Source organism: Marinobacter sp. UBA3604, from assembly GCF_002375325.1.
GTDB classification, from domain to species: domain Bacteria; phylum Pseudomonadota; class Gammaproteobacteria; order Pseudomonadales; family Oleiphilaceae; genus Marinobacter; species Marinobacter salarius.
In genome coordinates this window covers 127,032-184,702 of record NZ_DFMB01000041.1, presented here as the reverse complement: position 1 = coordinate 184,702, position 57,671 = coordinate 127,032, and the positions used below count along the sequence as shown (strand labels likewise).

Here is a 57,671-nt window from a genome sequence, read left to right as displayed (position 1 = left end):
ACGGACTGCAGCCGCTGAAAATACTCGCTGCGATCGACTACTCCGGTGCCGGCGGCGGTACGGAGCTGGCCGATCTGGCCCTGAACGTTGCCTACAACGACAGCTGGTACAACTGGCCACTCAAACAGGCGGTACGTGCCTTCACCGGCATCACCCCTGAGCCAGGCAGCCTTGGCGTGGTCAATGACCTGCAAACCAACACGGCACGCAACCTCGCCGTCAGTCCCAATAATATTCCGCGCCTGCGGTTTGTGGCCGGCGGCTCCTCCTACGGCGGCATTACCAAGCCGTTCATTGCCGGCACTGATGATGGCGTGGTACCAACCCACTCGGCCTGTGGCGCCACCACCAGCAACGGTATCGACTCCTGTAGCTCGAACCTGAGCCTGGCGGGCAAGGTGTCCAGCCAGAACGGGCCGTCGGACCTGTACTACAATCACTTTCCGATCCTGATGAACGAGGGTGCTTCCCACAGCGGCGTTCTGGGCTCGGAAACCGGCAACATTTCCGTCCCCGTAGTGAATGACACAACCCTCAATGGACTGCGTGTCGATTTCGCCAGCCGCACCTACAACAAGCGCGCCTGGTGGCAGTGGTGGGGTTCCGGTGACCGATATGTTGAAGTACCCGGTTCGGACCAGACCGATATGTCGACACTGGTCTACAACACACTCAACAACTAAAAATACCAAGATGGACCCAACCGTCTGAAGGAGCACCAACCGGCTCATGGAAGAGCCATTCTTACCTGCCCGTGATAAACTCCGCCGCTGTCGCTCTAAAGCCTATCCACTCTATGGCGGTCTTGAATGCCCCTCTCGAACACTCATAAATCCGACCTGTTACTGGTGGTTGTCACCCTGATGGCAGCCATTAGCTGGATATTTTCCAAGGAAGCCGTATTACTGATGCCGCCGCTGATGTTCATGGCCCTTCGGTTCCTGTTGGCCGGTTCGGTACTGGCGGTCATAGCCTGGCCTTCGCTGAAACGACTAAGCCTGGACCAATTCAAGCGCAGTGCTGGCGTGGGGCTGGTGTTCGGAGTGGCCATGAGCTTCTGGGTGATGGGGCTGTTTCACGTCACCCACATAGGTGAAGGTGCCTTCCTGACCAGCCTTGGCGTGGTCATCGTGCCAGTGATTGCCCGGGTGATCTTCCAGGAGGCACAGCCTTTGAGCACCTGGTTTGCAATTCCGGTCGCGGTGGGCGGGCTCGCGCTGCTGTCGCTCAAAAATGGATTCCGGCCCGAAATCGGTCAGGTTTTCTTTGTGGTGGCTGCGTTTATCTTTGCGCTGTATTTCACCCTTAACACCCGCGCGGCCAACCAGCGCACGGTGATCAACCGCCGGGGAGAGTCCGTGGAAAAACACCGCGTCCCCGCCCTGCCCCTCACGACCATTGCGCTGCTCACCGTAGGCACCGTCACCTTGACCGAGTCATTGCTGCTGGAACCCTGGACACCGACTCTCGAGAACTTCTCCGGCATTCTCGCCGGCTGGGTGATTGCCAGTGCCGTGGTAGGCACGGCAGGCCGCTTCCTGCTGCAGACCTATGCCCAAAGCCTGGCTACCCACAGCCACGGAGTTGTAATCCTTGTGTTGGAGCCGGTATGGGTCGCACTGTTCGCTGCAGGCTGGTTCAGCGAATCCATGTCCACCACACAACTCGCCGGTTGCGGCCTGATATTCCTCGCACTGCTGATCAATCGGTGGGGAGTGCTCAGCAAGGCCATAAAAGGCTGGGCCAGAAAGCAGAAAACCGCCTGAAAGAGGTTGACCACGCCCATCGGAATCAGTATATTTCCACCCCGTTGCAGGACATAGGACCATAGCTCAGTTGGTTAGAGCGCTGCCTTGACATGGCAGAGGTCGGCAGTTCAAATCTGCCTGGTCCTACCATTCCTGCGAACAAGAATATCAACTGAAAAAGCCACTCAGAGCGTAAGCCGAGTGGCTTTTTTTGTTTCTGCCGCTCTTCCTTCCACAAACAATCCAGCAAACGCTTGCAACGCTCTATCAGTTCCGGGTCGGCGCATCCATTACCTCACCAGAAACTGCCGCACAACTCTCTTGTTGACGAACAAATGCGTAACGCCATAAAGCCGGTGCGACTAGTGCAGTAAGTGAAATATTGAGAACTTCGTGCCGCCTTTTTGCTTGCCCCATCCCTTCTTTCAAGGCAACCTTAAAATAGATGAGAAATTAAACTATTTGATTGTGGGTTTTGCAGTCACTGAACCCTTAACACTGCAAAAATTTCAGCAGGAGGAGCCATCATGGACGGATTCAGCAATAGAGCTACTGCGCTTTTCAATGGGCCGATCGGAGTCGTTCTTTTTTTGACCGCGCTTACGTCGCCAAGCCTTACGCTCGCGGCGACACTCACCGTTAACACCTCGGACGACGCCATTGCCGCCGATGGAATGTGCAGTCTGCGAGAGGCGATTATCAATGCCAACAACAATAATCAGACCGGCTCTGCCGACTGTATAGCTGGTGAGTCAGCGCTGCCAGACGTTATACGGTTTGCCGAGTCAATCAATTCTTCACCAATCGTTCTTTCTCTCACTGGCACTAACGAGAACGACGCAGAGACCGGAGACCTGGACATCTCTGCATCGTTAATCATCAAAGGCAATGGTGCTTCTTCTGAGACAGTCATCGACGGCAACAGTACCGATCGTGTTTTTGAAATTCGAAATGACGCTGACGTTCAATTGCTCGACCTTACCGTAACCAACGGCGGCAGCGTGACGTCGGGTGCGGGCATCTATGTGTCCAGTGGCAGACTGACCATGCAAGACGCCCGCGTTTCCTCAAACTTGATTGAAGTGAACTCCGGGTCTGGCTCTGGCGCTGGAATTCACTCTCTCGGCAATTTATTTCTGACAAGAGTCAGCATTCAAGCCAACGAAATCGATGCCTCAGAAACCGACACTGTGTTTGGCTATGGTGCAGGCATCTATGTAGGCAATGGTGGGACCCTTAGCTTGATCACCTCTGTAGTGGAGGACAACCTGATCACAACCGTCAACGGCAGCGCACACGGTGGCGGTCTTTATATCTACCCCAATGTGGGGGCCACCACGGGCGTCAGCAGCTCAGTCTTTTCGGGCAATCAGGTGATTGTAAACGGTACGGGTGCAGCGTCAGGAGGGGGCATTTATCATCGCGCCGGAAACCTGGGCATCGCACGGGGTGTGTTTGTAAATAATCGTGTTACAAAAACGAGCTCCGGCGGTTCTTCCGCCACTGGTGGTGCCATTGCAGCCATAGACCCTCTGTCAATGAGCAACAGCACCATATCGGGTAATCGGGTCGAGGGCATTGACTATGCCGGAGGTGGAGGACTCTTGGCCACCGACTCTGCCGTATTGACTAACGTGACCATTACGCAAAATGCCATTCAAGCAGATCCGACGGTCTTTGCCGACGGTGGCGGCGTAAGAATCATCCTCGGCGGCCTGGACATGACCAATTCGATCATTGCGGGGAACACCTCAACCAGTGAGTCACCGGATTGCAGCGGCAACATCGTCTCCAGCGGCTACAACCTGATTGGAAACAATGCGGACTGCAACTACACGGCTGGCACGGGAGATATTGTCGGCGACGTGAACGGTGGCGGCGCTGCCGTTAACCCGATTCTGGGCACCTTGGCCGCCAATGGTGGCGAGATCTCAATTGGTGACGACCTGGTGCCCGTGCTCACTCACGCTCCCCAGCCTGGCAGCCCCGCCATCGATTCGGGCGATCCACTTGCACCGGGGAGCGTTGGGACATGCTCTTCGATAGACCAACTTGGATTCGGACGCGCGATTGATGGAGATGGCGACGGAGTGGAAATCTGCGACATGGGCGCCGTGGAATTCAGAGAAGAACTCATTCAAGACACAGGGAGTGGTGGCGGTGGCTCAGACAGCGAATCAGGCGGTGGCAGCGGCGGAGGTGGTGCGCTGTCACCGTTTCTTATGCTGGCAGGACTTTTAGTCGCGATAAGGCGCCGGTTCAGCCGGGCTCACACCTGATAAAAGTCCCGATACCAATCCACGAAATTGGCAATGCCGTCCTCCACCGTGGTGGACGGCTTGTAGCCCACATCTTCAATCAGGTCATCCACATTGGCGTAGGTAGCCGGCACGTCACCGGGTTGTAGAGGCAGCAGGTTCTTCTCGGCCTTTTTGCCAACGCGCTCTTCGATAATCTCAATAAACCGGGACAACTCCACCGGATTGTTGCTACCGATGTTATACAGTCGATATGGCGCCTTGCTGGTGCCGGGGTCTGGCGTTTCACCACTCCACTGCGGGTTGGGGGTGGCGACATTGTCCAACGTTCGGATAACGCCTTCCACAATATCGTCAATGTAGGTGAAGTCGCGCCTGTGGTGCCCATGATTGAACACATCAATGGGTTCACCGGCCAGGATCTTCTTGGTGAAGATGAACAGCGCCATATCTGGTCGGCCCCATGGGCCATAGACGGTGAAGAAGCGCAGGCCGGTGGTGGGCATGTTGTAAAGGTGGCTGTAGGTGTGGGCCATCAGCTCGTTGGCTTTCTTGGAGGCCGCATACAGACTCAGGGGGTGGTCCACGTTGTCGTGGATGGAGAACGGCATGGTTTCATTCGCGCCGTAGACGGAGCTGCTGGAGGCGTACACCAGGTGCTTCACATCATTGTGACGACAACCTTCAAGAATGTTGGTAAACCCCACCAGATTGGCGTCAATGTAGGCATGAGGATTCTCCAGGGAGTACCGCACGCCCGCCTGGGCCGCCAGGTGAACCACACGCTCTGGCTTGTGCTCTCGGAACAGGGCCTCCATGACGGGCCTGTCGGCCACGTCCTTACGAACCTCGGTGAATCCTGGCTTACAGGTCAGGCGCTCAAGCCGCGCTTCCTTCAAAGTGGGGTCGTAGTAATCGTTGACGTTATCTACGCCGATTACTTCATCACCTCGGTCAAGCAGCCGATGCGCCAGATGGGAGCCAATGAAGCCCGCCGTGCCCGTAACCAGAATTTTCAACGTGTTCTCTCCTGTTCCTTCAGAACGTCAGCCCGGCACTTACAAACGGGCCACCGAGTTCGATGTCCAGACGGTCATCGCTGTCTTCGTAATCAATACTGATCTGACGGTATCCGGCGCGCAGCTGTAACAACGACAGTTCGTATTGGCCGTAAGCGTTGTAGTCATAGATGGAATCGCCGTCGAAGCTGATGAGGTTGGCCTCGCCACCGACGGAAACACCGGTAAAGGGAAGATCAAAGCGGGCAGCCAGATAACCCATCGGAATCACGCCGTCGACCTCAGTCTTACTGACCTGGCCATTGGTGGCCTGCTCACGAACAATCAGTTCGCCATCCAGATTGCGGGCGGTCACGCCCAGATCCAGATTGGCCCAGTTGTCGAGCACTTCGTAATACAGGGTGACGTCAAACTGGTTCAGGTCCAGATCCGAATCGACGTCGCCGGACACCAGGTCAAATTGCGTGGACACTTCGCCACTACCGCTTTGTTCAATGCGGGTGTAATTCAGGCGCACGTTGGGCAATACCGGCACCGGGTGCTCGAGGTAGGCACTCAGGTTGGCATTGGTGTCGCTTTCCAGGTCAAGGTCGTTTTCGACGTCGACCACGTCGTTGTTTTTGCCGGCTTTACCCGAGAGGTCAGAATCCCAATAACTGACACTGGCACCCACCCCGACCACATCAGCGATGGCAACTGGGGCAGCGATGAGCAATGAGCCGCCGATGGCAAAAATCAGTTTACGCATAGTGCACCTGTCTTATGGTTGTTGTACCTGACTGATCAGTCGAAACGAATACCGAGACGACGACCAACTTCTTCGTAGGTCTCAATCACATCGCCCAGTCCCTGACGAAAACGGTCCTTATCCATCTTCTTTCGGGTTTCCCTGTCCCAGATACGGCAGCCGTCAGGGCTGAATTCGTCACCCAGGACAATCTGGCCACCCGAGCGGCCAAATTCCAGCTTGTAGTCCACCAGCAGCATGCCGGCTTCCTCAAACAGCGCCTTCAGTACGTCATTCACCTGATAGGTCAGTTCTTTCATTCTGGCAAGTTCGTCGGCTTCCGCCCAGCCAAAACTGACCGCCAGTGACTCATTGACCATGGGATCATGCATGGCGTCGTTCTTCAGGAACAGTTCAAAGGTGGGCGGGTTCAGCGTCAGCCCTTCCTCGACACCCAACCTGCGGCACAGACTGCCGGCGGAGATGTTACGAACCACGCATTCAACCGGAATCATATCCAGCTTCTTGACCAGCGATTCCGTGCCGGAAAGCAGGCCCTCAAAGTGCGTGGGAACGCCGGCCGCTTCCAGTTTTTCCATGATGAAGGCATTAAAGCGGTTGTTCACCATGCCCTTGCGGTTGAGCTGCTCTTTCTTCTCGCCGTCAAAAGCCGACGTATCGTCGCGAAAGACCATCACAAACCGGTCGGGGTCGTCGGTACGGTATACGGATTTGGCCTTGCCCGCGTAAAGCTCTTCACGCTTTTCCATGTCAGATCTCCGGACGTGCCCGCTCGGTGCAGGCACTGCTTGCATTAGTAAAGATATTCGAACAGTTCTGAAAGCAGCTCGGTCGAGCGATTCTCACCATCGTAACTCTCGGCGATGGCGGTGGAAACGACAATGTCGCCGTCGCGTTCCTCAAGCCGTATATCAAACGAATGTACCGGTTCCGGGGCGTCGGAGAACCAGCTGAACCATCCCGGCTCGCGCTCGGATTCCGGCCGGAAATCCACAAAGAAATACCCGTCTTCACGGTTCAGGTCGATCACCGGTATGCCCGCGTCATCCACCGCTCGGCGAACCTCCGCCCAAGCCCGGCCGTAATCCAGGCTCATTACAATTTCCCTGGGCGTTTCGTCGTCCGATACCAACTTGACCAGGGGTTCGCTGGCCATGCCCAATGCCGCACGGGAGTAAGACTTACTGTCTTCCCGGTTGCGTAAATACTGGGCCAGGTCTTCGAGCAGCTTCCGACTGGTATCGAGTTGCTCGCGGCTACGGGTGTCCCCACCGCCCCAAGCCATCAGTTCGTTCGGGTCATCAGCAACTTCGAAGGAACGGAACTGAACCTCTGTGGTTTTGCGGCGCACACCGGGCGCAACACGGGCCTGGACAACCACTTTCGCTTCTGGTCCGTCGGGGTTGTCCGGCAGCCCCAGCAACCCCCTAGCCTGCTTGCTGAAGTTAACCAACTCACTCTGCATCAGGCCGAGCTGGGGGCTGTCGTACGCCACACCAAGGCCGTTCTCATTCATGTAGGAGGTGACTGCAGGCCAAAGGCGACCTGGAACATCATTCACCAGCAGCCATATCTGGCCATCCAGTTCCTCAACCAGATAATTTTCGTCAAGGATATCGGAGGTCATATCCGGCGGCCTGGGTATGCTTCCCCGATACATACGGCCCGAGTCGGCAGCGGTCGCTTCGCGTATCGGCATGATCTGACCAAACTCGCCTTCATCCGCCGTTTCCGGCAGTTTCAGAGGCGTGCCTTCCGAGGCATTGACATAGCGCTCTGAGCGGTCTTCGATCAAGCTACAGCCTGACAGGGCCATAACAAACATCAGGCCCGCCAGGGGCCTGATGCATTTTTCGGTTTTTTTGATTTCTGTCCTGAACCTAAACGCCATCAGGCGACTCCAGTTACGATAGATGGTACAGCCTGACTCAGAGTACGCCAGAGGCTTTCAGTGCGTCTTCCACTTCGCCGTGGAACCTGTCACTCAGAGGGGTGAGCGGAAGGCGAATGCCCTCCCCGATCATACCCATATGATAGAGAGCCCACTTCACGGGGATGGGATTGGCCTCGAGGAAAAGTTTGCGGTTCAGAGGCATGAGCAACTCGTTAAGCCGCTCAGTTTCCTCCTCATTTCCGGCGATGGCGGCTTCGCACAACGCAGCCATGCCCTTGGGCGCCACGTTGGCGGTAACGGAGACGTTGCCTTTGGCGCCGGCAAGCATCAGTCCGGCGGCCGTCGCGTCGTCGCCAGAGTAGACCACCAGGCGGCCTCTAACGGCTTCAACCAGCTCTGCACCACGGGGAATATTGCCGGTTGCATCCTTGATGCCGATGATGTTCGGAATACCTGCCAGGCGCTCAACGGTCTCGTTCAGCATGTCGCACGCCGTTCGGCCGGGAACGTTGTAGAGAATCTGATCGACCGGGACAGCCTCGGCAATGGTCTTGAAGTGCTGGTAGAGCCCTTCCTGGGTCGGCTTGTTGTAGTACGGGACGACAAGCAGACAGGCATCGGCACCCAGCTTGTGAGCCTCTTCGGTCAGCTCTATGGCTTCACGAGTACTGTTACCGCCGGTACCGGCAATCACAGGAATGCGGCCCTTGACGCGTTTTATGATATGCCCCACCACCCGCATGTGCTCTTCCGGGTCCAGCGTGGCGGATTCACCCGTCGTTCCAACGGCCACGATACCGTGCGTTCCGTTGTCGAGATGAAAGTCCACCAGCTTATCAAGGTGCTCCCAATGAACGCTGCCATCGGAATGCATGGGCGTGACCAGTGCGACAAGGCTCCCCGTAATCATAAAAACTCCGTACGAATAAAAACGATATGGTAATGTTGGGCACCCACTGACACAAGGGAATTAAAGGAGATGTCATGTCAGCACCCGAACTGAACCGTCCTGTTGATGATTTTGAGGCCCCGGCTACCGGAGATCAAACCATTCGTTTATCGGACCTGAAAGGCCAGAATGTGGTGGTCTATTTCTACCCCAAGGACAACACCCCCGGATGCACCACTGAAGGTCAGGATTTCCGCGATCGGCACGACCAGTTTGAAGCACTCGATACGGTTATTTTCGGCGTATCACGTGACGGCCTGAAAGCCCACGACAACTTCCGCGAAAAGCAGGCATTTCCCTTCCACCTGATTTCCGACAAGGACGAAGCCCTCTGCCAACAGTTCGATGTCATCAAGCTGAAGAAGCTCTATGGCAAGGAATATATGGGCATTGACCGCAGCACCTTCCTGATCGACAAGGACGGGGTCCTTCGCAGGGAGTGGCGAGGCGTGAAAGTACCAGGCCACGTTGACGAAGTGCTGGAGGCCGTCAGGAGTCTTTAAGACTCCTTTGGCAACGTCTCTGCCTGCCCGTACTTGACCGGCCATGCCGAGAAGATCGCCTTGAGCATGGTCGCCAGCGGTATGGCGAAGAACACACCCCACAAACCCCAGATGCCACCAAAGAACAACACAGCCACGATGATGGCGACAGGGTGCAGATTATTCACTTCCGAGAACAGGATGGGAACCAGAACGTTGCCATCCAGCGCCTGGATCACACCGTACACCACCATGACCCAGATAAACTGGCTGCCCCACCCGAAGGCGAACAGGGCGATCATGGCGACCGGAATGGTGACAACAGCCGCCCCGATATAGGGAATCACCACGCTCAGACCCACCATCAGTGACAGCAGGGCCGCATAGGGCATACCCAGAACCTTGAAGGCCACGTAGGTGATACCTCCAACGATCAGTATCTCCACCGCCTTTCCCCGCACGTAGTTGGCACACTGAAGATTCACTTCATGCCATATCCGGACCATCATCGGGCGTTGGGATGGCAGCATGCGAGCGATCGCACCCAGTAGCACCCGGCGGTCCTTGAGGAAGAAGAATACGAGAATCGGCAGCAACACCATGTAGATCAGCAGCGCCACCAGATCCGGAATGCTTTCCAGTGAAAAGGACACCAGCCATTGGGTCATGCGGCCGGCTTCGGTGGTTACCTGATTGTAGATGGTGTTGATGCCTTCCATGGATATCAGCGTTGGATACTGCTCAGGAAGCACTTCAAGATAGGACTGCATCTCTCTGAAAATACGAGGCGCTTCGCCCGCCAGCCCGGTCACCTGGGTCCAGATCAGAGGTAACAGCCCGAACAGGACGCCAATCAACAGCCCCAGGAAGACAAAGAACACGCCTATGATGGATACGATTTCCGGAATTCCGAGCCGATTAAGCTTGGTGACCAGCCCCTGGAGGATAAAGGCAACAATAACCGCCGCAATCGCGGGCGCCAGCATGGAGCCGAAAAAAATGATGAAGACGACGCCTGCCAGTATCAGCAGGAAAAGAATGACGGCTTCTTCATCTGAAAAGTATTTGTGGGCGAGGCCACGTAAAATTCTGATCATCAACGACTCCGGAGGGTCATTACTACGGGCTTAACCGCCGCACTTTATCACAAAGGTGAAACAGCCACCCTGTTCGGATGTGCGGACCAGCTCATGACTCGACAGTTCGAGGAACGCAGGAATATCCCTTGCAGAACCGGCGTCTGTGGCGATAACTTCAAGTTCCTGGCCGGGAGACATGCTGTTGAGTTCGAGCTTGGTTTTCAATAGCGGCATCGGACAGCGCAGGCCCGATGCGTCCAGTGTTCGATCAGCCATGGCGATAAGGCATCCGTATGTTCAAAACAGGAGCCGGCATTATGCCCACAGTGGTACTGTATTGCACCTCAATCGTAACAGACGAACCCCGAAAGAACTTTCGGTGGCACAATGCTGTCAGAGAGAACCCCATGACAACGGACATCGCCTATTCATGACTGTAACAAACCGCCGCCGAACTCAACGGCCAGGCACCCTGGCATCCGCCTTTGCCCTGGCGTTTTCACTGACGGTCAGCCAGGCCTCGGCACAATCGTCGGATAGCACACTCCCGTCCATTGGTGGCGCCGGTGGTGGGCTTATCTCTGAGCGCCAGGAAACGGATATCGGGCGTCAAGTGATGACATCCATCCGGCGATCCGCCCCTCAGATCACCGATGCCCTGGTCCAGGACTACCTGAACTCGATCATTTATCGCCTCGTACCCTCGGCACCTCTGAGTAGCAGCGACCTCACGCTGGCGATCATCGACAGCCCCGACATCAATGCCTTTGCGGTCCCCGGCAATGTCGTCGGCGTTAATGGCGGCCTGTTCCTGAATGCCGAGAGTGAGCAACAGTTTGCCTCGGTTCTGGCCCACGAACTGGCGCACCTGAGCCAGCGCCATTTCGCCAGGCGCCTGGAGCAACAGGAAACCAGCGCCCCGTTGACCATTGCCGGCATGATCGCCGGCATCATCCTCTCAGCGGTTACCCAGTCGGATGTCGGCATAGCGGCCATCGCAGGCACCCAGGCACTGGCAGTACAGAATATGTTGGCTTATAGCCGGGCCCATGAACAGGAAGCTGACCGGGTTGGCATGGACATACTGGCCAGCTCCGGCATGGACCCGAGAGGGATGCCGGAAATGTTCGAGATCATGATGCGACAGAACCGCCTGCAGGGAAACCGGGTTCCGGAGTACCTGTCCACCCACCCGCTGACGCAGAATCGTGTATCCGACACCCGCAACCGCGCCGAACAATACCCTCGCAGGGATGTGGCCGATGCCCAGGAGTATCATCTGGTTCGATCCCGGCTTCAGGTTCGATACGCAAAGTCCGCAGACATCGCTGTGGAAACGTTCAAGGACTACCTGAACCGTTCGGACACCGAAAAGCCGGATGCCATTCGCTACGGCCTGGCGGTGGCGTTGCTGAGAAATGGAAACCAGAGTGAGGCGATTATTGAGCTTGAAAGGCTGCTCGATGGAACACCGGGGCGCATCACCTATCAGGTGACACTCGCAGAGGCGCTGATTGAGCAGGACAAGCTCAACGAAGCTCGCAGCCTGCTTTCCGAAGCCCTTGCAAGAAATCCCGGCAACTACCCGATTACCGACATGCTCGCACACCTGGAAACCGCGGCGGGTAACGGCGAACGTGCCGCCGAATACCTCCACAGACTGACGCGGGAACTGCCGAAGAAAGAGCATCTCTGGCTGAGGTTGGCGGAAGCCGAAGGGTTGGCGCGCAACATCGTTGGGGTGCACCGGGCGAGGGCCGAATACGATATCCTGATGGGCGACCTTGAGGCAGCCCAGCGCCAGTTGCGACAGGCCCAGGAAAGACTCCCCGCCGGAGCGCCATTGCGCCAAATCGTGACCGAACGATTGTCGCAGGTGTCAGAGCGGCTGAACCAGCGCCGCAGCTGACGTCAGGCGTTGCCGGCGGCCTTCAGATTCATCTCGGCGGTGAAATCCAGCATTCGCTGAAGCGGCCTCAACGCATCCTCCCGCAACGACGGGTCCACATGAACCTCCTGGTCACCGTTCTCAATCACCGACAGCAGGTTCTCGAGGCCATTCATCGCCATCCACGGGCAATGGGCGCAGCTACGACAGGTGGCGCCATTTCCGGCTGTTGGCGCCTCAATCAAGGTCTTGTTGGGGGCCAACTGCTGCATCTTGTAGAAAATGCCGTTGTCGGTGGCAACGATAAACTGATCGTTGGGCAGCGTCTGTACCGCATGAATCAGCTGAGAGGTCGAACCGACAACATCGGCCATCTCGACCACCGCGTTGGGCGACTCAGGGTGCACCAGAACCGCCGCATCCGGATACAGCGCTTTCAGATCCTCCAGCCCCCGGTACTTGAACTCTTCATGTACGATGCATGAACCATCCCAGAGCAACACATCCGCACCGGTGGTTTTCTGCACGTAATGGCCTAAATGCTTGTCCGGGGCCCAGAGTATTTTTTCACCACGGGCATCCAGCGACTCCACAATGGCCTGAGCACAACTGGAGGTAACCACCCAGTCCGCCCTTGCCTTCACCGCTGCGGAGGTATTGGCGTAGACCACAACGGTACGGTCGGGGTGCTGGTCGCAAAAGGCCGAGAATTCGTCCGCGGGGCAGCCAATATCCAGTGAACAGGTGGCCTCCAGCGTGGGCATCAGCACACGTTTTTCCGGGTTCAGAATCTTGGCGGTTTCGCCCATGAAACGGACACCTGCCACGACCACGGTTGACGCTTTGTGCTGGTTGCCAAACCGGGCCATTTCCAGCGAATCGGCAACACAGCCGCCGGTTTCCTCCGCCAGGCGCTGAATGTCAGGGTCGGTGTAGTAATGAGCCACGAGCACCGCATCCTGCGCTTTCAGCGCTGCTCGAATACGGGACTCAAGGTTGGCTTTCTCGTCGTCGCTCAGGGTCTTTGGCTCCGCCTGGTGTGCCAGATGTTCCTGAACGAGAATACGGTCTTCAACTCGCGTCATTACTGCATCTCTGTATTGCGTTAACGTCGGAAGTATATCACTTCGGCCACGACTTTCACTGGGCTGACACCCTGCTGTCACAGAGTTTTGCTTAGGTTACTTACACGCACCCTTTTAACTACGCCCACTATCACAGATGTATGACCGTATACCCAAAAAAAAAGAGCCCGAAGGCTCTTTTTTCGACAGGAGCCGCTTTGGCTTCCTGTTCTATTGGTGGGTCGTGAAGGATTCGAACCTTCGACCAATTGGTTAAAAGCCAACTGCTCTACCAACTGAGCTAACGACCCATAACTGTCGGCCCGAATCCGGACCAGAACAACGCGACGACTCAGTCCACCGCCTCGTTCGTAATTTGGTGGGTCGTGAAGGATTCGAACCTTCGACCAATTGGTTAAAAGCCAACTGCTCTACCAACTGAGCTAACGACCCAAACGAGGCGCATATAGTAATGATTTTTCAGCGCCGATCAACCCCTAATTCCCAGGTTTCTCAACATTCTTCGTGGCAAGCACGATCAGCCGTTACTGGAGTCGAGGTACTTCTTGGCCAACTCAGCAGCGCTGGTATTCGGATAGTCGCGGACCACGGTTTCCATACGCCCGCGAGCCTGCTCCTTATCGCCAAGCCGGTCCAGGGTCACGCCAAGCTTGTAAACAGCGTCCGGCGCCTTGCGATGATCCCCATAACGGGTTGCAACGATGGTGAACGCCTGCCGCGCCTGTTCGAGCTGTTCCTCAACGAGGTACACTTCGCCCAGCCAATAATAGGCGTTGACCGTCAGGTCCCCTTCCTCATACTCATCAATGAAGTCGTACAACCCGTTGATCGCCTGGTCGTAGTTCTTTTCCTGATGAATCAGAGTCTGGATTTTCTGGTATTCCGTTCGCTCCTTGTCGGAAGGCTGCCGGTAGATTCTGGTTTTCACCCCCGAATTTCCTGCTGCCTCAGCCGAATCGGCCGCGCCCTCTGAGCTCGCTGAGCTCGTCGCTGGTGCTTCCGAGACCTTTTCAGAGAGTTTCAGAATTCGCTGGTCAAGATCGATGTAGCGGTCCCGTGACTGCTTGGTAAGCCGATCAATGAGGTTGCGCTGCTCTTCGACCCGCCCCTGCAATCGACGAACCTCGCCCTGCAGTTGCTGAATCATGTAGAACAGTTCCGCATTGGCCTGACTGTTGCCAGCCTTGCGTTCTGCCTCGGACGCATTGTCCTGGAACGCTGGAGAAACGGATTGCGCCAGCGCGCCGCCCGCATGCCCGAAGGCAAGCGGGAGCATCACTGTCGCCATGAGCAGATGTCTCATGGGGTTCGCCTGTTACTGGAAAACGAGTTCAACGCGACGGTTCTGGGCCCACGCGCTCTCACTGGAACCCATCACTGCCGGCTTTTCTTCACCGTAGCTGATGGTTTCCGTCTGGCCGCGGGAAGCACCGTTCACGATCAGGAAACGCTCGATGGCGTTGGCACGACGCTCGCCCAGTGCGAGGTTGTATTCTTTGGTGCCGCGCTCATCAGCATGCCCTTCAATACGGACATTCTGCCCCGGATTGGCTTGCAGGAACCGGGCGTGGGCCACCAGCACATCGCGGGCTTCGGTTTTGATTTCGGAGGTATCAAAATCAAAGTAAAAGGTGGTGATTTCGCGCATGGCGGCTTCTTCCGCCCGCGCAGCACGAGCTTCCGCTTCACGACGCTGCTCTTCGCTCATCTCGGATGAAGACACAGCGCCGTCATCATCGCCGCCATAAACAGTGCTACCACCTTCCTGGTCGACAGCAGAGACATCGGAACCGTACGCACCGTCTTCAGTGGTCTCACCGGTGCTGCTGCAACCGGCGATCAGACCAAGAGACATTACCATGGCGAATAATTTGTGGTGAGCTGATACGTTCATAATCACTTCCTTCCTTTTTGAGAGTCTGTTGTACGTTAATGCAAACGAACCTGTTCTGTTCGGAGTTCCGGTTTACTTGACGATCGGTGACCATGCCGGTTCACGCACATCACCCTCCGAGGCCGGCAGACTATAGGCCGCTCCGCCATCCGCGGCAATTACAGTTAGTACACTGTCGCCGCCCTGCTTGGTTGCATAGATCAACATCCGGCCATTGGGCGAAACACTGGGCGACTCATCGGACTCAGTTCGAGTGAGAATCGTTTCTTCCTCCGTCTGCAAGTTAGTCCGTGCTATATGAAACGCCTTGTCTCTCTGATGCACATAGTAGACGTACTTGCCGTCATTGTCTGGCCGCGGGCGGGCATTGTAGCGGCTACCGAAGGTAATCCTGCGGGGTTCCGCACTCTCACTGGACTTGTGGTAGATCTGCGGCCCACCGGAACGATCAGACGTGAAGAAGAAACCTTCACCCGTATGATCCCAGGTGGGCTCAGTATCAATAGACCAGTGATTGGTCAGCCGCTTGAGCGAGCGACTCTGAATATCCATCTTGTAGACCTCGGCATTGCCGTCCTTCGACAGGGTCATAAGCAACGACCGACCATCCGGGCCCCATGCGGGAGCTGAATTCAAACCCCGGAAGTCCGCGATCCGCGTGCGGTTGCCCGATGAAAGCTCGTGGATATAGATTGCAGGCTTACCGGTTTCAAACGACACATAGGCAAGCCTCTTACCGTCGGGCGACCAGGCTGGTGACAAAATGGGTTCTTCGCTTTCCAGCCTGACCTTGGCCCTTTTGCCATCCACGTCACTGACCTGCAGCCGATACAGGGCCTTGCCACCGGATCGTTGAAGCGTGACGTAGGCCAGCTTGGTAGAAAATGCGCCCGGCACCCCGGTGATAGCCTCATAGACCTTGTCACTGATGTGGTGGGCAAGGCTCCGTGTGCTGTTCACCGATGAGGACGCCGTTGCCCCAAGGATCCGCTCCTCGCGGTTCACATCGTACAACTCATACCGGGCTTCAATCTTGTCGCCGGTACGTGTCAACTGACCGACCAGAACGTAACGCTGCCCCAGAAGTCGCCAGTCGCGAAAATAGACCTCATCACCCTTTGACGGCAGGCTGAGCATTTTCTCTGGTGCCAGTGGCTTGAATTCACCGCTCATGGTGAGGTCGTCGCGGACGATACTGCTGATCTTATCGCCAGACGGCATGGTGCCGGATTCAGCGAATGGGACCACGGCGACCGGGATGGCCGAATCCGCACCCTCCGTGATTCGGATCAACAGCTCTGCGTGGGCCGCCGGACTGCTCCCTATCATCACCGCCAGCATCAGCAACCATGTCATTACCATGCCGGTTGGGGTTGTGCCTTTAGTACTCCGGTTCGTCATTTGATTTCCCATTGTCCTTATCTCAACCGCCGAGGATTGAACTCAATCGTAAACTGGCGAAAATACTTTTCAAACGTGTCCCGATCATCGGGAATCGGATAACGATTCAACGACTTAACCGCGCCCAGCGCCGAATTGTCGAATGCCGTGTTGCCACTGGTGGAGACAAGCTTTACCGAGGCAAGTTCACCAGTCGGTAGCAAAGTGATCTGAAGCCGCGCAGTCATCTCCTCGGTTGCCGATGATGGCGGATACCAGGCCTGGCTCAATCGTTCACGAATCAGCGCCTGATATTTCTGGCTTTCCGTCAGCATCTGCGCTTCGCGCGCTTTAGCGGCAGCCGCCTCCCTCTTACGGCGCTCCTCCGCCTCGCGTTCCTGCTGGGCTTCTTCCGCCAGGGCTTCCAGTTGCTGTTCTTTCAGACGCCGCTCACGCTCTTTGCGTTTCCGTTCAGCTTCCTGGCGCTCTCGCTCTTCCCTCGCCTTGCGCTCAGCTTCTTCCTTGCGGCGCTGCTCCTCCGCACGGCGTTTTTCCTCGGCGGCCTTCCGGGCAGCCTCTTCCTGGCGACGCTTTTCTTCCTCGGCCTTTTGACGTTCACGCTCCTTGGCTTCAGCAGCAGCCTTCTGGCGGGCAGCCTCTTCCGCTTTGCGCTGCTGTTCACGTTCGCGCTTCGCCGCCTCTTCCTGGCGCTGCTGTTCCTGCTTGCGCTCTTTCTCCTGCTGGATGCGGCGAGCCTCTTCCCGTTCGCGTTCCTCTTCGGCCTTTCGACGTTCGGCTTCTTCCTTACGCTTCCGCTCTTCCTCCTGCCTGCGTTCTTCATCACGATCCGGTTCATCAACCGGTTCCGTCACCGGGCTGGGTTCGGGCTCGTTCGGGGTGATCAGGCGCGCAGAAATACTGGGCGGCGGCGGATCCTCCGAGGGATTGGTCCACGTCCATCCGGCCAAGGCCACGCCCAGGATCAACCCATGCAGCAGGATTGACAGAGCCACGGGCGACTTCCAGGGCGGCTGGCCCGTGTTGGTTACATCACGCTCATGACCTCTCACAAAAACCTGCCTGCTCTGTACTTACTCATCAATGGATGGCGCTTCGGTGATCAATCCGACATTAGACGCCCCTGCGGCCTGTAACTGAGCCATCAGTCGAACAACGGTACCGTACTCAACATGCTCATCACCCCGAACAAGCACTTCGCGGTCCGTACGCTGGGACAGGATTTTGGCGATCCGGTCGCGAATGTCCGCGAGTGACATCGGGTCACTGCTTTCATCCCCGATATCCATGAAATACGCACCATTGCTGTCGACGGACACCACGATAGATTCCACGTTCTTGTCGGACTGGATCGGCTGCGATGTGGTTTCCGGCAGATCCACTTTTACGCCTTGCGTCAGCATCGGCGCCGTCACCATAAAGATGATCAGCAGCACCAGCATGACGTCGATGTAGGGTACGACGTTGATTTCAGACATCGGCTTGCGACTTCTCGCCGGCATCATTCCCATGCCTTTCATGTTTCTGCTCTCCCGACTGGCTGTCCGTTACTGGCTGCCTTCCTCATGCGGCTGACTGCTCGCTGTTATGCACACGGCGATGGAGGATGCTCGAAAACTCATCGGCAAAGGTTTCATAGTTCTTCAGCAGCGCATCGGAAATAGCGGAGAAACGGTTATAGGCAATCACGGCGGGGATGGCCGCAAACAGGCCCATTGCCGTTGCTATCAATGCCTCGGAAATACCGGGGGCTACCGTGGCGAGGGTCGCCTGCTGAACCTGAGCCAGTCCCCGAAATGAATTCATGATGCCCCAGACCGTGCCAAACAGACCGACATAGGGGCTGGTGGAGCCGACGGTTGCAAGAAACGGCAAGTGCATCTCCAACCGCTCCTGCTCACGGGAAAACGCCACTCGCATCGCACGCTGGGTGCCTTCCATGACGGCATCGGCATCCCGGCTTTGCTGGCGCAGACGGGAAAATTCCTTGAAACCAGCCCGGAACAACGACTCCATGCCGGAGAACGGCGTCGGATTACTGTTCACTTCCCGGTAGAGCTGACCCAGGTCCATTCCGGACCAGAACCGTTCCTCGAACGCATACTGGGCCTGCTTGGCCTTGCGGAACACCTTCAGGCGCTGGAAGATCAGTGCCCAGGAGATAATGGACGCCAGGGCAAGCAACAGCATAACCAGCTGAACCAGCACGCCGGCGTTGGCGATGAGATACCAAACAGAAACTTCTGACTCCACCTTTTACTCCTGGATTATTCCACTTGTGAATTGGTTTTCAGGCTGCTTTCCAGCAACTCCAGCATGTTTACCGGAAGGCGTCTTGGCCGGCCGGAATCCAGTGCTATACAGGCCACACGCACATCCGCCGAGGCCAGTACCTTGTCATCGGAGCGGCGAACAACCTGTTGACGAAAATCCATCCATACACGGCCGAACGCCACTGGCTCCGCGGTCACTCGCAACTCATCGTCGAGCCTGGCCGGAGCACCGTAGTGAATCGACAGGCGCTGGACAACGTAACTGATGTTATCCGCCAGGCCGGCGCGAAGCCCGACACCCTTGTGACGAACCCACTCCGTACGGGCACGCTCCATATAGTGCAGGTACTTCGCGTGGTATACGATACCGCCGGCATCGGTATCCTCGATGTACACGCGAACCGCCAACCCGACCGATGAATCATAACGCTCAGTCAAACAGGTCCTCCCGTTCCGGACCGGATGGCACTACACCAAAATGCTGGTAGGCATTGGACGTCACCATACGCCCACGGGGCGTACGTACCATGAAACCCTGCTGAATCAGGAACGGCTCAAGAACGTCTTCGATAGTGCCTCGTTCTTCACTGATCGCCGCTGCCAGACTTTCGACACCGACCGGGCCACCATCAAACTTTTCAATCATCGCCAAAAGCAGGCGCCGGTCCATGTGATCAAACCCCTGGGCGTCCACTTTCAGCATGTTCAGTGCCTGGTCCGCAATGGACTCACTAATGCTGCCATCCGCTTTTACCTCAGCAAAGTCACGCACTCTGCGTAGCAGGCGGTTGGCAATACGGGGTGTTCCCCGGGAACGACGGGCAATTTCGTAAGCACCGCCGTTGTCGATAGCGACCGATGACAATCGCGCGGAACGGAGAATAATATCCGTCAGATCCTTGGTGTTATAGAACTCAAGACGCTGGACGATGCCGAAACGATCCCGCAGCGGCGACGTCAGAAGCCCGGCGCGTGTCGTCGCACCCACCAGGGTAAAGGGGGGCAGGTCCAGTTTGATGGAGCGGGCCGCCGGGCCCTCTCCAATCATGATATCCAGTTGGTAGTCTTCCATCGCCGGGTAGAGCACTTCTTCCACGGCGGCGCTGAGACGATGAATTTCATCAATGAAGAGGACATCACCCTCTTCGAGGTTGGTCAGCATGGCGGCCAGATCACCGGCTTTTTCCAACACCGGGCCGGATGTGGTCTTAATGGACACACCCATTTCATTGGCAATGATGTTGGCGAGCGTGGTCTTGCCCAGCCCCGGCGGACCAAAGATCAGCACATGATCCAATGCCTCCTGGCGACCTCGCGCGGCGGAAATGAAGATTTCCATCTGCTCCCGCACAGCCGGCTGACCAACATAGTCCGCAAGCACACCGGGACGGATCGCTCGATCCTGCACTTCCTCATATTGTCCGGCCTGGGCTGTAATCAGGCGATCCGATTCAATCATTGAACTACCCGCTCAGAGGAAATAAACAACATGCCTGTACACTCGTATCGGGTTCATTATGCCCCAATTGTACAAACGGCGCTTTTGCTGTCACGTTACGCTCTCTACACATATGGGGCCAGGATGCGATTAATGACACTCTTTTAATCAGCCCGTTACCCATTAGTTGGCAGGAATCATTGCCCGTAGCGCCAACCGAATCAATTCCTGGCTCGACATGTTCTCTTCCGCCACTTTGCTGATCGCCTTGGACGCCTCCTGTGGCTTGTACCCCAGGGCAATCAGTGCGGCTTCCGCCTCTTCCCTGGGGTCATGACCTGCAGCAATGCTCGCGTTGGCTGAGTCGGAGGTAACCGTCGCATTTGGCGACGCTGGCGTGAACTGCCCTTCAAGTTGCCCTATACGATCTGTCATTTCAATAAGCAGGCGTTCGGCGGTTTTCTTGCCAACACCGGGAAGCTTGACCAGGGCATTAGCATCGCGAGCCTCAACGCAGCGGATAAACTGATTCGCATCCAACCCCGACAGAATCCCGGCGGCAAGCTTGGGACCAACCCCATTAACCTTGATCAGCAACCGGAACAGGTCCCGGTCCAGCCGTGAAGAGAAGCCGTAGAGGCTCTGGGCGTCCTCGCGAACAACAAAGTGGGTGTGGAGAACCAGCTCGTCGCCGGTTTCAGGAAGGTTAAAGAAGGTGGTGTAGGGAATATCGACTTCATACCCCAGGCCGGCGCATTCCACCAATGCCTGGGCGGGGGATTTTTCAATCAGGATGCCTCGGATACGACCAATCAACGGGTTTCTCCCTGGACTTCAATGAGTCTGGTTATTGTCTTCGGACCCGGCCACTTCGCACTTTCCCGCCACCTCCGGACGCCAGCCGGGCAACGCTCTGGCTCATGTGGGCGTGGCACAGCGCAATCGCCAGGGCGTCTGCCGCGTCGGCCTGCGGCTTGCGAGACAGGGCCAGCAACACCTGGACCATATGCTGGACCTGGGACTTGTCAGCGCCGCCTTTACCCACCACCGCCTGCTTGACCTGGCGGGCGGAATACTCGTGAACCGGCAAACCGCTGTTGGCGGCCGCTACAATCGCCGCTCCCCTGGCCTGCCCCAACTTCAGCGCTGAATCCGGGTTACGGGCCATGAATACCTGCTCGATGGCGAATTCTTCGGGGCGGTATTCGCCAATGAGCGTTGCCAGACTATGGAAGATGGTTTGCAGGCGTTCCGCCATGGGCTTCTCGCCGACACGGATGCATCCACTGTCAATATATTCGATCACCCGGCCCTCGGCCCGGACAATCCCGTAACCGGTAATGCGTGACCCTGGGTCCACCCCCATGATTATCGACACGTTGCGCCCTTATTGATGGAGTGCCTCCATCACGTCCGCCGATATATCGGCGTTGTGATAAACATTCTGCACATCGTCCAGGTCTTCCAGCATATCGATGAGCTTGAGGATGGGCTCTGCGCCCTCCTCATCCAGCTCTACAGTGGTTGAGGGCACCATAGTGACTTCTGCGTTATCGGGTATCAGGCCAGACTCCACCAGGGACTGTTTAACATCGAGGAACTGATCTGGCACGGTGACTATCTCGAAAGAGCCGTCGCCGAGCGTCGCCAGGTCCTCGGCACCGGCAACCAGGGCCGCTTCCATCAGCCGGTCTTCGTCCATCTCCGGGCTGTAGCTGATAATACCCTGCTTACTGAACAGATACGCTACCGAACCGTCAGTGCCGAGATTGCCACCCATCTTGTTCAGGGCGTGACGAATGTCGGCCACAGTGCGGTTGCGGTTATCCGTCATAACTTCCACAAAGATAGCAACGCCACCGGGACCGTACCCTTCGTAGGTCAGTTCCTCGTAATTGCTGTCGTCACCATCCCCGGCACCCCGCTCAACGGCGCGCTCGATAGTGTCCTTCTTCATGTTGGCGGTCAGGGCCTTGTCGATGACGCCCCGCAATCGCGGATTGTCATCCGGGTTTCCCCCGCCCTGACGGGCCGCCACCGTCAACTCGCGAATGATCTTGGTGAAAATCTTACCGCGTTTGGCGTCCTGAGCCGCTTTACGGTGCTTGATGTTGGCCCATTTACTGTGTCCAGCCATAATCAACTCCGTTCAGTCGCGGAGCACACATAGGGGTGTGCTCCGGCATTGCGTTACTCGCCTGCCTGGGTGTCTTCCTTACTTTCGCCGGCCTTGGCCACGGGCTTGCGGCGGCGGATATGAAGCTCACGCAACTGCTTGTCGTCCACTTCTCCGGGCGCCTGTGTCATCAGGCAGGTGGCGCTCTGGGTTTTCGGGAACGCAATCACATCACGGATGGAGCTGGCACCGGTCATCAGCATGATCAACCGGTCCAGACCAAACGCCAGGCCACCATGGGGAGGGCAACCGTATTTCAGCGCATCCAGCAGGAACCCGAACTTGGCTCGTGCTTCTTCGTGCTCAATACCCAGGGTACGGAACACGCTTTCCTGCATTTTTTCGTCGTGAATACGGATGGAACCGCCACCGAGCTCGGTGCCATTGAGCACCATGTCGTAGGCGCGGGACAATGCCGTCGCCGGTGACGCTTCCAGCTCGTCACCAGAACAGGATGGCGCCGTGAACGGATGGTGAATCGCAGTCAGGCTTCCGTCAGATGTTTCCTCGAACATCGGGAAGTCCACCACCCACATCGGCGCCCACTCGGACGTCAGCATGTTCAGGTCGTGGCCGACCTTGATGCGAAGCGCGCCCAGGGCTTCGTTGACCACGTTGGTCTTATCGGCGCCGAAGAACACGATATCGCCATCTTCCGCACCGGAGCGCTCGATGACAGCCTGCGCAACATCGTCACCCAGGAATTTGATGATCGGCGACTGCAGGCCTTCAACGCCCTTGGAAGTATCATTGACCTTGATGTAGGCCAGCCCCTTGGCACCGTAGATACCCACGTACTTGGTGTAGTCGTCGATCTGTTTGCGGGTCAGCTCGCCGCCCTTCGGAACACGTAGTGCTGCTACGCGGCCCTTGGGGTCATTAGCCGGACCGGCAAACACCTTGAAGTCAACGCCCGCAACCAGATCACCCACGTCAACCAGCTCAAGCGGGATACGCAGGTCCGGCTTGTCGCTGCCATAACGCTGCATTGCCTCGGCGTACGGCATGCGCGGGAATTCAGGCAGATCCACTTCCAGAACATCCTTGAACAGCGAACGAATCATGTTCTCGTTCAGGGTCATCAAGGTCTCCTCGTCGATGAACGAGGCCTCGATGTCAATCTGCGTGAATTCCGGCTGACGGTCGGCACGCAGGTCTTCGTCGCGGAAACACTTGGCGATCTGGTAATAGCGATCCACACCGGACACCATCAGCAATTGCTTGAAAAGCTGCGGGGACTGGGGAAGTGCAAAGAAGGAGCCTTCATGGGTGCGGCTTGGCACCAGGTAGTCACGTGCGCCTTCCGGAGTGGCGCGGGTCAGGATAGGCGTCTCCACATCCATAAAGCCGTTGCTATCCAGAAAGTTGCGAATATAGCTGGTCACCCTGGAACGGAAACGCAGTCGGTTCAGCATTTCCGGGCGACGCAGGTCCACAAAGCGATACTTCAGGCGAACGTCTTCACCGACATCCACATGCTCATCTAGCGGGAACGGAGGCGTTGCAGCGGCATTCAGGATGGATAACTGCTTACCCAGCAGCTCAACCTGCCCCGTCGGCATGTTGGCGTTTTCGGTACCAGCGGGACGACGGCGCACACGGCCGGTCACCTGAATAACGAATTCACTGCGGACCTTCTCCGCCAGATTGAAGCTCTCTGGGGTATCCGGATCGAACACGACCTGGGAAATACCGTCCCGATCGCGAAGGTCCAGAAAGATCACCCCACCGTGATCGCGGCGACGATGAACCCAACCGCAAAGAGTAACTTCCTGATCGATGTGAGATTCGTTGATTCCACCGCAATAATGACTGCGCATACCGGTTCCCGTTGTATCTGATGTGTGCGTAAAAGTTTGCAAAAATGGTTCTGGCGGACCCTACTGCAAAAGCGGCCCATTATAAACACAATGAACGGGAAAATCAGGCTTCCATCACCGTGGGTGACGGTAAAACATTTGGCCGCTAGAATGGGCCGATTTACCGCCTTATGGAGCCGCCCTTGTCAGCCCGAGCCGAACAGAAACTCCGCACTCGCCGTGCCCTGATGGACGCCGCCCTTGCTCAACTCAGTGCGGACCGGGGCTTTGGCAGCCTGAGCCTGCGGGAAGTGGCAAGGGAAGCTGGCATTGCGCCGACATCGTTCTACCGGCACTTTTCCGAGCTTGACGAGCTGGGGCTTGCCCTGGTGGACGAAGGCGGTGTCGCCCTGCGACAACTCATGCGCCAGGCACGCAAGCGAATTGCACGAAACGGCAGCGCCATCAGCACCTCGGTGGACACCTTCATGGAGTATCTTGGCAACAACTCCAATCTGTTTCGTCTGATGCTGAGGGAAAGCACCGGGGTATCAAAACCCTTCCGCACCGCGATCAAAGCTGAAATCGACCACTTTGTGACAGAACTGGCGGCAGATCTGGCCCGTATCGCGGATGAAGAGAAGCGCCCCCTATCCGACTCCAAACTGGTGGCAGACGCCATGGTGACACTGGTGTTCAACCAAGGCGCCGAGGCGCTTGACGCAACACCACCGGAAAAGGAAGCCTTGAAGGACAAACTGAAAACCGAGCTCAGGATGATCCTCGTTGGATCACGCACCATCGCCCGGCACAAACGCTAAGCCACCCGGCTTTGCCGGGAGAGATTACTACGCCACTATTTGCGAGAGCCGACCCAGCAACGGCTTCAGCTGTTCGCTTATTCTTGCCAGGTCGCTGACACTGTAGGGCTTTGGCGGAAGTTTGCCCCAGACCGGGCCCGGCCAGGCAGAGTCGCCTTCAAAACGCACGATATGATGAAGGTGAAGTTGCGGCACCATGTTACCCAACGCCGCAACATTGAGCTTATCCCCACCGAACAATTCCATCATGCCCTCCCCAAGAAGGGACGATTCCGCCAGCAGCTGCCGCTGTTGCTCCGGAGCCAGCTGATAGATCTCCCGCACGCCATCAACCCTGGGCACCAGAAGGATCCAGGGCCAGTTGCTGTCGTTCATCAGCCGAATTTCACACAGCTTGCTCTGTCCGAGGCTGACTGTGTCAGCTTCCAGACGCTCGTGCAGGACAAACGGCGACTCCGCCCCACTCATATTAACCTCCGTGGAACTGGTTCCGGCCACGGCCAATGGCGTAGTAGATCATACCGTGGCGCTCAAGCATTTCAGGTTCGTACAGGTTGCGCCCGTCAAACACGACAGGCTCCTTCAGGTTTGCGGCTATGGCTTCGAAATCCGGAGAGCGGAACTCCTTCCACTCGGTACAGATGGCCAGCACATCGGCCCCTTTCAGCGCCTGCTCCTTGGTGCCGCACAGGGTTAACCCTGGCTGATCGCCAAAGATACGCTGGGTCTCTTCCATGGCTTCCGGGTCAAAGGCCTGCACGCTCGCTCCGGCCTTCCAGAGGTCCTGCATCAGGGCTCGGGACGATGCTTCACGCATATCGTCGGTGTTGGGCTTGAATGCCAACCCCCAGATCGCGACGACCTTGCCCTTCAGGTTGCCACCGAAGTAATGACTGATCTTGTCGAACAACACGTGCTTCTGGGCATTGTTCACGGCTTCCACGGCGTTCAACAGGCGGGAGTCGTAGTCACAATCCCTGGCTGTGCGGGTCAATGCCTGCACATCTTTCGGGAAACAGGAGCCGCCGTAACCGCAACCCGGGTAAATAAAGTGGTAGCCGATGCGAGGGTCGGAACCAATGCCACGACGCACATTTTCTATATCGGCCCCCAAACGCTCCGCCAGGTTGGCTATTTCATTCATGAAACTGATCTTGGTGGCCAGCATGGAGTTGGCTGCGTACTTGGTCAGTTCCGCAGACCGGATGTCCATGAAAATCATGCGGTCGTGGCTACGATTGAACGGGTAGTAGACCTCATGCAGCAACTCTTTGGCCCGCTCACTGTCGGTGCCAACGATAATGCGGTCGGGCTTCATGAAATCGGTAATGGCCGCGCCTTCCTTAAGAAACTCAGGGTTGGACACTACATCGAAGTCCGGCTCCAGCCCGCGCTTGTCCAGCTCGGAGCGCACCGCAGCCTTAACCCTGTCCCCAGTACCAACCGGCACGGTGGACTTGTCCACCACCACCTTGTAGTCATCCATATACTGGCCAATGGAGCGCGCCACGGCGGTCACATACTGCAGGTCGGCGGAACCGTCTTCATCAGGCGGTGTACCCACTGCAATGAACTGCAGAGACCCATGGGCCACGGCTTCTTGGGTATCGGTGGTGAACGCCAGGCGGCCCGCCTCGACCGTATGCTTTACGATGGACTCGAGGCCAGGCTCATAAATAGGTATATGGCCGTCCCTAAGCTTATCAATCTTGCCCTGATCCACATCCATACACAGAACGTGATGACCCACATCGGCCAGACAGGCACCCGTGACAAGACCAACGTAACCTGTGCCAAAAATAGTAATTTTCATCCTTTAAAACCCTGATGTCTGCAATTTATGGTTGGTATTCGATGTGCGGCCTCTCAGCCCTGCTTATCCTGCCAGATCTTTTCCCAGGCCAGGGCTGTGCCGACGATGGTATCCAGGTCGTCGTAATCCGGCTGCCAGCCCAGTACCTTTTTGATTCGCGAGTTGTCAGCCATCAGCGCGGCTGGGTCCCCTGCCCGACGGCCGGTTTCCTGCACCGGAAAGTCGTTGCCTGACTGGCGCTTGACCACATCAATAACTTCGCGGACGGTAAACCCACGCCCGTAGCCACAGTTCAGCACCCGTGACTCACCTCCACCGGCCATATACTCCAACGCCATCACATGAGCCTTGGCCAGGTCTTCCACGTGGATGTAGTCGCGGATGCAGGTACCGTCACGGGTGTCGTAGTCGGTGCCAAACACGCTCATGCCATCGCGCTTGCCCGTCACACACTCACACGCAACCTTGATCAGGTGCGTAGCTTCAGGCGTTGCCTGACCCAGCAAACCGTCCGGATTGGCCCCAGCTACGTTGAAGTAACGCAGGATCACGTAATTGAGGGATGACGCGGCAGCCAGATCCATGATCATCCGCTCGCTCATCATCTTTGAGGCGCCATAGGGATTGATCGGCGCCAGCGGAAGATCTTCCGTCAGTACGGTTTCCTCTGGCATGCCATAAACGGCAGCCGTCGACGAAAACACCATGTAAGGTACCTGGTGTTCTTCTACTGCCTTCAGCAAATTCAGCGTGTTACGGGTATTGTTGCTGTAGTACTTGAGGGGGTTCTCGACCGATTCCGGCACCACGATATTGGCGGCGAAATGCAGCACGGCTTCAAAGCGGTGCTGGCTGAAAAGGTCCGCAATGGCCTGTTCATCGGAGAGGTCTCCGATCACAAGCTCACCACAGGTGACCGCCCAACGGTATCCGGTGGACAGGTTATCGAAAACAACAATGTCGTGTCCGGCTTCGCCCAGTTGCCTTACGACATGACTACCTATATACCCGGCTCCGCCGGTTACCAGAACTTTCATGATCGATCGTCACTCCTTCCCTGAAAACAGTTGCCTCCGGCGGCGGATGTCGGCCCGCCGACGCGTGAAGAATTCGCTGATAACATGGCTGCACTGATCCGCCAGAACACCTCCGACAGACTCAACACGCCAGTTGAGATGTGGCTCGTTCAGTGTTTGCCGAGCCGACGCCACGGCACCCGCCTTCGGTTCCGCCGCACCGTACACCAAACGACTGATGCGGCTGTGCACAATGGCGCCCACACACATAGTGCACGGCTCAAGGGTGACGTAAAGCGTGGCACCCGGCAACCGGTAATTGCCCACTCGCGCAGCGGCGTCCCGCAGCGCTCGAATTTCAGCATGAGCCGTGGGGTCGCAACCACTGATCGGCGCGTTAAAACCGGCGCCGATTTCCTTTCCGTCCAGTACCACTACCGCACCGACCGGCACCTCCCCGGCGGTACCCGCCTGCCCTGCCAGTTGCAGGGCGCGACTCATCCAGACTTCATCTTCCGCGTTGCCAGCCATCGCTTCCAGCCCGGCCACAGAGCCCGCTTACTCCCACTCGATGGTTGCCGGCGGTTTGGAGGAAACGTCGTAGGTTACCCGGGACACACCTTCAATTTCATTGATGATGCGATTGGATACCGTTTCCAGCAGATCGTACGGCAGGTGTGCCCAACGGGCGGTCATGAAATCGATGGTTTCCACTGCGCGCAATGCCACCACGTATTCATAGCGTCGGGCATCACCTACCACTCCAACCGATTTGACGGGCAGGAAGACCGCAAATGCCTGACTGGTTTTGTGGTAAAAGTCAGCACGGTGCAACTCTTCCAGGAAAATAGCATCAGCCCGACGGAGGATTTCGGCGTATTCCTTCTTCACTTCACCCAGAATCCGCACGCCCAGGCCGGGCCCGGGGAATGGGTGGCGATACACCATGTCGTAAGGCAGTCCAAGCTCCAGGCCAATACGGCGAACCTCGTCCTTGAACAGTTCCCGCAGCGGCTCCACCAGCTTCATTTTCATGGTTTCCGGCAGACCACCCACATTATGGTGGGATTTAATAACATGGGCTTTACCGGTCTTGGAGGCTGCGGATTCAATGACATCCGGGTAGATGGTGCCTTGGGCCAGCCAGTTCACATCGCGGATGTTGGCGGCTTCTTCGTCGAACACATCAATGAAGGTGTTGCCAATGATCTTGCGCTTCTGCTCAGGATCATCAACACCCTTGAGCTTGGACAGGAACAGGTCTTCGGCATCAACGCGAATAACCTTCACACCCATGTTGCTGGCGAACATATCCATCACCTGATCGCCTTCGTTCAGGCGTAACAGGCCGTTGTCCACGAACACACAGGTCAACTGGTCGCCGATGGCTTTGTGAAGCAGCGCAGCGGTAACGGAAGAATCCACACCACCAGACAGACCCAGAAGCACCTTGCCACTGCCCACCTGGTTACGGATCTGTTCCACCGCATCGTCAACAATCTTGGCTGGCGTCCACAGAGCCTCGCACTGGCAGATGTTGAGAATGAAGTGCTCCAGGATGCGCTTGCCCTGCAGGGTATGGGTCACTTCCGGGTGGAACTGGACGCCGTAGAGGTTACGCGACGTATCCTGCATGGCCGAAATCGGCGCACTCTCCGTTGATGCCAGCAGTTCGAAGCCCTCTGGCATCACCACAACCTTGTCGCCATGGCTCATCCACACATCCAGCAAAGACTCGCCGGTTGCCGTGAGATGGTCTGTAATATCTTTCAGCAAAGGCCCCTTGGCCCGCACTTTGACCTGGGCATAGCCAAATTCCCGCTTCTCGGAACTGGCAACACGACCGCCCAGCTGCTCGGCCATGGTCTGCATGCCATAACAAATGCCCAAAACCGGAATCCCTTTTTCGAACAGGCCTTCCGGCGCACGAGGGCCACCCAGTTGAGTCACGGACTCGGGGCCGCCCGCGAGAATGATACCTTTGGGATTGAACTCTTTCAGTTCCTCATCGGTAATATCAAAGGCCTTGATCTCACAATAGACCCCAATTTCCCGAACGCGGCGCGCGATGAGCTGGGTGTACTGGGAACCGAAATCGAGAATCAGAATACGGTGGTCGTGGATGTTATGGGCCATGAAATCCTCGGAGCAGAAAGAAAAAACGCGGCTCACTGGGTGAGCCGCGCCCGAATCGACAGTGGTCAGCCGATACGGTAGTTAGGGGCTTCTTTGGTGATGGTCACGTCGTGGACATGACTCTCACGCATGCCCGCATTGGTGATGCGGACGAACTCAGGCTTGGTGCGCATTTCTTCCATGGTGGCACTGCCGGTATAACCCATGGAAGCCCGCAGGCCGCCCATCAACTGGTGCACAATGTTCCGCATCGGGCCCTTGCAGGCAACGCGGCCTTCAATGCCTTCCGGCACCAGCTTCTCAATGCCTTTACTGGCGTCCTGGAAGTAACGGTCACTGGACCCCTGCCCCATGGCTCCAATGGAACCCATGCCGCGGTAGGCTTTATAGCTACGGCCCTGATACAGCTCAACCTCGCCCGGGGCTTCGTCAGTACCGGCCAGCAGGCTGCCGATCATGACACTGTAGGCTCCGGCTGCAATGGCCTTGGAAATATCGCCAGAGAAGCGAACGCCACCATCCGCGATCACGGGCACGCCACGGTCTTTCAAGGCGGCGGCCACATTGGACACTGCTGTGATCTGTGGCACGCCAATGCCGGCCACAATACGGGTCGTGCAGATGGAACCGGGACCGATACCTACCTTGACCGCGTCTGCACCAGCGTCGGCCAGATCGATTGCAGCATCAGACGTAGCAATGTTGCCGCCGATCACCTGAACTTCCGGGAAATGTTCTTTAATCCAGCGAACCCGGTCGAGCACGCCCTTGGAATGGCCATGGGCCGTATCCACTACGATCACGTCAACTCCGGCCTCAACCAGCGCGGCTACACGTGCATCTGTATCTGCACCGGTGCCAACGGCAGCGCCAGCTCGAAGACGGCCCTGCTCGTCCTTGCAAGCGAGCGGATAGTCCTTCGCCTTCTGGATATCCTTGACGGTAATCAGCCCGCGCAATTCAAAGTCGTCATTCACGACCAGGACTTTTTCAATGCGGTGACGATGCAACAGCTCTTTCACGTCGTCCAGGTTGGCACCCTCTTTCACCGTCACCAACTTGTCCTTGGCGGTCATGATTTCCGAGACAGGCGTGTCCAGGCGGCTTTCAAAGCGAATATCACGACCGGTGACGATACCAACGAGATCGACACCGTCCACCACCGGCAGCCCCGAAATGTTGTTGGCCATGGTAATGTCCACGAGTTCGCGAACCGTAGTGTCCGGCGTCACCGTGATAGGATCCTTCACGACGCCGCTTTCGAACTTCTTGACCTTGCGGACGGCCGCGGCCTGCTGCTCAACAGACATGCTCTTGTGCATGATGCCGATGCCACCTTCCTGGGCCATGGAAATGGCCAGATCAGCTTCGGTCACGGTATCCATAGCCGCTGATACCAGCGGAATATTCAGGGTGATACCTTTAGTCAGCTGGGTTTGCAGGCTGACCTGGTGAGGAAGAACCTCTGAGCGTCCTGGAACGAGCAGTACATCGTCAAAGGTGAGGGCTTCTTCGGCAATTCGCAGCATTGGGATCCGCCTTTTGAACATGCTAGATTGGAGAATTCTGACACCACACCCCGCAGGCTGTGGCAGTACAAAATTCTTAATCGACCTATTATAAATGGGCCTTGGTTGACAGTAAACCGGGGCTGACTACCTATTGGGTTGCATCTTTTTGAATTTTCGCTATTTTTACTCTCCAATTTTCGGCTTTTGCGTATACAGCAACCCCACAGAAACGAAGGAGCACCCCCTTTGGACAGCGGTTTCCAGGATTCCCGGCCCCGAGCGCTGAGTGTCAGCGAGCTCAATCACCAGGCCCGCCACCTGCTGGAAGCCAGCTTCATGCAGGTTTGGGTTGAGGGTGAATTGTCCGGATTCTCCCGCCCCTCTTCTGGCCATTGGTATTTTTCCCTGAAAGATCGCAAATGCCAGATCCGCTGCGCCATGTTCCGGGGCTTCAACCAGCGGGTGAAAGAAATTCCGAAGGAAGGCGAGCAGGTTCGCATCCGCGGCAAGGTAACGCTTTACGAGAACCGGGGCGATTTCCAGATCATTGTCGAGCATGTCGAGCCAGCGGGACTCGGCGCGTTGCAGCAGGCCTATGAGGAGCTCAAACGCAAGCTGCAGATGGAGGGTCTGTTCGATGCAGCCCGCAAAAAACCGCTGCCATCAACCCCTCGCCACATTGGGGTTGTGACATCGCCCACCGGCGCCGCCATTCACGATATCCTGACCGTACTTGCCAGACGATGCCCGGCCATTCCCGTCACCCTTTACCCCACCGCTGTCCAGGGGCAGGCAGCAACAGCTGACATTGTCCGTGCCATTGACCGGGCAGCCCGACACGGACTCGCCGATGTGCTGATTATTGGTCGCGGTGGTGGCTCACTGGAAGATCTTTGGTGTTTCAACGAGGAAGCCGTCGCCCGCGCTATAGCAGCATGCCCCCTGCCAACGGTCAGTGCGGTTGGCCACGAAGTGGACGTAACCATTGCCGACTTTGTCGCCGACCTGCGGGCACCCACACCGTCCGCCGCTGCGGAAAAAATATCACCCGATCAGCAGGACTGGCTGCGACAGCTCAAGGAACGGGAACATCGACTCGCCGGCGCCGCCAGCCGAGCCCTCAAACGCATGGGGACTCAGCTGGCGCATCTTTCCGCCAGGCTCAGGGATCCTCGGCGTGAACTGATGGAAAAAGCCCAGCGCATGGACGACCTCGACCTGCGGCTGGGCAAGGCCATGCGTCAACGCATGGAGCGGGAAAAGGTACGCGCTGAGCACCTTGGCCAGCGCCTGAGAATGCAGTCTCCCGCAAAACGGCTCGACGACAACCGCAGGAGCGTCAGCCAGCTGTCCGAACGACTGACCCGCTTGGCTCGCCAGTCCGTCGTCCAACGCCAGGAGCGCCTTGAGCATCTGGCTCAAACACTGAATGTGGTCAGCCCGCTGGCGACGCTGGGGCGGGGGTACGCCATCGTCCAGCAGGAAAACGGGGATATAGTTCGCCAGGCCAGTGAACTCGCGCCCGGCGACAGGATCACCGCCCGTGTTGCCAGCGGCCACGTTGAAGCGAACGTGACCGCGGTCAATTCAGGAAACCAATAACTTTCAAAAAGACAGAAACTTAGCCTATGGTCTAGTAGTCCTATACCTCAAAGCGCCTAAAGTTGTGGGTATTACAAAACACAACAACAACAGTGATGCGAGGTGGATGTTATGGACTACCACTCCGAGTTCAGGCAATCAATCGACCAGCCTGACGCCTTCTGGCGCGAGAAAGCGTCTGCCATTGACTGGATGGAGCCCCCGAAAACCATCTGGCAGCCCACAGATAACGGACATGGGGAGTGGTTTCCCGATGGCGTCCTTAACACCTCCGACATAGCACTGGATGCCAACATCCGGGCCGGGCGCGGCGAACAGAAAGCCCTGATTTACGATTCTCCGGTCACCGGCACCACCCGCTCATACACCTACAATGAGCTCACCCGTGCGGTGGCAACCTTCGCCGGTGCCCTCCAGGACAGAGGCATCACCAAGGGTGACCGGGTGATTCTCTACATGCCCATGATTCCGGAAGCCGTCATTGCCATGCTGGGATGCGCCCGGATTGGCGCCATTCATTCCGTGGTCTTTGGCGGTTTCGCATCCAATGAACTGGCGGTGCGCATCGATGATGCCAAGCCCAAGGCCGTCATCACAGCCTCCTGCGGCATCGAAGTCAGCAAGGTCATCGAATACAAGCCCTTGGTGGACAAAGCCATCGATCAGGCGGACCACAAGCCCGAGTGTTGCATTGTGTTTCAGCGCCCGCAGGCTAAGGCCACGCTTCAGGAAGGTCGCGATTTCGACTGGGGTGAAATGGTTAGCCGGGCCCGGGCGGTAGATCCGGTGCCTGTCAGGGCCACCGACCCGCTTTATATCCTCTACACGTCCGGAACCACCGGTAAACCCAAGGGCGTTGTGCGCGACAACGGCGGCCATGCCGTCGCTCTTCGCTACAGCATGCACCTGGTTTACGACGCCAGCCCGGGAGATGTCTACTGGGCCGCATCGGACGTTGGCTGGGTGGTCGGGCACAGCTATATCGTCTATGCCCCCTTGTTTGCAGGCTGCACCACCATTCTTTACGAGGGCAAGCCGGTCAAAACTCCAGATGCCGGCGCCTTCTGGCGCGTGGTCCAGGACCACGGCGTGAATCTGTTGTTCACGGCACCGACCGCCTTCCGGGCGGTCCGCAAGGAAGACCCTGAGGCTGATCAGCTGTCCCGCTACGACATCAGTTCCCTGAAGCGCCTCTTCCTGGCCGGCGAACGACTGGACCCACCCACCTACGAATGGCTGAAGGAACATACCCGCCTGCCAATACTGGACCATTGGTGGCAAACCGAAACCGGCTGGGCAATCTGCTGTAACCCGGTGGGCATCGAGATGATGACGACGAAACCCGGCTCCGCCACGCTTCCGTCCCCCGGATTCAACGTTCAGGTGGTGGACATGGAGGGCCATCAGGTGCCCGCCGGCGAACAGGGCCAGATTGCCGTTAAGCTGCCATTGCCTCCGGGCTGCATGTCCACGGTCTGGAGTGACGACGCCCGATTCCGTAACACTTATCTTGCCCCCATCGAAGGTTTCTACAGTTCCGGTGATGGAGGATTTGTTGATGAAGACGGCTATGTGTTCGTGATGGGGAGAACGGACGACGTTATCAACGTCGCGGGCCACCGGTTGTCCACCGGAGAGATGGAGGAAGTGGTGGCGGCCCACCCGGCCATCGCGGAATGCTGCGTGGTCGGTGCTCACGACGACATGAGAGGCCAGGTGCCCGTGGGGCTCGTACTGATCAAGGACGGCGCAACCATCGACCACGACGAACTTGAAGAAGAGCTGGTTGAGATGGTGCGCGAAAAAATCGGCGCTATTGCCTGCTTCCGCAAGGCGCTGGTCGTGGAACGACTCCCCAAAACCCGGTCCGGCAAGATCCTGCGTCGGGTGATCCGCCAGATCGCCGATGGCGAGGACTATGCAGTACCGAGCACGATCGACGATCCTGCTATACTGGAAGAGATCAGCGAGCAATTCAAAGGCTGACCACCGGACCCGTCACCAATCGGAACCTGCGCCACAGCGGTGCGTCCGTTTGGTGACGAGTTTATGACAACTCGTTGTTTTTGCGGTTTAAAAAACTTAGATAAAGTGCTAGAAAAAGCGTTGACGCCTTCCCAACTCGGTCTATACTGAAATTGCTGTGAAAATACAGCGGTATTTGGTGAATGCGTTTCAACGTCCTGCCGCAGTGCTCTTCGTTGCCCCTTTCCTCAGTACTTTCTGAATTTTTACAGCGCCGGTATTCCGACTGGATACCGATGGTCCCGTGAGGGCAAAATTTCAGAAATACAGGAAAGATCAATGTCAGATACAAAAACAGGCCACGTAAAGTGGTTTAACGAGTCCAAGGGCTTTGGCTTTATCGCCCAGGACGGTGGCAGTGACGTTTTCGTTCACTATAGTGCAATCAACGCAAGCGGCTTCCGCACCCTGACCGAAGGTCAACAGGTGCAGTTTACCGTGACTCAGGGCCCGAAAGGTCCCCAGGCGGAAAACGTAACCCCGGTCTGAGGTTACGCGACCCCGCCCTATGCCCCTCACGGGCACAGGGAATCCGAAAGAGCCGGCATTCGCCGGCTCTTTCTTTTTCAGGCACCCGCTTCCGCCGACGCCTTATTGGCGGCCCCATCCCGACGACCAGCCTCAACCACCTGGGAAATCGCTGAAAACAGCGCCTGCAAGGTAGCCGAAGTCGTATCTTCGGCCAGAGCGGCCGCACTGCAATGCTGTCCGTCCACAGTCACACGGATACAGGCCAGTGCATTGGCGTTGGTACCTTCACCCAATGCAAATTCATCGTAGGCTTCCACCGCCAGGGTTACGTCGTACTCCGCCTCCAGCGCCGCCGATACGGCCTCAACCGCTCCAAGGCCATGACCTTTGAGAGTGATCGGGCCGGTTTCAGCGCCAATACTCACGACGGCATTGACGCCCTCATCATCCCGGTGAAGGTCATAGGATCTCAACTCCCAGGCTTTGGCCACCTTCAGGTAACGATCTTCGAACAACCGATGAATCGTCAGTGAGTCAATCTCGCCGCCATTGGTTTCGGCCTCGCGCTGCACCAGCTTACTGAACTCGATCTGCAACCACCGTGGCAGGCTGATGTTGTAATCGCGCTCCAGGACATAAGCCACCCCGCCCTTGCCAGACTGGCTGTTGATGCGAACCACTTCCTCATAACGGCGACCGAGGTCGTGAGGATCGATGGGCAGGTACGCCACATGCCAGCTTTCGCCTTCAGTGCGGCGAGCCAGGCATTTACGGATGGCATCCTGGTGGCTGCCCGAGAAGGCTGTAAACACAAGCTCACCGGCATAGGGGTGGCGGGGATGGGTGGAAATCTCGGTACAGGCTTCAACCACATCGGTAATCTCGGCCATTCCAGACAGGTCCAGCGTCGGATCCACGCCCTGGGAGTAAAGATTCATCGCCATGGTGACCAGGTCCATGTTGCCGGTACGCTCACCATTGCCCATCAGCGTGCCTTCCACCCGGTCAGCGCCGGCCATCACCGCCAGCTCCGCCGCCGCTACAGCACAGCCACGGTCGTTGTGGGTATGGACGCTGATACTGATGTGCTCGCGATACCGAACGTGATCGCAGATCCACTCGATCTGATCGGCAAATACATTGGGGGTCGCCATTTCCACGGTGGCTGGCAGGTTGATCACCACCGGCTGGCCCTGATCCGGGCGCCAGACGTCGTTTACTGCATCGATCACGTCCGCGGCGTATTCCAGTTCCGTTCCGGTAAAGCTCTCCGGCGAATACTGGAAGGTCCATTCGGTATCCGGGTACTTGGCGGCGTTAGCCTTGACAATGCGGGCACCATTGACCGCAATATCTTTCACGCCTTCGCGGTCCATGCCGAAGACCTGTTCCCGTTGAACCGTCGACGTCGAGTTGTACACATGTACGATAGCCTTGCGAGCCCCCTTAAGGGCATCGTAGGTGCGCTCAATCAGCTCCGGCCGCGCCTGGGTCAGCACCTGAATGTGCACATCATCGGGAATGCGATCTTCTTCAATAAGTTTGCGACAAAAATCAAAATCCGGTTGGCTCGCTGCAGGAAAGCCAATCTCGATTTCCTTGAACCCCAGCTTTACCAGCAAATCAAACATCCGCTGCTTCTGCGCTACCGACATCGGCTTTACCAGTGCCTGGTTGCCATCCCGCAGATCCACCGCACAAAAACGGGGAGCGGTGGTGATGACTTTGTCCGGCCAGCGACGATCGGTTTTCGCCACCGGCGTAAACGCAACGTATTTACGATGATCAAATGCCATTGGGGTGATTCCTTGCTGTTCTCACGGGGAATTCATTGATTGTGTATCAGGATAACGCGTCACACGGGGAAAATGATTGCTTTTTATCCCTCAAGAAACCCAGAATAGACACAATATTCCAGGATAATCACTGAAGGTGCAATTTTATGTCAACTTCCGACAAGTCGCTTGTTAAAATCGACAAGATTGACCGAAATATCCTCGAGCAGTTGCAACAGAATGGCTCGCTGACAAACCAGGAGCTGGCAGACAAAGTCGGTCTTTCACCCTCCCCTTGCCTGCGACGGGTCCGCGCACTGGAGGACGCCGGGATCATAGTTCGGCAGGTAACAATCCTTGATCACAAAAAGCTGGGACTGTCCCTTACGGCGATCATACTCATCGGCATGGACCGGCACACCCCCGAACGCTTTGCCACGTTCGAGCGGCAGGTAGGTGAATACCCCGAAGTTCAGGAATGCTACCTGATTACCGGCCAGGACGCCGATTACATGCTCAAGGTGGTGGTGCCGGATATGGATCACTATCACCACTTTCTGCTAAATCGCATCACCCGCATCCAGGGCGTCAGTGGTGTGCACTCCAGCTTTGTGTTGAGGCGGGTGATTGACAGCACGGCCCTGCCTCTGGGGTATCTGTCCTGACTCGCTAACGGATGAGCTCAGCCAGATAGGCCCGGGCCATGCACTTGAGTTCACTCACCATCGAACGGGCCTGATCGTCCGGCAGGGTCGCCGCCAGCCTGAGAACGGTTCCGGCCGAGCGGGGCAACATCAGGCTCGCCGTCCAGCGACGATCTTCCGGAATGCGGGGACAGACATCCTGCAAACGGTTATCAAGGTCACGGGCATGGCTGTATAGCTCGCGGATATCCAGGTCCCGCAATTCGGGCATCGATTCCACCCCGCTCCAGATCACGGAATAGGCCGGTTCGGTGCGATAAAACTCATAGAACAGGTCGATCAGAACGTCCACGGCATCCACCAGTTCCAGGGTCTCGAGGCGCTCCCTCAACGCCGTCTCCATGCGCTCAACATGCCCTTCTGCAATGGCCTTTACGATGGCAGCCTTGTTGGGAAAGTAACGGTAGAGGGAGGCGAGAGACATGCCTGACTGACGGGCAATTGCGGACATACTGGTGGCGTCGACACCCACCTCGTGGAAAATCGCTGCTGCATGGCTGAGAATGCTATTCACGCGCTCTCGGCTTCTGGCCTGAACGGGCTGACGACGAGGCGTGATATCCACGGTTTCTTCGGTCATATCTCCTGCTTCAGTTGCGGTTATACGGTAAAGCATAGCTGCCCGTTACATGGGCGACCAGTTTCTCCTCGTTTGCCTGCCCGGAGAGCAAGCGCACTTCGCAAAAAGCAAGGCGGCGCCCCATCCGCAGAACCCTCGCCTCCCCGATCAGGTCGTCCGGTGCCGGCTTATGCAGAAAATTGATCGACAGGTTGCTGGTCACCGCCATTTCAACCTGGCCAATGGCGGCCATCACCGCCGCATACATGGACGCATCCGCCAGGGCCATTTGCACCGGCCCAGACAGCGTACCACCGGGGCGAATCAGGCGTTCCGAGAACACCAGGCGGGTGCGGGCAAACCCGTCCTCACGCGCCTCGTCGACGGTAAATCCGATATCCTCGGCCATGGGCACACCGGCCCGGATAACGGCCTCGACTTCTACTGCGGTCAGTGTCATTCGCTGCTCTCCCAATGTCCATCTGTACCTCGTGGTAATCGCTCCGTACAATAGCGAGCACGACAGGATAAATAAAGAACCCTTTCTCAACTGCTTACGGATAACACAATGCGAGCAAGCCGCTACCTGATTGCCACCCAAAAAGAAACGCCTGCCGATGCCGAGATCATCAGCCATCAAATGATGCTCCGGGCAGGAATGATCCGAAAACTGGCCTCCGGCCTCTACTCCTGGCTGCCAATGGGATTGAGGGTGCTTCGCAAGGTTGAACGCATCGTGCGCGAGGAAATGGACAAGAGTGGCGCACAGGAAGTCCTGATGCCCGCGGTGCAGCCGGCGGAGCTGTGGCAGGAGTCCGGGCGCTGGGAACAGTATGGCGGTGAACTACTGCGGATGAACGACCGCCATGGTCGCGATTTCTGCTTCGGGCCCACCCACGAGGAGGTCATCACCGATCTGATCCGCAACGAGCTGAAAAGCTACAAGGAATTGCCCGCGAATTTCTACCAGATCCAGACCAAGTTCCGCGATGAACGACGTCCCCGGTTCGGCGTGATGCGTGCGCGGGAATTCATCATGAAGGACGCTTACTCGTTCCATGTGAATGCGGAATCATTGAACGACACGTATCAGGTCATGCATAGCACCTACTGCGCCATCTTTAATCGACTGGGTCTGGATTACCGCCCCGTCGAGGCGGACTCAGGCGCTATCGGCGGAAGCGCGTCCCACGAATTCCATGTGTTGGCCTCATCCGGTGAGGACGCCATTGTGTTCAGCACCGACAGCGACTATGCCGCCAACATTGAGAAAGCCGAAGCCGTTGCGCCTGCCGGAGACCGCTCATCGCCTTCCGAAGAAATGGCGGAGGTGGCCACACCAGAGCAACGGACCATAGAGGCCGTTGCCACGTTCCTGAAGGTAGACGCCAGTCGCTGCGCCAAGACCTTGCTGGTCAAGGCCGAAGAAGACGACAACGGCCACAGTGGTTTGATTGCCCTGATTCTGCGGGGAGATCACACCCTTAATGAAATCAAGGCAGAAAACCTGCCCGGTGTCGCTGAACCGTTGACCATGGCCACCGACGAGGAAATCGAACAGATGGTCGGCTGCAAGGCCGGCTCCATCGGCCCCGTGGCCCTGCCGGTGCCCGTCATTGTCGATCGCAGTGCGGCGCACATGGTGGACTTTGTCTGCGGCGCCAACAAGGAAGGCTACCACCTGACCAGTGTGAACTGGGAGCGGGATGTAGCACTGGCCCGCGTGGAAGACCTGCGCGATGTGGTCGAGGGCGATCCCAGCCCGGACGGCAAGGGCACCCTGGAAATCCGGCGCGGCATCGAAGTTGGCCACATTTTCAAGCTGGGCAACAAATACAGTAAGGCAATGAACGCCACGGTACTGGATGAAAACGGCAAAAGCGCCACCCTGGAAATGGGCTGCTACGGTATCGGTGTCTCCCGGATTGTCGCCTCGTCTATTGAGCAGAACCACGACGATAAGGGCATCATCTGGCCCGATGCCATTGCCCCGTTTGAGGTGGCCATCGTGACACTGAACGGCCAAAAATCCCCGGCGGTGATGGCTGCCGGCGAAAAGCTCTATGAGCAGCTTCGCCAGGCTGGTTTTGATGTTCTTCTGGATGACCGGAAAGAACGACCGGGCGTGAAGTTCGCGGATATGGAGTTGATCGGCATTCCTCACCGGTTCGTGGTGTCCGAGCGGGGCCTGGCGGCAGAAACCCTGGAATACAAGGGCCGCCGTGACGAAGACAAGCAGGATATTCCGCTGGCCGAGGCACTCCCCTTCCTGATCAGTGCCTCCCCGCGCAACGGCCTTTAGGTCAGCACGCAACGAGCGTGATCGGTTCAGGCCTGCCCTATGGGCATGAACCGATCACGCCCGGCTCCATTTCCAGCGCAATACCGAAGCGGGCTTCAACATCTTCCCGGATACGGTTGGCCAATGCCAACACGTCCTGGCCACTGCCATTCGAATGGTTCACCAGCACCAATGCCTGACGGTTATGGACGCCAACCCTTCTATTACGGTACCCCTTCCAGCCACACTGGTCGATCAGCCACGCAGCCGCCACCTTGGCATTGTCATCACCGGGGTAGCCAGCGATCTCCGGATGCTTCTGCTTCAGCGATTCCCAGGTTTCCAGTGGTACTACCGGGTTCTTGAAGAAGCTACCGGCATTTGGGAGCTGTTCCGGATCAGGCAATTTGCGACGACGAACCGCCATGACGGCATTGGCCACATCAAGGGGAGCAAGATCGTTCGGGTCCTGCCCATCGAAATAGTCGCGGAGGTCACGGTAATCCAGTGAAAATGGGCGGGTGCGGGCCAACCGTAGACGAACCTCAGTGATGACGTAACGCCCGGGTTCATGCTTGAACACGCTGTCGCGATAGCTGAAATGGCACAGGCTGTTGGTCAACACCACTTCGTTGCCAGTGTGCCGATCCAGAGCCCGGATATCCACCAGGGTGTCCTGCAACTCAGTGCCATAAGCCCCGATGTTCTGAACCGGTGCTGCCCCGACGGTGCCGGGAATCAGCGCCAGGTTTTCGATGCCCCTGTAGCCGGCTGAGGCCGCGTACAACACACTTTCGTGCCAGTTTTCACCAGCACCCAGTACCAATGTGGCCTCGTCGCCATTTACCCGCTCCCAGCACCGGCGGGCGATGGCGATACGAATCACCAGCCCCGGGAAATCGCCGGCAAACACCAGATTGCTGCCGCCTCCGAGCAGGAGCGGTTCAACCGACGTTTCCGATGCCCACTCCAGCGCTCTCCGGAGCGCCTTGACAGAGGTTACCGACACAAAGTACCGCGCTCTCGCCTCGATACCAAGACTGTTCATGGCCCCCAGGGACACGTTCTCCCTGATCTCCCCGGAATGGGTCACACCAACCGCTCCCGGATATGATCAAGAAGGCCTTCACTAGCCTCGGTGATCAGGTCAAGTACGTGTTCGAAACCCTGATCGCCACCGTAGTATGGGTCCGGCACTTCCTCTTCACCAGACCGACCAAATCTCAAAAACAATGCCGGCTCGGTCCCGCCATGTCGCTGCCAGATATCCCTGACATCCGCGAGATTCTGACGGTCCATCACCAGCACGTAATCGAACCGGCCCAGATCCGGCGCCTGGAACTGGCGGGCCCGGAGATCGCTGATATCGATTCCGCGCTTGCCCGCGGCGGCCATGGCGCGTCCGTCCGGGGCCTTACCCACATGCCAGTCGCCGGTGCCGCAGGAATCGATGGCAATGCGACTTTCGAACCCGGACTGCTGAACCACCTGGCGAAAGACACCTTCTGCGCTGGGCGAACGGCAGATGTTGCCAAGACAGACAAACAGTACGTTTACTTCCGGCTTCATGGGTGTCCTGCCCCCTTTTGTCTGGTAATCATGATTTGCCGCAGACGCTCTAGATCCTCGGCGGTATCCACGCCCGCGGGTGGCATCCGGCACGCTTCTTCGACGTGAATGCGGGCGCCATTGTAGAGTGCCCGCAGCTGTTCCAGGGATTCAGTGACTTCGGTCGGGGCTGGCGCCCAGGTCACGAAATTCCGCAGGAGGCTGACGCGGTAGCCGTAGATGCCAATGTGACGATAGTAATTGCTGTCTTCCGGTAGCGGCCGCGCCGCGGCGGTGTCGCCACCGTCCTGCCACGCATCCCGGGCCCAGGGAATCGGCGCCCGGCTGAAGTAGTGGGCCATGCCCCGGTTATCGAACACCACTTTCACAACATTGGGGTTGAACACACTGGTTGCGTCCGGAATCCGCTCGCAGAGGGTGGCGATGGCTGCATCGGGATGGGCTTCGAGGTTTTCCGCCACCTGGTCGATCAGTTCCGGTGGGATCAAGGGCTCATCCCCCTGAACATTGACAACCCGGTTGTCCGGGCCAAACCCCAGCTTTCGGGCCACCTCTTCCAGACGGTCCGTACCGCTGGCATGGTTGGCGGAGGTCATCACCACTTCTGCACCGAAGTCGGCACAGGCGGCCTCGATGCGTTCGTCATCGGTGGCGATCACCACACGACCAGCCTGACTTTCACACGCCCGCTCATAGACATGCTCAATCATCGGCTTGCCGGCAATGTCTGCCAAGGGCTTGCCAGGCAACCGAGTGGAGGCATAACGTGCCGGGATAACGACGGTGTAGGACATACAGGCTTCCTGTCAGCGTTTGTGGAGTCGCTCGTCGGTCGTCAGCGTCCGGGCTTCGGCGGCGAGCATCACCGGTATCCCCTCGCGAATCGGAAAGGCCATCGCATCCTGATAGCAGACAAGTTCGGTTTTGGCATCGTTCAGCTTCAGGTCACCTTTGCATACCGGGCAGGCCAGCAGGGCCATCAGTTTTTTATCCATGGTGCGGTTCTCACAATGTCATTGTATCCAGCGATTGGTTGCAGTCATTGACGCGGGCCACGAACGCCTCGGCAAACGCTTCGGGGAGGCTCGCCGTGACAGCCAGGGCCCAGGTGTTGTCCGGGGCAATCCCACGACACTTGACCGCATCCTTGGCGGTCATCACCAGCCATTCGCCGTCTTCGGAGTGCAGGTCGGCGGTCGTAAAACGATGATGGTCCGGCAACGCAAGAGGCCTGACCTGAGCCCCCAACGCCATCAGTGTATCGAAAAACCGGCCGGGATTACCGATTCCCGCCACAGCCCTCACGCGCCGGCCCTCAAGGCACTCCGGAGACAGCACTTCCCCGGTCACAAGGTTTCGCAGCTCAGTCGGCGCCAGCGTCATGTTGAACTGGTGCTCATGCTCGAGCTCGTCGAGAAGGCCACCATTGGTGATCACGAAATCGACGGATTCCAGCCGCGTCAGAGGTTCACGCAAGGGGCCAACAGGGATCAGGGCGCCGTTGCCGACACCACGGGCCGCATCGAAGACGGCAAGTTCAATATCCCGGGGAAGCCGATAATGCTGGAGCCCGTCGTCGCACACCAGAATGGTACCCAGCCCTTGCTCCAGTGCCCATAGGGCACCCCGTCTGCGATCCGGGTCCACCACAACCGGGCATCCCGATTGCGCGGCCAGCATTACCGGCTCGTCACCGGCGATCCTGGCGTCGGTGTCAGCGTTGACCAACAGCGGATAGCGATCAGACTTGCCACCGTAGCCACGGCTCAGGATCACTGGCTGCCACCCCTGGTCCTTCAGCAGACTGGTGAGAGCGGCCGTCAGCGGGGATTTTCCTGTGCCCCCGGCGGTGATATTGCCCACCACCACCACGGGAACCGGAATGCGTTCGTTCATCGCCTGCCAGGCCCGGCGGCGACGGTTTTCAGAAATGGTGCGGTAGAGCCAGACCAGCGGATACAACGGCCACAGGGGGCGCCTGCCGCTGTACCATACCCGCTCCACCAGCGTAGTCATGCCTGCTCGCTGAACTGCATCTGGTGGAGCTGGGCGTAGGCGCCATCCTGGGCCAGCAATTCATCATGACGACCGGACTCGACAATTCTGCCGCCATCCATCACCAGGATGCGATCCGCCTTTTCAATGGTTGATAGCCGGTGGGCAATGACCAACGTTGTACGACCCTGCATGACGGTTTCCAGTGCATCCTGTATGTGCCGTTCCGATTCCGTATCGAGGGCCGATGTAGCCTCGTCCAGGATCAGCACCGGTGCGTTCTTCAGCAGGGCCCTTGCAATGGCCAGTCGCTGGCGCTGGCCGCCGGAAAGCATCACGCCGTTGTCACCAATCATGGTATCCAGACCTTCCGGCATACGCTCGATGAACTCCAGCGCATGGGCCTTGGCCGCTGCATCAGTGATTTGCTCGCGACTGCAGTGGCGGAGTGCGCCATAGGCAATGTTGGCCGCAATGGTGTCGTTGAAAAGAACCACGTTCTGGGTCACCAGCGCAATCTGTGAGCGCAGGGCTTCCAGGCTGAATTCTTTCAGGGAGTGGCCGTCCAGACGGACATCCCCACCGGTGTACTCGTAGAAACGAGGCAAAAGACTGACCAGTGTCGACTTGCCACTGCCCGAACGCCCGACCAGGGCAACACTCTGACCGGCGGGTATGTTCAGGGAAATATCCTTGAGAACGTCGTCCAACTGGTCACGATAGCGGAAGGACACGCTTTCAAATTCAATGTTGCCGTTAACCCGTTCCGGCGCGTAGGTGCCCGGATCGTGTTCCGGTTCCTCGTCCATGGTTCCGAAGACGTCGTGGGCAGCGGCAACGCCACGCTGGATCTTGGCATGTACGGACGTTACCTGGCGAATAGGCTTGGCCATGGTTGTTGCGGCGGTAATGAAGGCCACAAGCTGGCCGGTACTCATTTCGCCACGGATCTCCGGCGCCAGCATGGTCCACACCAGTGCCGCGATGGCAATCGCCACCAGCACCTGGATAACCGGGATGCTGATGGCCTGGGTGGAAGCCATCTTCAGGCTCTGCTCCAGGTTTTTCTCACTGACCTTGCGGAAGCGGTCGCGCTCATAGTGCTCGCCGCCAAAGGTACGAACCACCCGATAGCCACTGATGGACTCGGAAGCCGCATGGGTAATATCGCCCATCGACCCCTGGATACGTTTGCTGATTTTGCGGAAGCGCTTACTCGCGTAGCTGACCACCAGGGCAATCAACGGCCCCACGGCCAGGAATACGAGGGTCAACTTCCAGTTGGTGTAAATCATAAAGCCCAGCAGACCCAGGATGGTAAGCCCTTCCCTGAGGGTGATGGTCACGGCGTTGGTCGTGGCATCTGCCACCTGCTCAACATTGTATGTGATCTTCGAAACCAGACGGCCGGAAGCGTTCTCATCGAAATAGCGGGACGGCAGGCTCAGCAAACGGTCGAAGACTTGCTGGCGCAGAGCGTTAATAACCTGCCGCCCAACGTAACTGATGAAATACTGGCTCATGAAGGTGCCGACACCGCGAAAGGCAAACACACCGACAATCAGCAACGTCAGCAGAATCCGGTTCTTGTCGGTGGGGTTTTCCAGTGCCGTGATGACGTATTCCATCGCCGCAGCCATACCGGTGGAGGCCGCTGCGTAGATGATATTGCCAACCACGGCGAGCGAGAACGCCAGCCAGAAAGGCTTTACGTAAGCCAACAGGCGTTTGTAGGTTCCCCAGTTGGATGCCGGCTGGTGTGACTCTTCGGCTGTCGACGTGGCGTCACTCACTGCCTTCCGCCTCTCGTTCGGTGGTGATGCTGAGTTTGGCAAAACCAAGACGACCCGCCACATCCATGGCACGCACGACGAACTCGTGAGGGGTACGGGCATCCGCGGTGATGATGAACGGCAGAGACGTGTTGTCCTGTGCCAGTTCACTAACCGCCCTTTCCAGGGTTTCCCGACGATTATTCACCAGGGTTCGGTCGTTGAGGATGTACTGGCCCTCGGCGTTGATGACCACATCAATCAACTCCGCCTCGGATTCCGACCGCTCACCGTTGGCTTCCGGCAATTCGATATTGAGGTGGCTCTCACGGGTAAACGTGGTGGACACCATAAAGAATATCAGCAGCAGGAAGACCACATCGATCAGTGGCGTCAGGTCTACCCCGACTTCCTGACTTCTCTGACGCTTGAACTTCACAGTGTTCAGGCTCCTTCCACGTCAATTTCGCGGTCGCCATGCACCACTTCCACAAGCTTGATGGCTTCCTGCTCCATGCCGACAACCAACTCATCGACACGTCGAATAAAGTAACGGTGGCAGATCAGTGCTGGTATGGCCACGCTCAGGCCCGAAGCCGTCGTAATCAGTGCTTCCGAAATGCCCCCGGCCAGATTACCGGCATCGCCTACACCGGCGAGCTGGATCTCTGCAAACACCTTGATCATGCCGATCACGGTCCCGAGCAGGCCCAGGAGAGGCGTAATGGTCGCAACGGTCCCGAGGGGGTTCAGGAAACGTTCCAGTTCATGAATGACCTGACTCGCCTCGTGCTCAATGCTTTCCTTCATGATCTCGCGACCATGTTTGGCATTCATCAACCCGCCGGCCAGGATCCGCCCCAGGGGAGACGACCCCTGCAGTGCCTTGAGCTTGCGCCCGTTAAGCTCCTTTTTCTTGATCCACCGCCACAGTTCGTTGATGGTGTGCTGAGGCGTTACCCTGGACGGTCTGAGCGTCCAGAAGCGCTCTAGAATGATGGCAAGGGCAAGAATGGAACAGGCAAGAATCGGCACCATGAGGATGCCACCGGCTTTCAAAAGCTCGAACACGCTTGGTCTCCCTGATTGTTTACAAGCCGCGCTACTTTAGCATAGCTGCCGGTGTAGGCCACACCCGGAATGTCACGGTTTTTACACTCTGTTCAGGGAGTTTCGGGTTTACGAATCCAGAACGGGGTCGCGGCCCTTGCCTTTGTGGTTATCACTCCACCCGGCTCCAGAACCAGCCTGATCGCGCCGGAGGTAGCGGTATTGGCGATATCGCTGCCAACGGACTGATACCGTTCAACCACGTCTGCATGGGGATGACCGAAACGGTGCCGGTAGCCAGCACTGACTACGGCGAGATTCGGAGCCATCCGGGCGACCCAAGGTTCCGATGAGGACGTTTTGCTGCCATGGTGGGGTGCCAGCACAACCCGATAGCGGTCGGTATCATTCCGATAATGGTCGGCCCGGGCCATAAACTCCTCTTCCACCCGGCGGGTTATGTCGCCAGGCAACACCACCTCAACGGGCGGGACAACCGACGATACTGTCAGCACACAGGACGCGTCATTACCCTCAACCCTGCCCCGGCTTTGCCAGAGTTCCAGCTCCAGATCGCCCATCTTGACATCCACCTGGCCAGAACAGGGCTCAACCATTACGCCTACGGGCAACTTGTCTGCAACTCTCCCGGGTTCGCCGGTAACAACCCGCCCGACTTTGAATCGCTCGAAAAGCAATGGCAGCCCTCCGGCGTGGTCACCATCGCCGTGGCTGATTACCAGGGTATCAATGCGGCGTACGCCCAGAGCATTCAGATTGGGAATCAGCACCGACTCCACCGACGAGTAGACACCCTCCAGTGCCGGGCCAGTGTCGTAGAGCAGCACCCGGTCCCGCTCGCGAAGCAGGACGGATAGCCCCTGGCCGACATCCCATACCCAGATTTCAGGGTGGGCGACCGTCTCGTTCGTCCCCTCCATCCCCTCGCCCCGAAACACGATCATGGCAATCCATAACGACGTGACACAGGCAGCCGCCTTCCGAAACCCGTTGAAAGGGACCAGCAGAGCCACCAGAACCACCAAGGAAAATCCCGCAACCTGCAATGGGGCGGGCACCGTCAGCACAAGATCAACGTTCGCGAGCCAGAAAAGCCCCTGCCACAGAACCCCAAAAACGGCATCCAGCACGCCAATCACCAGGGCATCGGCAGAGGGGAGCAATACCAGTACAAAAGCTCCCACGACCAATAACGGCATGACCACCAGCGATACCCAGGGAATGGCAAACAGGTTGGCTACCAGACCGAGCACAGGCTGAGGCTGCCCCAGGGTGGATAATATCGGCCAGAGCCCGGCAAAGACGGCCACTTGGGCCAGCAATAGCCCCGTGAGCCAACCAGTCCTGCCAACACGGAGGGCAAACAGCAACACCAGAACCATCACGGCGCCGAAAGAAAGCCAGAACCCCTGGTCCAGGGGCGAAAACGAATCACTTAACAACACCAGGGCCAGCGCGGTCAGCAGCCCCGTAAAAACCCCGGTTTGCCGGGCGCCAACGAGAACCCACCCGGCGATGATGACCATAATAAGCGCCCGTCTGGTGGGCACGGAGAACCCGGCCACAAGCGCATACCCGATGCTCGCACTGGCGACCACAAGGAAAACCTGGATTCTTAGTGCCGCAGGCGATACTCGACGTTCAGGAAGACAAAGCAGCAGGCGGCGGCACAGGAAGCCTGCCCCAGCGGCAATCAACCCCAGATGCAGACCCGAAATAGCAACCAGGTGAATGGTTCCGGTAGCTTTCAGAACGTCCCAGTGTTCGGGCTGCATATGCCCGCGGTAGCCCATCATCAGGGACGTTATTAATGGGAAATGGCGCGCATCAGACAGCCTGCCCGAGACAGCGTCCACCAGTTCTCCCCGCCAGCGGTGATACCGGCAACGAAACGGGCACTCAAGGTGGTCTGAGCGGGAAAGCTCGCGGACTGTGCCGGTGGCACCAAACCCCTTCCGATACAGCCAGGATTCGTAGCGGAACCCCTCCGGATTCACGGCACCGTGGGGGCGCTTGAGCGCAACCGTGAGTATCAGCCGATGACCGGGCCTGGTCGTGGCCTCATCGCCGTACCAGGCGAGTCGCAACCGATCCGGCAAATCCTCATCGGAAAAGGTACTGTCGCCTTCGGGCAGATGCCATTGAGTCACGCAAAAGGCGAAACGGACGCTACGGAAGCTGCCTTCGGATGGGACATCACAAAGATACCCCGAGACGTCCAGTTCCAAGCCTTCCAGTGTCGTCGGTAGCACCGACTGCTGCCGGCCGTCCGCTTGCAGCGCCGCCCAGGCCAGGCCAACAATCCCACCAGCAAGCAGGACTGCGACCGCCCTGAACAGCGGAGACCTGGCGAGAAGTATCGCGACAAACGGGATAGGTGTCGCGGAAATCAGCCAGTGCAAAGGTGGCAAGACCGCCAAGCTATACAGTAAGATAACGCCGCAGGCGAAGCCCACGAGGCCGACCCTGGCCATAAAACTTCCGGACAATCCTTGTCCTCCTGATAGTTGGTCAATTCCGGGAGCCGCCATACCCCGGAACCATTATCCCGAGCAGGCAGAACTTCCCAATGCCAAAGAAGTTCATGAAACGCTATCTACCAACGCCGGAACGGGTGCGCTCGATCGAGTCGCTGCACTTCCTCGGAGATATCCTTCATGAACCCAACTTGTGGCACATCAATCGCCACAGCGTCGCCAGGGCGTTCCTGGTCGGTATTTTCCTGACATTTATACCGATGCCGTTCCAGATGGTTGCCGCTGCCTTCTTCGCCATCTGGTTCAACGCCAACCTGCCGCTTTCGGTAGTGCTCGTCTGGATCAGCAATCCGGTGACCATGCCACCGATGTTCTACTTCAATTACAAGATTGGAGCCTGGATACTGGACAGACCGGTACTGAACTTCGAGATCCAGTTGTCCTGGTCGTGGCTCAGCGGCCGCCTGATGGATATCGGCATCCCTCTCTACCTGGGCTCGGTACTGGTGGCCACCTGCTCGGCCTGCCTTGCCTATCTGGTCATTCAATTCCTGTGGCGGCGCAAGGTCCGCAGCGACTGGCGGGAGCGCCAGCTACTTCGAATACGCCACCGCCGGGCCACCCGCAAGTCCAAGCCGGGCGCCGACGCCCATCAAAGCTCCTGAAACAGTTCACCCTGCTCCAGCCGAAGCACCCGCCCCAGGCTCCTGGCCATGGCCATATCGTGGGTGACCAACACGAACGCAATGCCAATCTGGTCCCTGAGCGACTCGATAAGCTCGCGGACGCTTTCCCCGGTCTGCTCATCCAGATTGCCAGTGGGCTCATCCATCAAGACGCACTCGGGCTCGTTCACCAGGGCGCGGGCAATCGCCACCCGCTGACGCTCACCACCAGACAGTTCTCCGGGTTTATGCCCCAGACGCGCGCCTAACCCGACACGTTCGAGAATGGCGGTTGCCTGTTCCGAGGCCTGGCGAACGCCACGGCCACCCAACGCACCCGGCATCATGACGTTTTCCAGGGCCGAAAATTCCGGCAACAGATGATGGAACTGGTAAACAAACCCCAAGTGACGATTGCGAAAACGCGCCCGGCCGGATTCGCTCATCCGGTGAATATCCTGCCCGCAGATATCAATATGACCCGAAGAAGGTTTATCCAGCCCCCCGAGCAGGTTTAGCAGCGTGGTTTTGCCAGCACCACTGCTGCCAACAATGCCTACCGATTCGCCGGCCGATACCTGAAGCGAAATGTCCGAGAAAATCGTCAGCTTTCCCGGCCCTTCGTTATAGGTTCTGGTTACTTTTTCGCAGTTGATCACCAATGACCTGTCATCGTTCATGGTTGCTGAATCACTCATATCGCAGGGCCTCTGCCGGGTCGACGCGGGATGCTCTCCACGCTGGATAGATCGTTGCCAACAGACTCATGGCGAGGCCGGCACCACTGATGATCCACACGTCCTGCCATTGCAGCTGGGACGGCAGATAACTGATGAAATAGACGTCTGCACTCAGGAACTGATGCCCCATAAAGGCCTCCAGCCAGGCAATAAACCCGCTGATGTTGTAGGCACCCAGAATGCCCAGCGCTGTGCCCACCAGGGTGCCGGTAATGCCAATCACCGCGCCCTGAACCATGAAGATCCGCATCACTCGCCCGGGTGTGGCGCCCATCGTGCGCAGGATAGCGATATCGGCTGTCTTGTCGGTAACCACCATCACCAGTGTCGACACAATGTTGAACGCGGCCACAGCGACGATGAACATCAGCAGCAGGCCGATCATGGTCTTCTCCATGCGGATGGCCTGGAACAGATTGCCATGGGTTCGGGTCCAGTCAGATATGAAGTGGCGACCGCTCAGCTGGCGCGCAACTTCTTCTGCCACTTTCGGAGCCTGAAACAGATCGTCCACCAGAAGGCGCACGCCCTGGGCTTTGCCGTCGGTGCGTATGAGCTTTGATGCATCATCCATATGAATCAGGGTGTAGTTGCCATCCAGTTCCGCCCCGACGCTGAATACGCCCTTGACCGTGAATCGCTTCAGTCGCGGCAATACCCCGGCTGGAGTTACCGATGCTTCCGGCAACACCACGGTGACCCGATCACCCAATTGCAGGCGCAGGCTGGCGGCCATCTGCCGGCCAATAATGATGCCAAACTCTCCGGACTTCAGATCGTCCAGCCCGCCTTCGATCATATGGTTTTCAATGATGGAAACGCTCCGCTCCTGCTCTGGCAGTACACCATTGAGCATGACGCCGCGAACGTCACCGCCACCCGTGACCATGCCCTGCCCCTGAATAAAGGGCGCTGCAGCGATCACCGATGGGTGTTGCTCTACTTTCCGGTCCACTTCCTGCCAGTCATCAAGATCAGGGTTACCCTGGATCACAGCGTGAGGCACCATGCCCAGAATCCGCTGCTTGAGCTCACGGTCGAAACCATTCATCACCGACAACACGATGATGAGGACAGCCACGCCCAGCATCAGGCCAATCATGGAGGTCAGGGAAATGAACGAAATGAAGTGATTACGTCGTTTGGCCGCGGTGTACCGCAAGCCGACATACAGTGATAAGGGTCTGAACATTGGGAGGAGCCTGTCGCTGCCTTCTGGTCTGTCGAAAATCCTGCGGCGATACGGACCGTCAGGAAGCTGCTAAACTGCTATCAGGAAACAATAATACCGCGTTATGGAGCCCAGATGTCTGAAACGACACCCGACAATAACCCGGCGAATAATCCTTCTGATCGCAGGGACTACTTTCGCATCAGTGACCATATTGGCCTGGAAATCCGAACGCTGGGTCCTGGTGAAGCTAATCGGGAAAACCCCTTTAACGGCAATCACATGGAGAGCCTGCGTTCGGAATTCAGACGCCTGGACCAGGATGTCAGGGCACAGCTCGCCAACCTGGCAGAACGTGACCGCCTGCTGACCTCGCTGATCAAGTCTCTGAACGGGAAGCTGGATACGTTGGCGCGCATTATGGCCTTTGAGCAAAATCCGTTGCAACCTGGGGACTGGCAGGACGTCACACTCAGTGAAGGCGGACTGTCGTTCCACAGCTCCACCAACCGTTTTTCCGCCGGTGACCAACTGGCCCTGAGAATGACGCTGCCACCGGAGCTGTTTCAGCCAGTGGCGACTGCCAGAGTCATCGACGTTGTACCTGACAAAAGCGGCGGTGGCAGGGTTCATACGGAATTTACCGACATTCAGGACAGCGACCGACAGCAAATCGCCCGCCACGTGATGCGATGGCAGATCCGCCAGCGACAGAAAGAGTAAACGGTCCACAAATCATCGAATTCGGGCTGACTTTTGTTAGTCTTTGGTGGATATTACGTTTTATCAATGTCTGGCGAGTACCATCCACGGCACTTTCCAGATTTTCCAGGCAACCCCGTTCAATCGGATACGACGATCCCAGGGAGTAAGTCACTGATGAAAAACCGCACCATAAAAGCCGTTTGCGCCACCGCAGCCCTCTCAGGACTGGCGGTAGCCCCGCTTGCCACCGCGGTGGCGGAAGAGGTTCGGGTTCCAGTGATGTCGCAGGCTGAGCGCGGCGCACAGGAAAACCTTCCACGTACTGGCATGAGTCAGTCCAGCGTTCGCAACGGCTGGGGCAACCCGATCCGCACCTCCGGGCCTGTGGGCAACCCACCCATATCACAATGGCACTACGCGGATTTTGTCGTGTACTTTGAAGCCGATCGGGTGATCCATGCGGTGCTGAAGCCCAGCCGCTAAAAAATCCTCTGCATATCCTGACGCAACCCCGCTCGTTCGTTAGAATGGCGGCTTTTGGATAAGGTGTTCACAACTTGACTTCCAGACCTGTGATGCCCGCCGAGTGGGCACCCCAAAGTGCCATCATGCTTACCTGGCCCCACCCCGGAACGGACTGGAGCGACATCCTTGCCGATGTCGAGCCGGTGTTTATGGAGATCGCGCAGACCGTCTTGCGCTTTCAGCACGTATTACTCAGCTGTGAGCATGTTTTCCGTTTGCAGGAGCTGGAAAGGGAACTTAATCAGTTCGCTCAGGAGAACGGTTTGCCCGGCCGCGTTGCGGCCGTTCCTGCCCCGGCAAACGATACCTGGGCACGCGACCATGGGCCCCTAGCCATTAGCCGTGGCGAGGGCCACGAATTACTGGATTTCAGGTTCAATGCCTGGGGCGGAAAATTCCCTTGGGAAAAGGACAATGCCCTGAACAGCCACCTGTCGAATTTTCGCAGCTTTGGCACGACACCGCTGATACCGGTCGACTTCGTTCTCGAGGGAGGCTCTATCGAATCCGATGGTAAAGGTACCTTGCTGACCACCAGCGAATGCCTGTTGACGCCTTCCCGCAATCCATCCATGGATCGAGCCGGTATTGAACACCTGCTGTCGGAAACACTGGGCGCCGAGCGCATCCTCTGGCTGAACCACGGCTACCTTGCCGGTGACGACACTGACAGCCATATCGACACCCTGGCGCGCTTTTGCGCCCCCGACCATATCTGTTACGTGGCCTGCCCGGACGTCAGCGACGAGCACTACAGCGCCCTGGCGGCCATGGAGGAGGAGCTGCAGCAATTCCACCAGGCTGACGGCCAGCCCTACCGCCTGACCCCGCTGCCCTGGCCGGATGCCATCCATGACGAAGACGGCGAGCGCCTTCCCGCAACCTATGCCAATTTCCTGGTCATCAACGGCGCCGTGCTGGTACCGGTTTACGGGGTGCCTCAGGATGAAGACGCCTTGGCCACCCTGTCGAACGTTTTCCCTGAGCGGGAAGTGATTCCGGTGAACTGCCGACCACTGATCACGCAGGGAGGCAGCCTGCATTGCGTCACCATGCAGATACCGGCAGGGGTTGTAGGCGCATGACTCAGATTCCTCAATCCGCCGATCTGGCCATTGCCGCCATTCAGCAGCAATGCAGCGCTGACAAGGATACCAGCCTGGCAACCAGCGAACGTCTGATCCGCCAGGCGGCTACGGACGGCGCCCAACTCGTCGTCCTGCAGGAATTGCACGCCACGCTCTACTTTTGCCAGACCGAAGACACCTCGGTATTCGAACTCGCCGAGCCGATTCCCGGCCCGACCAGTCGTCGGCTATCCGCTCTGGCGGCGGAACTTGGCATCGTTCTCGTCGGGTCTATCTTTGAACGGAGAATGAACGGCGTCTACCACAACACGGCCGTCGTTTTTGAGCGGGATGGAAACATCGCCGGCCTCTACCGCAAGATGCATATTCCCGACGATCCCGGCTTCTACGAAAAATTCTATTTCACCCCGGGCGACGCCAGCTTCAACGACGGCCGCAACGGCTTCACCCCCATTGACACCTCCGTGGGTCGGCTGGGTGTGCTGGTGTGTTGGGACCAGTGGTATCCAGAAGCCGCCCGCCTGATGGCCCTGGCCGGCGCAGAGGTATTGATCTATCCCACGGCCATTGGCTGGGACGTCACCGACGACCCGGAGGAACAAGCGCGCCAGTTGGATGCCTGGGTAACCGTTCAACGCGGCCATGCGGTTGCGAACAACCTTCCGGTCATCGCGCCAAACCGAGTCGGCACGGAACCAGACCCTTCAGGCAACTCTGACGGCATTCGTTTCTGGGGCAACAGCTTCATCTGCGGCCCCCAGGGAGAATTCCTGGCCCGTGCCGACGACAAGTCGGAAACCCTACTGTCCGCCACCATTAATCGCTCTCGCAGTGAATCGATTCGTCGCATCTGGCCGTATTTCAGGGATCGGCGCATCGACGCCTACGGTGACATTCTCAAGCGGGTAAGGGACTAAGCACTTCATGAAAAAACTGACCGACACGGTTATCCGCGAGTTAAACAGCATACTGCTGGGCAAGGATCACCAGGTACGGCTTTCACTCTGCGGCTTGCTGGCCAAGGGCCACCTGCTGATTGAAGACATTCCGGGAATGGGCAAAACCACCCTGTCCCATGCACTAGCCAAGGTCATGGGCCTGACCTACCAGCGCATCCAGTTTACCAATGATCTGTTACCGGCGGACGTGCTTGGTTTTTCCATGTACGACAAGCAGGCGGGCAGCCTGGTGTTCCATCCCGGACCGATCTTCGCGCAGGTTGTCCTGGCTGATGAAATCAACCGCGCGTCTCCCAGAACCCAGAGTGCATTGCTGGAAGCCATGGAGGAACGGCAGGTTTCGATCGAAGGCGAAACCCGCCCCCTGCCCCACCCGTTCTTCGTTATCGCCACACAGAATCCCATCGAGCAGGGAGGCACCTACCCGTTACCGGAATCCCAGCTTGACCGGTTTCTGATGCGCATACGGCTGGGCTACCCCGACCCGCGCGCCGAACGGGAACTGCTGGAAGGTGAAGACCGCCGGGTCATGACCGACAGACTGCAATCACTGCTTTCTTCGGAAAACCTGCAAACCCTCCAGGACGCCGTCAACCGGGTGTCCACCAGCCCGGCGCTGCTGGACTACGTACAACGCCTGCTGGAACAGAGCCGGCGCATGCCCGGCCTGCTGTACGGCCTGTCGCCCAGGGCGGGTCTCGGCCTGGTCCGCGCCGCACGGGCATGGGCCCTGATGGATGGGCGCCACCATGTCCTACCGGACGACATCCAGGCGGTCTTTCCGGCGGTCGCCGAACACCGCCTGGAACAGGGCGAGTCCGGAAAGAGCGCGGAGAGAGTAAGGCAACTTCTGACCTCCGTCTCTGTCATTGAATAGATAGCATCACTTAATGGAATGAATTGGGCAAAACAACTGGAAACCAATCCTGTTCATGTTAGCCTTTTGCCCTTTTCCTCCGGGCCAGCCCCCGGACCAACGTACCGATTACGTGAAAACGCGGCCAGCGCAACACGTCCAGATTCGTTAGCGAGAGAACCACAATGAGCGAAACCAAGCACTCCAGACTGATCATCCTAGGCTCCGGCCCCGCCGGCTACACCGCTGCCGTCTATGCCGCCCGTGCCAACCTGAAACCCACGCTGATCACCGGTATCGAAGTGGGCGGACAGCTGACCACCACCACCGACGTGGACAACTGGCCGGGCGACAACGATGGCGTACAGGGCCCTGAGCTGATGCAACGTATGCTCAAACACGCGGAGCGCTTCGAGACCCAGGTGGTCTACGACACCATCAACGAAGCCGACCTGCGTAACCGTCCCTTCCGCCTCAAGGGTGACAGCGGCGAATACACCTGCGATGCATTGATCATCGCCACTGGCGCCTCCGCCATGTACCTGGGCCTGGACTCGGAAGAAAAATTCAAGGGCCAGGGCGTCTCCGCCTGCGCCACCTGCGACGGTTTCTTCTACAAAAAACAGAAAGTCGCCGTCATCGGCGGCGGCAACACCGCCGTCGAAGAAGCGCTGTACCTCTCCAACATCGCCGACGAAGTCACCCTGGTACACCGCCGCGACAGCCTGCGTGCTGAAAAAATCCTGCAGGACAAACTGTTCGAAAAAGCCGAAAACGGCAACGTCAACATCATCTGGGACCACACCCTGGACGAAGTCCTCGGCGACGGCACCGGCGTCACCGGCATGCGCATCAAAAGCACCAAGGGCGAATCCACCCAGGAAATGGACTTGGCCGGCGTCTTCATCGCCATCGGCCACAAACCCAACACCGACCTGTTCCAGGGCCAGCTGGATATGGAAAACGGCTACATCAAAATCCGCTCCGGCCTGGAAGGCATGGCCACTCAGAGCAGCATCCCCGGCGTCTTCGCCGCCGGCGACGTAGCCGACCACGTCTACCGCCAGGCCGTGACATCTGCAGGCTTCGGCTGCATGGCAGCGCTGGACGCGGAAAAGTTCCTCGACCAAGACTAAGCTTAACTGAGGACCTTATTCGGGAATGGCCCAAGGCAGGCAACTCCCTGGCCCGAAAAGGCGGGTGGAACCGGATGTCTGAAACTGTGCGGAGCCATGG

At 57.7% G+C, this 57,671-nt stretch carries 58 protein-coding genes and 3 tRNA genes (1 of these 61 only partly in view); 19 read left to right on the top strand and 42 right to left on the bottom strand.

Annotation, left to right across the window (positions count from 1 at the left end; genetic code table 11):
- From B2590_RS12620 to B2590_RS12605, 4 genes are all read left to right on the top strand, one after another.
- Positions 1-683, top strand: the 3' portion of a protein-coding gene (locus B2590_RS12620; protein WP_036205381.1) for a hypothetical protein. 403 nt of this gene lie to the left of the window's left edge; 683 of the gene's 1,086 nt are visible here — the last part of the coding sequence; its start codon lies beyond the left edge, outside the window; it ends in the stop codon at positions 681-683.
- Between the two features lie 126 nt (positions 684-809).
- Positions 810-1,766, top strand: coding sequence for a DMT family transporter (locus B2590_RS12615; protein WP_041334859.1), 957 nt, complete (start codon positions 810-812; stop codon positions 1,764-1,766).
- 55 nt (positions 1,767-1,821) lie between these two features.
- A tRNA-Val gene (locus B2590_RS12610) sits at positions 1,822-1,898 on the top strand.
- A 377-nt stretch (positions 1,899-2,275) separates the two neighbouring features.
- Entirely contained in the window at positions 2,276-4,027 is a 1,752-nt protein-coding gene (locus tag B2590_RS12605; protein WP_286810642.1) for a choice-of-anchor Q domain-containing protein, read from the top strand.
- On the opposite strand, the gene B2590_RS12600 is transcribed toward B2590_RS12605, so the two are convergent.
- From B2590_RS12600 to dapA, 5 genes are read right to left on the bottom strand one after another with little or no spacing between them, the layout of a single operon-like run.
- A complete protein-coding gene (locus B2590_RS12600; protein WP_286810641.1) occupies positions 4,018-5,025 on the bottom strand; it encodes an NAD-dependent epimerase in 1,008 nt (335 codons plus the stop codon). The genes B2590_RS12605 and B2590_RS12600 overlap by 10 nt on opposite strands.
- A 19-nt stretch (positions 5,026-5,044) precedes the next feature.
- Positions 5,045-5,773: a TIGR04219 family outer membrane beta-barrel protein gene (locus tag B2590_RS12595; RefSeq protein ID WP_286810640.1), complete on the bottom strand. Its 729-nt coding sequence runs from the start codon at positions 5,771-5,773 to the stop codon at positions 5,045-5,047.
- Positions 5,774-5,808: 35 nt separating this feature from the next.
- Entirely contained in the window at positions 5,809-6,522 is a 714-nt protein-coding gene (gene purC, locus B2590_RS12590; protein WP_286810639.1) for a phosphoribosylaminoimidazolesuccinocarboxamide synthase, read from the bottom strand.
- 44 nt (positions 6,523-6,566) lie between these two features.
- A complete protein-coding gene (bamC, locus tag B2590_RS12585) occupies positions 6,567-7,664 on the bottom strand; it encodes an outer membrane protein assembly factor BamC (RefSeq protein WP_041334314.1) in 1,098 nt (365 codons plus the stop codon).
- A gap of 37 nt (positions 7,665-7,701) precedes the next feature.
- Positions 7,702-8,577: a 4-hydroxy-tetrahydrodipicolinate synthase gene (dapA, locus tag B2590_RS12580; RefSeq protein ID WP_286847953.1), complete on the bottom strand. Its 876-nt coding sequence runs from the start codon at positions 8,575-8,577 to the stop codon at positions 7,702-7,704.
- A gap of 74 nt (positions 8,578-8,651) precedes the next feature.
- On the opposite strand from dapA, the gene B2590_RS12575 reads away from it, so the two are divergent.
- Complete coding sequence (locus tag B2590_RS12575; RefSeq protein ID WP_036205373.1) at positions 8,652-9,119, top strand: peroxiredoxin; 468 nt, start codon at positions 8,652-8,654, stop codon at positions 9,117-9,119.
- Here B2590_RS12575 and B2590_RS12570 read toward each other — a convergent pair.
- The gene (locus B2590_RS12570; protein ID WP_036205372.1) at positions 9,116-10,195 is read right to left on the bottom strand and encodes an AI-2E family transporter; all 1,080 of its coding nucleotides are present in this window, start codon (positions 10,193-10,195) and stop codon (positions 9,116-9,118) included. The genes B2590_RS12575 and B2590_RS12570 overlap by 4 nt on opposite strands.
- A 30-nt stretch (positions 10,196-10,225) precedes the next feature.
- On the bottom strand, positions 10,226-10,453 hold the full coding sequence (locus tag B2590_RS12565) for a sulfurtransferase TusA family protein (RefSeq protein WP_036205371.1): 228 nt from the start codon (positions 10,451-10,453) through the stop codon (positions 10,226-10,228).
- Positions 10,454-10,607: 154 nt separating this feature from the next.
- Here B2590_RS12565 and B2590_RS12560 point away from each other — a divergent pair, with 154 nt between their 5' ends.
- Positions 10,608-12,086, top strand: a complete 1,479-nt coding sequence (locus B2590_RS12560) for a M48 family metalloprotease (RefSeq protein ID WP_036205369.1) — start codon at positions 10,608-10,610, stop codon at positions 12,084-12,086.
- Between the two features lie 2 nt (positions 12,087-12,088).
- On the opposite strand, the gene nadA is transcribed toward B2590_RS12560, so the two are convergent.
- The 15 genes from nadA to aspS all read right to left on the bottom strand — a co-directional run bounded on the left by nadA (position 12,089) and on the right by aspS (position 24,149).
- Positions 12,089-13,150 (bottom strand): quinolinate synthase NadA, encoded by a 1,062-nt coding sequence (nadA, locus tag B2590_RS12555; RefSeq protein WP_036205367.1) that lies wholly within the window; start codon positions 13,148-13,150, stop codon positions 12,089-12,091.
- Positions 13,151-13,364: 214 nt separating this feature from the next.
- Positions 13,365-13,440: transfer RNA gene (locus B2590_RS12550), tRNA-Lys, on the bottom strand.
- 66 nt (positions 13,441-13,506) lie between these two features.
- A tRNA-Lys gene (locus B2590_RS12545) sits at positions 13,507-13,582 on the bottom strand.
- A gap of 85 nt (positions 13,583-13,667) precedes the next feature.
- Positions 13,668-14,453, bottom strand: a complete 786-nt coding sequence (gene ybgF / locus B2590_RS12540) for a tol-pal system protein YbgF (protein ID WP_085680251.1) — start codon at positions 14,451-14,453, stop codon at positions 13,668-13,670.
- Between the two features lie 12 nt (positions 14,454-14,465).
- Complete coding sequence (gene pal, locus B2590_RS12535; protein ID WP_269399938.1) at positions 14,466-15,044, bottom strand: peptidoglycan-associated lipoprotein Pal; 579 nt, start codon at positions 15,042-15,044, stop codon at positions 14,466-14,468.
- 72 nt (positions 15,045-15,116) lie between these two features.
- Positions 15,117-16,400: a Tol-Pal system beta propeller repeat protein TolB gene (gene tolB, locus B2590_RS12530; protein WP_269399956.1), complete on the bottom strand. Its 1,284-nt coding sequence runs from the start codon at positions 16,398-16,400 to the stop codon at positions 15,117-15,119.
- A 62-nt stretch (positions 16,401-16,462) separates the two neighbouring features.
- Positions 16,463-17,437: a cell envelope integrity protein TolA gene (gene tolA, locus B2590_RS12525; RefSeq protein WP_036205360.1), complete on the bottom strand. Its 975-nt coding sequence runs from the start codon at positions 17,435-17,437 to the stop codon at positions 16,463-16,465.
- Between the two features lie 78 nt (positions 17,438-17,515).
- Positions 17,516-17,962, bottom strand: coding sequence for a protein TolR (gene tolR / locus B2590_RS12520; RefSeq protein WP_036205359.1), 447 nt, complete (start codon positions 17,960-17,962; stop codon positions 17,516-17,518).
- A 43-nt stretch (positions 17,963-18,005) separates the two neighbouring features.
- Positions 18,006-18,695, bottom strand: coding sequence for a protein TolQ (tolQ, locus tag B2590_RS12515; protein WP_007152467.1), 690 nt, complete (start codon positions 18,693-18,695; stop codon positions 18,006-18,008).
- Between the two features lie 14 nt (positions 18,696-18,709).
- A complete protein-coding gene (ybgC, locus tag B2590_RS12510) occupies positions 18,710-19,153 on the bottom strand; it encodes a tol-pal system-associated acyl-CoA thioesterase (RefSeq protein ID WP_036205357.1) in 444 nt (147 codons plus the stop codon).
- Positions 19,146-20,174 (bottom strand): Holliday junction branch migration DNA helicase RuvB, encoded by a 1,029-nt coding sequence (gene ruvB / locus B2590_RS12505; protein ID WP_036205355.1) that lies wholly within the window; start codon positions 20,172-20,174, stop codon positions 19,146-19,148. The genes ybgC and ruvB overlap by 8 nt, the downstream gene beginning before the upstream one ends.
- A gap of 162 nt (positions 20,175-20,336) precedes the next feature.
- On the bottom strand, positions 20,337-20,969 hold the full coding sequence (gene ruvA / locus B2590_RS12500; RefSeq protein WP_075196204.1) for a Holliday junction branch migration protein RuvA: 633 nt from the start codon (positions 20,967-20,969) through the stop codon (positions 20,337-20,339).
- 31 nt (positions 20,970-21,000) lie between these two features.
- Entirely contained in the window at positions 21,001-21,531 is a 531-nt protein-coding gene (gene ruvC, locus B2590_RS12495) for a crossover junction endodeoxyribonuclease RuvC (RefSeq protein WP_075196205.1), read from the bottom strand.
- A 9-nt stretch (positions 21,532-21,540) separates the two neighbouring features.
- Positions 21,541-22,290, bottom strand: a complete 750-nt coding sequence (locus B2590_RS12490; RefSeq protein WP_036205347.1) for a YebC/PmpR family DNA-binding transcriptional regulator — start codon at positions 22,288-22,290, stop codon at positions 21,541-21,543.
- A 53-nt stretch (positions 22,291-22,343) separates the two neighbouring features.
- On the bottom strand, positions 22,344-24,149 hold the full coding sequence (gene aspS / locus B2590_RS12485) for an aspartate--tRNA ligase (protein WP_036205346.1): 1,806 nt from the start codon (positions 24,147-24,149) through the stop codon (positions 22,344-22,346).
- Positions 24,150-24,331: 182 nt separating this feature from the next.
- On the opposite strand from aspS, the gene fabR reads away from it, so the two are divergent.
- Entirely contained in the window at positions 24,332-24,949 is a 618-nt protein-coding gene (gene fabR, locus B2590_RS12480; protein WP_036205344.1) for an HTH-type transcriptional repressor FabR, read from the top strand.
- A 27-nt stretch (positions 24,950-24,976) separates the two neighbouring features.
- Here the strand turns inward: fabR and B2590_RS12475 are convergent, their stop codons facing one another.
- The 6 genes from B2590_RS12475 to guaB all read right to left on the bottom strand — a co-directional run bounded on the left by B2590_RS12475 (position 24,977) and on the right by guaB (position 31,443).
- Positions 24,977-25,417 (bottom strand): HIT domain-containing protein, encoded by a 441-nt coding sequence (locus B2590_RS12475; RefSeq protein WP_269399940.1) that lies wholly within the window; start codon positions 25,415-25,417, stop codon positions 24,977-24,979.
- A gap of 1 nt (position 25,418) precedes the next feature.
- Positions 25,419-26,762, bottom strand: a complete 1,344-nt coding sequence (locus B2590_RS12470; protein ID WP_286810319.1) for a UDP-glucose dehydrogenase family protein — start codon at positions 26,760-26,762, stop codon at positions 25,419-25,421.
- A 53-nt stretch (positions 26,763-26,815) separates the two neighbouring features.
- Positions 26,816-27,799, bottom strand: coding sequence for a UDP-glucose 4-epimerase GalE (galE, locus tag B2590_RS12465; RefSeq protein WP_269399942.1), 984 nt, complete (start codon positions 27,797-27,799; stop codon positions 26,816-26,818).
- Between the two features lie 9 nt (positions 27,800-27,808).
- Entirely contained in the window at positions 27,809-28,309 is a 501-nt protein-coding gene (gene tadA, locus B2590_RS12460) for a tRNA adenosine(34) deaminase TadA (RefSeq protein ID WP_286810333.1), read from the bottom strand.
- Between the two features lie 27 nt (positions 28,310-28,336).
- Positions 28,337-29,914: a glutamine-hydrolyzing GMP synthase gene (guaA, locus tag B2590_RS12455; protein ID WP_036205338.1), complete on the bottom strand. Its 1,578-nt coding sequence runs from the start codon at positions 29,912-29,914 to the stop codon at positions 28,337-28,339.
- A 65-nt stretch (positions 29,915-29,979) separates the two neighbouring features.
- The gene (gene guaB, locus B2590_RS12450) at positions 29,980-31,443 is read right to left on the bottom strand and encodes an IMP dehydrogenase (RefSeq protein WP_007152454.1); all 1,464 of its coding nucleotides are present in this window, start codon (positions 31,441-31,443) and stop codon (positions 29,980-29,982) included.
- Between the two features lie 228 nt (positions 31,444-31,671).
- On the opposite strand from guaB, the gene xseA reads away from it, so the two are divergent.
- The 3 genes from xseA (at position 31,672) to B2590_RS12435 (ending at position 35,541) form a co-directional block, all read left to right on the top strand.
- The gene (gene xseA, locus B2590_RS12445; protein WP_091641318.1) at positions 31,672-33,027 is read left to right on the top strand and encodes an exodeoxyribonuclease VII large subunit; all 1,356 of its coding nucleotides are present in this window, start codon (positions 31,672-31,674) and stop codon (positions 33,025-33,027) included.
- Between the two features lie 111 nt (positions 33,028-33,138).
- Entirely contained in the window at positions 33,139-35,013 is a 1,875-nt protein-coding gene (locus B2590_RS12440; protein ID WP_286810321.1) for a propionyl-CoA synthetase, read from the top strand.
- Positions 35,014-35,331: 318 nt separating this feature from the next.
- Positions 35,332-35,541 (top strand): cold-shock protein, encoded by a 210-nt coding sequence (locus B2590_RS12435; RefSeq protein WP_008169155.1) that lies wholly within the window; start codon positions 35,332-35,334, stop codon positions 35,539-35,541.
- A 77-nt stretch (positions 35,542-35,618) separates the two neighbouring features.
- On the opposite strand, the gene leuA is transcribed toward B2590_RS12435, so the two are convergent.
- Positions 35,619-37,319, bottom strand: a complete 1,701-nt coding sequence (leuA, locus tag B2590_RS12430; protein WP_286810322.1) for a 2-isopropylmalate synthase — start codon at positions 37,317-37,319, stop codon at positions 35,619-35,621.
- Positions 37,320-37,465: 146 nt separating this feature from the next.
- Here leuA and B2590_RS12425 point away from each other — a divergent pair, with 146 nt between their 5' ends.
- Positions 37,466-37,963 (top strand): Lrp/AsnC family transcriptional regulator, encoded by a 498-nt coding sequence (locus B2590_RS12425; protein ID WP_199446983.1) that lies wholly within the window; start codon positions 37,466-37,468, stop codon positions 37,961-37,963.
- Between the two features lie 4 nt (positions 37,964-37,967).
- On the opposite strand, the gene B2590_RS12420 is transcribed toward B2590_RS12425, so the two are convergent.
- Positions 37,968-38,582, bottom strand: coding sequence for a TetR/AcrR family transcriptional regulator (locus B2590_RS12420; RefSeq protein ID WP_286810323.1), 615 nt, complete (start codon positions 38,580-38,582; stop codon positions 37,968-37,970).
- Positions 38,583-38,592: 10 nt separating this feature from the next.
- A complete protein-coding gene (locus tag B2590_RS12415) occupies positions 38,593-39,021 on the bottom strand; it encodes a PaaI family thioesterase (RefSeq protein ID WP_286810324.1) in 429 nt (142 codons plus the stop codon).
- 108 nt (positions 39,022-39,129) lie between these two features.
- Here B2590_RS12415 and B2590_RS12410 point away from each other — a divergent pair, with 108 nt between their 5' ends.
- The gene (locus tag B2590_RS12410; RefSeq protein ID WP_286810325.1) at positions 39,130-40,863 is read left to right on the top strand and encodes a proline--tRNA ligase; all 1,734 of its coding nucleotides are present in this window, start codon (positions 39,130-39,132) and stop codon (positions 40,861-40,863) included.
- A gap of 37 nt (positions 40,864-40,900) precedes the next feature.
- Here B2590_RS12410 and murB read toward each other — a convergent pair whose 3' ends face one another.
- From murB to B2590_RS12365, 9 genes are all read right to left on the bottom strand, one after another.
- Complete coding sequence (murB, locus tag B2590_RS12405; RefSeq protein WP_286810326.1) at positions 40,901-41,935, bottom strand: UDP-N-acetylmuramate dehydrogenase; 1,035 nt, start codon at positions 41,933-41,935, stop codon at positions 40,901-40,903.
- Entirely contained in the window at positions 41,932-42,411 is a 480-nt protein-coding gene (locus B2590_RS12400; protein ID WP_286810327.1) for a low molecular weight protein-tyrosine-phosphatase, read from the bottom strand. The genes murB and B2590_RS12400 overlap by 4 nt, the downstream gene beginning before the upstream one ends.
- On the bottom strand, positions 42,408-43,205 hold the full coding sequence (kdsB, locus tag B2590_RS12395; protein ID WP_286810328.1) for a 3-deoxy-manno-octulosonate cytidylyltransferase: 798 nt from the start codon (positions 43,203-43,205) through the stop codon (positions 42,408-42,410). The genes B2590_RS12400 and kdsB overlap by 4 nt, the downstream gene beginning before the upstream one ends.
- Before the next feature lie 12 nt (positions 43,206-43,217).
- On the bottom strand, positions 43,218-43,406 hold the full coding sequence (locus B2590_RS12390; RefSeq protein ID WP_286810329.1) for a Trm112 family protein: 189 nt from the start codon (positions 43,404-43,406) through the stop codon (positions 43,218-43,220).
- A gap of 10 nt (positions 43,407-43,416) precedes the next feature.
- The gene (gene lpxK / locus B2590_RS12385; protein WP_286810330.1) at positions 43,417-44,427 is read right to left on the bottom strand and encodes a tetraacyldisaccharide 4'-kinase; all 1,011 of its coding nucleotides are present in this window, start codon (positions 44,425-44,427) and stop codon (positions 43,417-43,419) included.
- Positions 44,424-46,199, bottom strand: coding sequence for a lipid A export permease/ATP-binding protein MsbA (msbA, locus tag B2590_RS12380; RefSeq protein WP_286810331.1), 1,776 nt, complete (start codon positions 46,197-46,199; stop codon positions 44,424-44,426). The genes lpxK and msbA overlap by 4 nt, the downstream gene beginning before the upstream one ends.
- Complete coding sequence (locus tag B2590_RS12375) at positions 46,192-46,617, bottom strand: ExbD/TolR family protein (RefSeq protein WP_036205324.1); 426 nt, start codon at positions 46,615-46,617, stop codon at positions 46,192-46,194. The genes msbA and B2590_RS12375 overlap by 8 nt, the downstream gene beginning before the upstream one ends.
- Before the next feature lie 5 nt (positions 46,618-46,622).
- Positions 46,623-47,249, bottom strand: a complete 627-nt coding sequence (locus B2590_RS12370; RefSeq protein WP_007155358.1) for a MotA/TolQ/ExbB proton channel family protein — start codon at positions 47,247-47,249, stop codon at positions 46,623-46,625.
- A gap of 92 nt (positions 47,250-47,341) precedes the next feature.
- Complete coding sequence (locus B2590_RS12365) at positions 47,342-49,723, bottom strand: DNA internalization-related competence protein ComEC/Rec2 (RefSeq protein WP_286847952.1); 2,382 nt, start codon at positions 49,721-49,723, stop codon at positions 47,342-47,344.
- 95 nt (positions 49,724-49,818) lie between these two features.
- Between B2590_RS12365 and B2590_RS12360 the strand changes: the two genes are divergently transcribed.
- Positions 49,819-50,391, top strand: a complete 573-nt coding sequence (locus tag B2590_RS12360) for a DUF2062 domain-containing protein (protein ID WP_036205322.1) — start codon at positions 49,819-49,821, stop codon at positions 50,389-50,391.
- On the opposite strand, the gene B2590_RS12355 is transcribed toward B2590_RS12360, so the two are convergent.
- Together B2590_RS12355 and B2590_RS12350 are read right to left on the bottom strand one after the other, a co-directional pair.
- Positions 50,379-51,089, bottom strand: coding sequence for an ABC transporter ATP-binding protein (locus tag B2590_RS12355; protein WP_036205321.1), 711 nt, complete (start codon positions 51,087-51,089; stop codon positions 50,379-50,381). The two genes, B2590_RS12360 and B2590_RS12355, sit on opposite strands and share 13 nt — an antisense overlap.
- Entirely contained in the window at positions 51,082-52,323 is a 1,242-nt protein-coding gene (locus B2590_RS12350) for a lipoprotein-releasing ABC transporter permease subunit (protein ID WP_036205320.1), read from the bottom strand. The genes B2590_RS12355 and B2590_RS12350 overlap by 8 nt, the downstream gene beginning before the upstream one ends.
- A gap of 114 nt (positions 52,324-52,437) precedes the next feature.
- Here B2590_RS12350 and B2590_RS12345 point away from each other — a divergent pair, with 114 nt between their 5' ends.
- The 6 genes from B2590_RS12345 (at position 52,438) to trxB (ending at position 57,571) form a co-directional block, all read left to right on the top strand.
- The gene (locus tag B2590_RS12345) at positions 52,438-53,025 is read left to right on the top strand and encodes a PilZ domain-containing protein (protein ID WP_036205319.1); all 588 of its coding nucleotides are present in this window, start codon (positions 52,438-52,440) and stop codon (positions 53,023-53,025) included.
- Between the two features lie 156 nt (positions 53,026-53,181).
- Positions 53,182-53,490 carry a hypothetical protein gene (locus tag B2590_RS12340; RefSeq protein WP_036205318.1) on the top strand — a complete coding sequence of 103 codons (309 nt, stop codon included), beginning with the start codon at positions 53,182-53,184 and terminating at the stop codon, positions 53,488-53,490.
- A 92-nt stretch (positions 53,491-53,582) separates the two neighbouring features.
- Positions 53,583-54,617 (top strand): agmatine deiminase family protein, encoded by a 1,035-nt coding sequence (locus B2590_RS12335; protein ID WP_286810334.1) that lies wholly within the window; start codon positions 53,583-53,585, stop codon positions 54,615-54,617.
- Complete coding sequence (locus tag B2590_RS12330) at positions 54,614-55,537, top strand: carbon-nitrogen hydrolase (protein WP_075196223.1); 924 nt, start codon at positions 54,614-54,616, stop codon at positions 55,535-55,537. Before B2590_RS12335 ends, B2590_RS12330 begins: the two co-directional genes overlap by 4 nt.
- A gap of 7 nt (positions 55,538-55,544) precedes the next feature.
- Entirely contained in the window at positions 55,545-56,456 is a 912-nt protein-coding gene (locus tag B2590_RS12325) for an AAA family ATPase (protein WP_036205316.1), read from the top strand.
- 164 nt (positions 56,457-56,620) lie between these two features.
- Positions 56,621-57,571, top strand: a complete 951-nt coding sequence (gene trxB / locus B2590_RS12320; RefSeq protein WP_041334269.1) for a thioredoxin-disulfide reductase — start codon at positions 56,621-56,623, stop codon at positions 57,569-57,571.
- Positions 57,572-57,671: the final 100 nt, after the last annotated feature.

Bases quoted from the DNA above. Each gene is read 5' to 3' on its own strand.
- B2590_RS12615 (WP_041334859.1), top strand. From the start codon at position 810: ATGCCCCTCTCGAACACTCATAAATCCGACCTGTTACTGGTGGTTGTC.
- B2590_RS12605 (WP_286810642.1), top strand. From the start codon at position 2,276: ATGGACGGATTCAGCAATAGAGCTACTGCGCTTTTCAATGGGCCGATC.
- B2590_RS12595 (WP_286810640.1), bottom strand. From the start codon at position 5,773: ATGCGTAAACTGATTTTTGCCATCGGCGGCTCATTGCTCATCGCTGCC.
- purC (WP_286810639.1), bottom strand. From the start codon at position 6,522: ATGGAAAAGCGTGAAGAGCTTTACGCGGGCAAGGCCAAATCCGTATAC.
- bamC (WP_041334314.1), bottom strand. From the start codon at position 7,664: ATGGCGTTTAGGTTCAGGACAGAAATCAAAAAAACCGAAAAATGCATC.
- dapA (WP_286847953.1), bottom strand. From the start codon at position 8,577: ATGATTACGGGGAGCCTTGTCGCACTGGTCACGCCCATGCATTCCGAT.
- B2590_RS12575 (WP_036205373.1), top strand. From the start codon at position 8,652: ATGTCAGCACCCGAACTGAACCGTCCTGTTGATGATTTTGAGGCCCCG.
- B2590_RS12570 (WP_036205372.1), bottom strand. From the start codon at position 10,195: ATGATCAGAATTTTACGTGGCCTCGCCCACAAATACTTTTCAGATGAA.
- B2590_RS12565 (WP_036205371.1), bottom strand. From the start codon at position 10,453: ATGGCTGATCGAACACTGGACGCATCGGGCCTGCGCTGTCCGATGCCG.
- B2590_RS12560 (WP_036205369.1), top strand. From the start codon at position 10,608: ATGACTGTAACAAACCGCCGCCGAACTCAACGGCCAGGCACCCTGGCA.
- nadA (WP_036205367.1), bottom strand. From the start codon at position 13,150: ATGACGCGAGTTGAAGACCGTATTCTCGTTCAGGAACATCTGGCACAC.
- ybgF (WP_085680251.1), bottom strand. From the start codon at position 14,453: ATGAGACATCTGCTCATGGCGACAGTGATGCTCCCGCTTGCCTTCGGG.
- pal (WP_269399938.1), bottom strand. From the start codon at position 15,044: ATGAACGTATCAGCTCACCACAAATTATTCGCCATGGTAATGTCTCTT.
- tolB (WP_269399956.1), bottom strand. From the start codon at position 16,400: ATGACATGGTTGCTGATGCTGGCGGTGATGATAGGGAGCAGTCCGGCG.
- tolR (WP_036205359.1), bottom strand. From the start codon at position 17,962: ATGAAAGGCATGGGAATGATGCCGGCGAGAAGTCGCAAGCCGATGTCT.
- ruvB (WP_036205355.1), bottom strand. From the start codon at position 20,174: ATGATTGAATCGGATCGCCTGATTACAGCCCAGGCCGGACAATATGAG.
- B2590_RS12490 (WP_036205347.1), bottom strand. From the start codon at position 22,290: ATGGCTGGACACAGTAAATGGGCCAACATCAAGCACCGTAAAGCGGCT.
- aspS (WP_036205346.1), bottom strand. From the start codon at position 24,149: ATGCGCAGTCATTATTGCGGTGGAATCAACGAATCTCACATCGATCAG.
- B2590_RS12475 (WP_269399940.1), bottom strand. From the start codon at position 25,417: ATGAGTGGGGCGGAGTCGCCGTTTGTCCTGCACGAGCGTCTGGAAGCT.
- B2590_RS12470 (WP_286810319.1), bottom strand. From the start codon at position 26,762: ATGAAAATTACTATTTTTGGCACAGGTTACGTTGGTCTTGTCACGGGT.
- galE (WP_269399942.1), bottom strand. From the start codon at position 27,799: ATGAAAGTTCTGGTAACCGGCGGAGCCGGGTATATAGGTAGTCATGTC.
- tadA (WP_286810333.1), bottom strand. From the start codon at position 28,309: ATGGCTGGCAACGCGGAAGATGAAGTCTGGATGAGTCGCGCCCTGCAA.
- guaA (WP_036205338.1), bottom strand. From the start codon at position 29,914: ATGGCCCATAACATCCACGACCACCGTATTCTGATTCTCGATTTCGGT.
- guaB (WP_007152454.1), bottom strand. From the start codon at position 31,443: ATGCTGCGAATTGCCGAAGAAGCCCTCACCTTTGACGATGTACTGCTC.
- B2590_RS12440 (WP_286810321.1), top strand. From the start codon at position 33,139: ATGGACTACCACTCCGAGTTCAGGCAATCAATCGACCAGCCTGACGCC.
- B2590_RS12435 (WP_008169155.1), top strand. From the start codon at position 35,332: ATGTCAGATACAAAAACAGGCCACGTAAAGTGGTTTAACGAGTCCAAG.
- leuA (WP_286810322.1), bottom strand. From the start codon at position 37,319: ATGGCATTTGATCATCGTAAATACGTTGCGTTTACGCCGGTGGCGAAA.
- B2590_RS12425 (WP_199446983.1), top strand. From the start codon at position 37,466: ATGTCAACTTCCGACAAGTCGCTTGTTAAAATCGACAAGATTGACCGA.
- B2590_RS12420 (WP_286810323.1), bottom strand. From the start codon at position 38,582: ATGACCGAAGAAACCGTGGATATCACGCCTCGTCGTCAGCCCGTTCAG.
- B2590_RS12415 (WP_286810324.1), bottom strand. From the start codon at position 39,021: ATGACACTGACCGCAGTAGAAGTCGAGGCCGTTATCCGGGCCGGTGTG.
- B2590_RS12410 (WP_286810325.1), top strand. From the start codon at position 39,130: ATGCGAGCAAGCCGCTACCTGATTGCCACCCAAAAAGAAACGCCTGCC.
- B2590_RS12400 (WP_286810327.1), bottom strand. From the start codon at position 42,411: ATGAAGCCGGAAGTAAACGTACTGTTTGTCTGTCTTGGCAACATCTGC.
- kdsB (WP_286810328.1), bottom strand. From the start codon at position 43,205: ATGTCCTACACCGTCGTTATCCCGGCACGTTATGCCTCCACTCGGTTG.
- B2590_RS12390 (WP_286810329.1), bottom strand. From the start codon at position 43,406: ATGGATAAAAAACTGATGGCCCTGCTGGCCTGCCCGGTATGCAAAGGT.
- lpxK (WP_286810330.1), bottom strand. From the start codon at position 44,427: ATGACTACGCTGGTGGAGCGGGTATGGTACAGCGGCAGGCGCCCCCTG.
- B2590_RS12365 (WP_286847952.1), bottom strand. From the start codon at position 49,723: ATGGCCAGGGTCGGCCTCGTGGGCTTCGCCTGCGGCGTTATCTTACTG.
- B2590_RS12360 (WP_036205322.1), top strand. From the start codon at position 49,819: ATGCCAAAGAAGTTCATGAAACGCTATCTACCAACGCCGGAACGGGTG.
- B2590_RS12355 (WP_036205321.1), bottom strand. From the start codon at position 51,089: ATGAGTGATTCAGCAACCATGAACGATGACAGGTCATTGGTGATCAAC.
- B2590_RS12350 (WP_036205320.1), bottom strand. From the start codon at position 52,323: ATGTTCAGACCCTTATCACTGTATGTCGGCTTGCGGTACACCGCGGCC.
- B2590_RS12345 (WP_036205319.1), top strand. From the start codon at position 52,438: ATGTCTGAAACGACACCCGACAATAACCCGGCGAATAATCCTTCTGAT.
- B2590_RS12340 (WP_036205318.1), top strand. From the start codon at position 53,182: ATGAAAAACCGCACCATAAAAGCCGTTTGCGCCACCGCAGCCCTCTCA.
- B2590_RS12335 (WP_286810334.1), top strand. From the start codon at position 53,583: ATGCCCGCCGAGTGGGCACCCCAAAGTGCCATCATGCTTACCTGGCCC.
- B2590_RS12330 (WP_075196223.1), top strand. From the start codon at position 54,614: ATGACTCAGATTCCTCAATCCGCCGATCTGGCCATTGCCGCCATTCAG.
- B2590_RS12325 (WP_036205316.1), top strand. From the start codon at position 55,545: ATGAAAAAACTGACCGACACGGTTATCCGCGAGTTAAACAGCATACTG.
- trxB (WP_041334269.1), top strand. From the start codon at position 56,621: ATGAGCGAAACCAAGCACTCCAGACTGATCATCCTAGGCTCCGGCCCC.